This window comes from Siphonobacter sp. BAB-5405 (assembly GCF_002872335.1).
GTDB lineage: Bacteria > Bacteroidota > Bacteroidia > Cytophagales > Spirosomataceae > Siphonobacter.
In genome coordinates, this window is record NZ_NJAG01000001.1 from 1 (window position 1) to 57,671 (window position 57,671).

The 57,671-nt window shown below is 48.3% G+C and carries 42 protein-coding genes and 1 pseudogene (1 of these 43 running past the window's edge); 18 read left to right on the plus strand and 25 right to left on the minus strand.

Annotated elements, in window-relative coordinates:
- Window positions 1-344 precede the first annotated feature (344 nt).
- Window positions 345-1,736 carry a PQQ-dependent sugar dehydrogenase gene (locus BWI97_RS00005; protein WP_233207703.1) on the plus strand — a complete coding sequence of 464 codons (1,392 nt, stop codon included), beginning with the start codon at window positions 345-347 and terminating at the stop codon, window positions 1,734-1,736.
- Between the two features lie 149 nt (window positions 1,737-1,885).
- Window positions 1,886-3,007: a molybdopterin-synthase adenylyltransferase MoeB gene (gene moeB, locus BWI97_RS00010; RefSeq protein WP_102199574.1), complete on the plus strand. Its 1,122-nt coding sequence runs from the start codon at window positions 1,886-1,888 to the stop codon at window positions 3,005-3,007.
- A 262-nt stretch (window positions 3,008-3,269) separates the two neighbouring features.
- On the opposite strand, the gene BWI97_RS00015 is transcribed toward moeB, so the two are convergent.
- Complete coding sequence (locus BWI97_RS00015; RefSeq protein WP_102199575.1) at window positions 3,270-3,809, minus strand: DinB family protein; 540 nt, start codon at window positions 3,807-3,809, stop codon at window positions 3,270-3,272.
- Between the two features lie 12 nt (window positions 3,810-3,821).
- A complete protein-coding gene (locus BWI97_RS00020; protein ID WP_094809760.1) occupies window positions 3,822-4,793 on the minus strand; it encodes a polyprenyl synthetase family protein in 972 nt (323 codons plus the stop codon).
- Between the two features lie 158 nt (window positions 4,794-4,951).
- Between BWI97_RS00020 and BWI97_RS00025 the strand changes: the two genes are divergently transcribed.
- Entirely contained in the window at window positions 4,952-5,536 is a 585-nt protein-coding gene (locus BWI97_RS00025; protein WP_233207704.1) for a DUF255 domain-containing protein, read from the plus strand.
- Window positions 5,537-5,564: 28 nt separating this feature from the next.
- On the opposite strand, the gene BWI97_RS00030 is transcribed toward BWI97_RS00025, so the two are convergent.
- The 5 genes from BWI97_RS00030 to BWI97_RS00050 form a co-directional block, all read right to left on the minus strand.
- Window positions 5,565-5,966, minus strand: coding sequence for a vanadium-dependent haloperoxidase (locus BWI97_RS00030; RefSeq protein ID WP_102199577.1), 402 nt, complete (start codon window positions 5,964-5,966; stop codon window positions 5,565-5,567).
- Window positions 5,967-5,968: 2 nt separating this feature from the next.
- Window positions 5,969-6,865, minus strand: a complete 897-nt coding sequence (locus BWI97_RS00035) for a hypothetical protein (RefSeq protein WP_146010828.1) — start codon at window positions 6,863-6,865, stop codon at window positions 5,969-5,971.
- Between the two features lie 48 nt (window positions 6,866-6,913).
- Window positions 6,914-10,225, minus strand: coding sequence for a VCBS repeat-containing protein (locus tag BWI97_RS00040; RefSeq protein ID WP_102199579.1), 3,312 nt, complete (start codon window positions 10,223-10,225; stop codon window positions 6,914-6,916).
- 74 nt (window positions 10,226-10,299) lie between these two features.
- Complete coding sequence (locus BWI97_RS00045) at window positions 10,300-11,874, minus strand: SusD/RagB family nutrient-binding outer membrane lipoprotein (protein WP_102199580.1); 1,575 nt, start codon at window positions 11,872-11,874, stop codon at window positions 10,300-10,302.
- Window positions 11,875-11,896: 22 nt separating this feature from the next.
- Window positions 11,897-14,977: a SusC/RagA family TonB-linked outer membrane protein gene (locus BWI97_RS00050; protein WP_102199581.1), complete on the minus strand. Its 3,081-nt coding sequence runs from the start codon at window positions 14,975-14,977 to the stop codon at window positions 11,897-11,899.
- 592 nt (window positions 14,978-15,569) lie between these two features.
- Between BWI97_RS00050 and cysM the strand changes: the two genes are divergently transcribed.
- Window positions 15,570-16,442 carry a cysteine synthase CysM gene (gene cysM, locus BWI97_RS00055; RefSeq protein WP_102199582.1) on the plus strand — a complete coding sequence of 291 codons (873 nt, stop codon included), beginning with the start codon at window positions 15,570-15,572 and terminating at the stop codon, window positions 16,440-16,442.
- Between the two features lie 69 nt (window positions 16,443-16,511).
- Here the strand turns inward: cysM and BWI97_RS00060 are convergent, their stop codons facing one another.
- On the minus strand, window positions 16,512-16,949 hold the full coding sequence (locus tag BWI97_RS00060; RefSeq protein WP_102199583.1) for a DUF5606 domain-containing protein: 438 nt from the start codon (window positions 16,947-16,949) through the stop codon (window positions 16,512-16,514).
- Window positions 16,950-17,112: 163 nt separating this feature from the next.
- Window positions 17,113-17,724 (minus strand): ribosome biogenesis GTP-binding protein YihA/YsxC, encoded by a 612-nt coding sequence (gene yihA, locus BWI97_RS00065; RefSeq protein ID WP_102199719.1) that lies wholly within the window; start codon window positions 17,722-17,724, stop codon window positions 17,113-17,115.
- 367 nt (window positions 17,725-18,091) lie between these two features.
- Between yihA and hemE the strand changes: the two genes are divergently transcribed.
- The gene (gene hemE / locus BWI97_RS00070) at window positions 18,092-19,123 is read left to right on the plus strand and encodes a uroporphyrinogen decarboxylase (RefSeq protein ID WP_102199584.1); all 1,032 of its coding nucleotides are present in this window, start codon (window positions 18,092-18,094) and stop codon (window positions 19,121-19,123) included.
- 71 nt (window positions 19,124-19,194) lie between these two features.
- Here the strand turns inward: hemE and BWI97_RS00075 are convergent, their stop codons facing one another.
- The 6 genes and pseudogenes from BWI97_RS00075 to corA all read right to left on the minus strand — a co-directional run bounded on the left by BWI97_RS00075 (window position 19,195) and on the right by corA (window position 26,484).
- On the minus strand, window positions 19,195-19,680 hold the full coding sequence (locus BWI97_RS00075; RefSeq protein ID WP_102199585.1) for a hypothetical protein: 486 nt from the start codon (window positions 19,678-19,680) through the stop codon (window positions 19,195-19,197).
- A gap of 46 nt (window positions 19,681-19,726) precedes the next feature.
- A complete protein-coding gene (locus BWI97_RS00080) occupies window positions 19,727-20,707 on the minus strand; it encodes a bifunctional heptose 7-phosphate kinase/heptose 1-phosphate adenyltransferase (protein ID WP_176454157.1) in 981 nt (326 codons plus the stop codon).
- 71 nt (window positions 20,708-20,778) lie between these two features.
- A pseudogene (locus BWI97_RS29165) lies at window positions 20,779-21,401 on the minus strand (porin family protein).
- A gap of 96 nt (window positions 21,402-21,497) precedes the next feature.
- Complete coding sequence (locus BWI97_RS00095) at window positions 21,498-22,232, minus strand: outer membrane beta-barrel protein (RefSeq protein ID WP_094809778.1); 735 nt, start codon at window positions 22,230-22,232, stop codon at window positions 21,498-21,500.
- A 156-nt stretch (window positions 22,233-22,388) separates the two neighbouring features.
- Window positions 22,389-25,469, minus strand: coding sequence for a PVC-type heme-binding CxxCH protein (locus BWI97_RS00100; protein ID WP_102199588.1), 3,081 nt, complete (start codon window positions 25,467-25,469; stop codon window positions 22,389-22,391).
- 67 nt (window positions 25,470-25,536) lie between these two features.
- Window positions 25,537-26,484, minus strand: a complete 948-nt coding sequence (corA, locus tag BWI97_RS00105; protein WP_094809782.1) for a magnesium/cobalt transporter CorA — start codon at window positions 26,482-26,484, stop codon at window positions 25,537-25,539.
- A 683-nt stretch (window positions 26,485-27,167) separates the two neighbouring features.
- On the opposite strand from corA, the gene BWI97_RS00110 reads away from it, so the two are divergent.
- Entirely contained in the window at window positions 27,168-28,283 is a 1,116-nt protein-coding gene (locus tag BWI97_RS00110; RefSeq protein ID WP_102199589.1) for a LuxR C-terminal-related transcriptional regulator, read from the plus strand.
- Window positions 28,284-28,324: 41 nt separating this feature from the next.
- Here the strand turns inward: BWI97_RS00110 and BWI97_RS00115 are convergent, their stop codons facing one another.
- From BWI97_RS00115 to tpiA, 3 genes are all read right to left on the minus strand, one after another.
- The gene (locus BWI97_RS00115) at window positions 28,325-28,831 is read right to left on the minus strand and encodes a GNAT family N-acetyltransferase (RefSeq protein WP_102199590.1); all 507 of its coding nucleotides are present in this window, start codon (window positions 28,829-28,831) and stop codon (window positions 28,325-28,327) included.
- A 93-nt stretch (window positions 28,832-28,924) separates the two neighbouring features.
- Entirely contained in the window at window positions 28,925-30,493 is a 1,569-nt protein-coding gene (locus BWI97_RS00120) for a hypothetical protein (RefSeq protein WP_233207705.1), read from the minus strand.
- A gap of 360 nt (window positions 30,494-30,853) precedes the next feature.
- Window positions 30,854-31,609 (minus strand): triose-phosphate isomerase, encoded by a 756-nt coding sequence (gene tpiA / locus BWI97_RS00125; protein WP_094809790.1) that lies wholly within the window; start codon window positions 31,607-31,609, stop codon window positions 30,854-30,856.
- 215 nt (window positions 31,610-31,824) lie between these two features.
- Here tpiA and BWI97_RS00130 point away from each other — a divergent pair, with 215 nt between their 5' ends.
- The 3 genes from BWI97_RS00130 to ispF all read left to right on the plus strand — a co-directional run bounded on the left by BWI97_RS00130 (window position 31,825) and on the right by ispF (window position 34,429).
- Complete coding sequence (locus BWI97_RS00130) at window positions 31,825-33,075, plus strand: aspartyl protease family protein (RefSeq protein WP_094809792.1); 1,251 nt, start codon at window positions 31,825-31,827, stop codon at window positions 33,073-33,075.
- 117 nt (window positions 33,076-33,192) lie between these two features.
- Window positions 33,193-33,882, plus strand: a complete 690-nt coding sequence (locus BWI97_RS00135; protein ID WP_102199591.1) for a hypothetical protein — start codon at window positions 33,193-33,195, stop codon at window positions 33,880-33,882.
- 61 nt (window positions 33,883-33,943) lie between these two features.
- Window positions 33,944-34,429, plus strand: coding sequence for a 2-C-methyl-D-erythritol 2,4-cyclodiphosphate synthase (gene ispF / locus BWI97_RS00140; RefSeq protein ID WP_369826516.1), 486 nt, complete (start codon window positions 33,944-33,946; stop codon window positions 34,427-34,429).
- Between the two features lie 94 nt (window positions 34,430-34,523).
- On the opposite strand, the gene BWI97_RS00145 is transcribed toward ispF, so the two are convergent.
- Window positions 34,524-37,367: a PKD domain-containing protein gene (locus tag BWI97_RS00145; protein ID WP_158242647.1), complete on the minus strand. Its 2,844-nt coding sequence runs from the start codon at window positions 37,365-37,367 to the stop codon at window positions 34,524-34,526.
- Between the two features lie 242 nt (window positions 37,368-37,609).
- On the opposite strand from BWI97_RS00145, the gene BWI97_RS00150 reads away from it, so the two are divergent.
- Window positions 37,610-38,728, plus strand: coding sequence for a PorP/SprF family type IX secretion system membrane protein (locus BWI97_RS00150; protein WP_102199593.1), 1,119 nt, complete (start codon window positions 37,610-37,612; stop codon window positions 38,726-38,728).
- Between the two features lie 56 nt (window positions 38,729-38,784).
- Here the strand turns inward: BWI97_RS00150 and recR are convergent, their stop codons facing one another.
- Both recR and BWI97_RS00160 read right to left on the minus strand, forming a co-directional pair.
- On the minus strand, window positions 38,785-39,393 hold the full coding sequence (gene recR / locus BWI97_RS00155; protein WP_102199594.1) for a recombination mediator RecR: 609 nt from the start codon (window positions 39,391-39,393) through the stop codon (window positions 38,785-38,787).
- An 80-nt stretch (window positions 39,394-39,473) separates the two neighbouring features.
- Window positions 39,474-39,761: an ATP-dependent Clp protease adaptor ClpS gene (locus tag BWI97_RS00160; protein ID WP_094809804.1), complete on the minus strand. Its 288-nt coding sequence runs from the start codon at window positions 39,759-39,761 to the stop codon at window positions 39,474-39,476.
- Window positions 39,762-39,979: 218 nt separating this feature from the next.
- Between BWI97_RS00160 and BWI97_RS00165 the strand changes: the two genes are divergently transcribed.
- The 7 genes from BWI97_RS00165 to BWI97_RS00195 all read left to right on the plus strand — a co-directional run bounded on the left by BWI97_RS00165 (window position 39,980) and on the right by BWI97_RS00195 (window position 53,459).
- On the plus strand, window positions 39,980-41,428 hold the full coding sequence (locus BWI97_RS00165; RefSeq protein WP_102199595.1) for a sodium:solute symporter: 1,449 nt from the start codon (window positions 39,980-39,982) through the stop codon (window positions 41,426-41,428).
- Between the two features lie 267 nt (window positions 41,429-41,695).
- On the plus strand, window positions 41,696-42,646 hold the full coding sequence (locus BWI97_RS00170; RefSeq protein ID WP_146010830.1) for a hypothetical protein: 951 nt from the start codon (window positions 41,696-41,698) through the stop codon (window positions 42,644-42,646).
- A 13-nt stretch (window positions 42,647-42,659) separates the two neighbouring features.
- Window positions 42,660-44,195 (plus strand): phosphatase PAP2 family protein, encoded by a 1,536-nt coding sequence (locus BWI97_RS00175; protein WP_102199597.1) that lies wholly within the window; start codon window positions 42,660-42,662, stop codon window positions 44,193-44,195.
- Window positions 44,196-44,250: 55 nt separating this feature from the next.
- A complete protein-coding gene (locus BWI97_RS00180) occupies window positions 44,251-45,390 on the plus strand; it encodes a DUF3179 domain-containing (seleno)protein (RefSeq protein WP_102199598.1) in 1,140 nt (379 codons plus the stop codon).
- A gap of 36 nt (window positions 45,391-45,426) precedes the next feature.
- The gene (locus BWI97_RS00185) at window positions 45,427-47,817 is read left to right on the plus strand and encodes a TonB-dependent receptor (RefSeq protein WP_199181965.1); all 2,391 of its coding nucleotides are present in this window, start codon (window positions 45,427-45,429) and stop codon (window positions 47,815-47,817) included.
- Window positions 47,818-47,932: 115 nt separating this feature from the next.
- Window positions 47,933-49,888 (plus strand): maltotransferase domain-containing protein, encoded by a 1,956-nt coding sequence (locus BWI97_RS00190; RefSeq protein ID WP_102199599.1) that lies wholly within the window; start codon window positions 47,933-47,935, stop codon window positions 49,886-49,888.
- 865 nt (window positions 49,889-50,753) lie between these two features.
- On the plus strand, window positions 50,754-53,459 hold the full coding sequence (locus BWI97_RS00195; RefSeq protein ID WP_158242648.1) for a CHAT domain-containing protein: 2,706 nt from the start codon (window positions 50,754-50,756) through the stop codon (window positions 53,457-53,459).
- A gap of 123 nt (window positions 53,460-53,582) precedes the next feature.
- Here the strand turns inward: BWI97_RS00195 and BWI97_RS00200 are convergent, their stop codons facing one another.
- The 4 genes from BWI97_RS00200 to BWI97_RS00215 form a co-directional block, all read right to left on the minus strand.
- On the minus strand, window positions 53,583-54,314 hold the full coding sequence (locus BWI97_RS00200) for a hypothetical protein (protein ID WP_133163370.1): 732 nt from the start codon (window positions 54,312-54,314) through the stop codon (window positions 53,583-53,585).
- Window positions 54,304-54,906 (minus strand): RNA polymerase sigma factor, encoded by a 603-nt coding sequence (locus tag BWI97_RS00205; protein WP_094809820.1) that lies wholly within the window; start codon window positions 54,904-54,906, stop codon window positions 54,304-54,306. Before BWI97_RS00205 ends, BWI97_RS00200 begins: the two co-directional genes overlap by 11 nt.
- A 221-nt stretch (window positions 54,907-55,127) precedes the next feature.
- Window positions 55,128-55,940: a 23S rRNA (guanosine(2251)-2'-O)-methyltransferase RlmB gene (rlmB, locus tag BWI97_RS00210; RefSeq protein ID WP_102199601.1), complete on the minus strand. Its 813-nt coding sequence runs from the start codon at window positions 55,938-55,940 to the stop codon at window positions 55,128-55,130.
- Complete coding sequence (locus BWI97_RS00215) at window positions 55,916-57,190, minus strand: GWxTD domain-containing protein (protein WP_102199602.1); 1,275 nt, start codon at window positions 57,188-57,190, stop codon at window positions 55,916-55,918. Before BWI97_RS00215 ends, rlmB begins: the two co-directional genes overlap by 25 nt.
- 231 nt (window positions 57,191-57,421) lie before the next feature.
- Between BWI97_RS00215 and BWI97_RS00220 the strand changes: the two genes are divergently transcribed.
- Window positions 57,422-57,671, plus strand: partial view of a bifunctional 2-polyprenyl-6-hydroxyphenol methylase/3-demethylubiquinol 3-O-methyltransferase UbiG gene (locus BWI97_RS00220; RefSeq protein ID WP_094809834.1) — the beginning only. Its footprint extends 521 nt past the window's final position; the window shows 250 of its 771 coding nt (coding positions 1-250); its start codon is at window positions 57,422-57,424; its stop codon lies beyond the right edge, outside the window.

The window sequence follows — 57,671 nt, forward strand, 5'->3', positions numbered from 1 at the left end:
AGAAAATTGACTTAAAACCCTGTCTATTTTTTCAATCAAGCCTCCAAAGCTTAATCTGAATAGCCCCGTATGCAATGCGGGGCAGGTACAGCACGGTAGGCACAGCCTACCAAATTAAAAAGTCCGTAGTGAATACTACGGACAACCCGTGGGTCAATGTCATTAGCTCCGTATGCCATGAGGACTACGGACAACCTGTCCCGCTACCTTTATCGGGTTTTCCCCTACCAAAACTGAAAACCGCAGCGGCAGCCGCTAAAAACTGAAAACCCAAAACTGAAAACTCAAAACTCTTCTTAATTTCCTATTTTTGATCAGAGCAAAGCTAACGACCTCTTTATCCTATGATTTTCAAATACCTGGCCCTTGGATCGGTCCTCTTTCTGATGGGACTTAACTTTTCGAATGTTCCCGGCAATACACCTCCCGAATCACCGGAAACTACGTTTAAGACCCTGTGTTCGAGTTGTCACGGTGATGTACAGGCGTTCGTTGACCGCAAGTGGAAACACGGCACGACCAAACCCGACCTCATCGCCAGCATCACGCATGGGTATCCGGATTTTGGCATGCCCGCCTGGGAAAATTCGCTGAAACCCGAGCAAATTGAAGGCATTGCCCAGCTCATTCAAACCAGTATCGAAAAAGGCAATCGGTATAGTTTCGCCAGTAAGCCCAAATCCAATGTGTTCAAAACCGAAGCCTTTACCGCTAAACTCGATACCGTAGCTGCCGGGCTGTCAAATCCCTGGGGACTGGCTTTTCTGCCCGAAGGGAGACTGCTGGTCGCGGATCGGAACGGCAAGATTTACCTCGTTGAAAAAAATCAGCAGAAAACGGAAGTGACGGGTGGCCCGAGCGTACTGGCTGAAGGTCAGGGCGGCTTACTCGACGTCCTACTGCACCCGGATTTTGCCCAAAACCATTGGGTATACTTTTCCTATTCGGCTTTTAAGGACGCTCCGGAAGGAAAACTATCGACCACTGCCGTCATGCGGGCCAAACTGGATGGTACGCAATTGAGCGATCAGAAAATCATTTTTGAAGCCCTGCCCTACTCCAAAACCCGTCATCACTACGGCTCGCGGATGGTATTCGATAAAAACGGACATCTGTTCGTAACGGTCGGCGAACGCGGCAGTGAAAAAACGAATCCGCAGAACCTGGATAGCGACCTGGGTAAAATTCACCGAATGAATGACGATGGTACGCCCGTCGCCGACAATCCGTTCAGGGATAAAACGAAAGGTACCATTTATTCCTGGGGTCACCGGAATCCGCAGGGACTGCTCATCGATCCGGCCACGGGTACCCTCTGGGAAACCGAGCACGGGCCACGGGGCGGCGACGAACTGAACATTATTCGCAAAGGAGCCAATTATGGCTGGCCCGTCATTTCCTACGGAATCAATTACGACGGCAAAGTCATTACCGATCTGAAAGCTAAAGAAGGTATGGAACAGGCTCAAACGTACTGGGTTCCATCGATTGCTCCGAGTGGACTGGCTCTGGTGGAAAGTTCGCGGTATCCGGCCTGGAAAGGCAATCTGCTGGTAGGATCCTTACGCTTCAAATACCTGAATCGCTGCGTGCTCAAGAATAATAAAGTGGTGAAAGAAGAAATTCTCTTCCCCAATATTGGTCGCGTCCGGAACGTAAAAATGGGTCCGGATGGATACGCCTATGTAGCCGTGGAAGATCCGGGATACATTTATCGGGTGCTGGTCGCGAATTAATCGGCGGCATCCAGAGTTACAAGACCTGAAACGGTTTAGTGAAGCCTAATTGGTTTCGTTAAAACCGTTTCAGGTCTTTTAGTAGGAATGTATTTTTTTGTACCTTCTGCTTTTTTACGTCAATTGTGGTTTAGACCCCGGTAGTGTGTATGCTTTCTTCCGCAGAAAAACAGAGATATCAAAAACATCTTCTCTTGCCCGAGGTCGGTGCAGAAGGACAGGAACGACTGAAAAATGCCCGCGTGCTGGTGGTGGGTGCAGGAGGATTGGGATGCCCGGTTCTGTTGTATCTGGCGGCAGCGGGCGTAGGTACCTTAGGTATTGTGGACGGCGATACGGTGGATGAAACCAACCTGCAACGACAGGTACTCTACGATGCAGCCGACGTAGATCGGCCCAAGGCCACCACGGCCGCAGCTCAGTTACGTCGATTAAATGATCTGATTGATTACGAAGTTTTTACGACGCATCTGGTGGCTGAAAATGCCGCCAGTATCATCGAACGATTCGATTTGGTCGTGGACTGTACCGATAATTTTTCCGTTCGCTATCTGATTAATGACGTTTGTGTACTTTCAGAAAAGCCCTTTGTATACGGAGCTATTCATCGTTTTGAAGGTCAGGTATCCGTATTCAACTATCCGTCTAACGGCGTTTTAGGACCTACGTATCGTTGTTTGTTCCCCAATCCGCCGAGTGGACTTGAAATACCTAACTGTTCGGAAGTAGGTGTACTGGGCATTTTACCCGGCATGATCGGGATGTACCAGGCTAATGAAGTAATCAAGATTATTACCGGCGTGGGTAAAGTACTGTCGGGCGAACTGATGCTGATGGATTTGCTCGAAAATACCCAGCGAAAAATGAAGTTCAAACGCCGGTCTGATGCCGAAATGCTGGCCCAACAAGGCATGGAAACGCACCGAAAGCTGGCGGCCAATGTTTTGTTACCCAACGAAATCTCGGCCATTGAACTCATGCGGCAACTCAAACGGGAGCCGGATACCTTTTTACTCGACGTTCGTAATAGCGATGAGTACGAAGTGTGTCACCTGCCCGGAGCCGTGCTGATTCCCATGCCCACGATTCCGACCAGCGTTAAACATATCCCACGCGATCGTCCCGTGATTGTCTATTGTCACCACGGGATGCGTTCGGCAAGTGTCATTCAGTACCTCGAACAGGAACACGGCTACGATAACCTTACCAATTTAAACGGGGGCATTCATGCCTGGGCAGATGAAGTCGATCTTCGGATGGCGAAGTATTGATTGGGTTGGATGGGGTTTGATGCAGTTTGAGGTTTGAAAGTCGTTTGAAAATGGTTTGAGGTTGAAGTAAGCCCTAGCAAAAGGTTGAGCTTAGTTCGGTGGTTGCTTAGGTTTAAAAGTTTAATAGGGGCAAGCTATCTACCGTCCCTTGACTCACCCCTGAACTATTGTCACCTTTAAACGCTATTCAAACCTTAAACTTCAAACTATTTTCAAACTTCAAACCCAATCAAACCTGAAACGCCATCAAACTTCAAATACCTTACCAGCCGAAATAGCCTTCCGGCGTGATTCCTTTCAGTCGCAAGTACACAATTCCCTGCCCCCGGTGATGGATGATGTGATTTTCAAGGGCGTAGAATAATTGCGGTCCCGTGAGTTCTTCACCGACAAACTCCTGCATTTTGCTGAGCTGAGCGGACGTTTGCGTGGCTACCGTTTGCTGTACCCAGTCGTAAAACCGTCCCAGTTCGGCGGCCACATCCGCTTTGGAACGCTGATTCCAGCCCTGAGCCGTTTCGTAGGGATCTTTCACGTTGAGTCGGCTGGCCAGTTGAGCCGTTGTATAAATCATACAATGCACAAATTGCATTCGAAACGAAAACATCTCGGGCGTTGGCTTGAAGTTCAGGTGTTCTTCCGGCATCTGATTGAAAATCGTCAGCGTATAGTCCCGCGAGCGTTTCCAGGCCTTCTGAAATTCCTGCTGAAAATCAGTAGCCGGAGCGGCTGCCCGTACCGGACTGACGACCAAACCCGCCAGCAATGTTTTTAGCACCTGTTTCCGTTTCATGGTATGCATGTGTTATGAAGATTACTTTTCCCGCTCAATCAGATTCTGGAAAAAGTCCTGAAGCACTTCTTTTTTCTCATCCGCAATTCGCAGGGCTTTCAGGTACTCGAAGCCCTCTTCAAAGTAGCGATTCATTTCTGCTTCCGTCGTCTGCCGAACGCCCAAGCGATCATACAAAGCCGTCACCGCCTGTACTTTTTCGATGTTGTGGTGATCCTGCGGGGATAGCCAGAATTGCAGTTCTTCCTGATCGCTACCCGTAGCTTTTTCCAGGGCGTCGATGAGTAGGAATGTTTTCTTGTTAGCCAGAATATCACCACCTACGAGTTTGCCAAACTTACCGGGATCGCCGTACACATCCAGCAAATCGTCCTTGAGCTGAAAACCCGTACCCACGGCATCGCCCAGTTTTTTCAGAATCCGGGCGTTTTCCTCATCCGTACCTCCAATAATTCCACCCAATTCGAGAGCAAAGCCCAGCAACACAGCGGTCTTCAAACGAATCATTTCCAGGTACTGAGCTTTGGTGACATCCATTCGCTTTTCAAAATTCATATCCCACTGCTGCCCTTCGCACACTTCGGCAGCGGCCCGGTTGAATTTCTTAATGACAGCTTTCAGGTACGCCGGCTCTACCTCCGTCAGAAACTCGTAAGCTGAAACCAGCATCACATCCCCTGAAAGAATGGCCACGTTGTCGTTCCATTTTTCGTGCACCGTGGGCTGACCCCGACGAATGGGAGCTTTGTCCATAATATCGTCGTGCATGAGCGTGAAGTTGTGGAAAATCTCCACGCCTACCGCGGGTCGAACCGCTTGTTGCCAGTTTTCAGTGAAGAGAGCGGTAGCCATGACCGTCAGTAAAGGCCGGATTCGCTTACCCCCCAGACCCATAATGTACGAAATAGGTTCGTACAGTTCAATGGGAGATTGGCCGTACTGAGTCGTTGCGATGGTTTGTTCAATCGCGGTGGTATAGTCGTTGAGTAGCATATAAGTTTGTCACGTTCCGGATCTGCTTTCGGGGCCCGTTCCCGGAAAATTCAAAATTAATCTGCCTGAATAACTTTCCAGTACAGGAAAACGTTTTGAAGTTAACTTTCGATGAAAATCAATTTCTTTTCTCAACTTCGTAGGAAATCCTTAGTTCTATGAAACGAATCGTTACCCTTTGCTGCACGATGGCACTGGTTCTGGCATCGCTGGCTTTCATTCCCCGTCCTGTACCGGCACCCAAAGCCGCGAAGGTAGAGTGGCTGACGATCGAAGAAGCCTACGCCCGAAACCAGAAAGAACCCCGTAAATTTTTGATCGATGTGTATACCGACTGGTGTGGCTGGTGTAAGGTAATGGACCGTGAAACCTTTAATGATCCGAAAGTAGCTGACTATATCAATCAAAAATATTACGCGGTGAAACTGGATGCCGAAGGAAAAAATCCAATCAAGCTAGGCACGCATACCTTCAAATTCGTTGCCCAGGGTAATCGGGGCTATCAGGAACTGGCCGCGATCCTCATGAACGGTCAGATGAGTTTCCCGACCGTGGTGTTCATGGACGAGAAGTTTCTTGATAAACAGCAGTTTCAGGTCATTCAGGCCGTACCCGGTTTTCATAAAGCTGCCGAATTTCATCAGATTATTACCTTTTTCGGCGATAATTATCACAAAAAACAAACGCCCTGGGAGAAGTATCAGAAGGAAATTTATCCTTCGTTACAAATTAAAGGCAAATAAGAAAGAGGCTCTTCCGGGAGCCTCTTTCTTATTTTTTCAATGCCAGTTTTCGCAAAATATGATGGGCTACCTCCTCTCCCTGCTTCATTCCGTTTTCAATGGAATCTCGGAAATGAATGCCTCCGTATAAACGGGAAATAGCGGCTTCTTCGGCGGCATGCTTAAACGAGCGATACGAGCGAGCAGGTACGCCAAATTCAACCTCTACGGTATCCGTATAAGACCATAGTTTGCCATCAAGGGTGAGTAATAGAGTAGCCACTGCATTCGATACCACACTGTGCCCACTGGTATATTCCGGAAATGGCGGGGTTTGCAACAAGGGTCGCCAGGAACGGTCTATGAATTGATTAATGTAGGTTTCCGGTCGAACGCGGTTACTGTTAAATTTTTCATCCCAGCACGAGATAAACGCATCCGCCATGGTCATCCCTACCAGGCATGCCAGCGGACGGTTTCTTCAAGCGATAGATTTTTCTGTACACAGGCCAGACTTGTAATGCCTATCCAGTGGCCACTTGGGGATATTTTTTTCGTTCCGAAGCTGATATGTCCTTTCTGAGTCAAAGCGAAAGGATTACAATCCCAGAAGTTAGAAAAGTGATTCTGTTCCCGGCTCATAGCCCGCGTACTATCGTATACTTCCTTAGAAAGCCGATAGAAGGCTGATCCCTTTTCTTCACTGTAGGGAACGGGTCGAGCCGGACGAAACTGAGTGGCACTATCCAGGAAAAAGGGACGAACTGTGGCCCAATAAGGTTCGTAGGCTTCGCCATAGGCCGGTGGCGTAGGCTGCCAGGAGCCCGCTTTCGTATCGGGCGTATACCGCAAATATCCACTCGTTTTCACATAACCATCCTGAGCTGCATATCGAACGAGTTTCTTGACCAATGTATCAGCATAGGCACGCGAAAGCTGAACAACTTCCGGACTTAGACGCGTACTAGCTTCTTGTATGAACTGGTTACGGGGCTCTTCCAGCATGTATCCTGAAGGAAGCATTTCTTCCCCCATTCGTAAAAGTGCGTAGACCGTGGCTAAAGGCGTATCTACTTGATCGTTCGTCGTATAAGTTTTAATGGGATAGTTGGGTAACAGGCCCGTCAGGGGTACGTAGCCGGCGGGATGCTTCTGGTGCAACATCACTTCGTAGGCAGCCAGATTCGCATACGCATAGTACCGGGCGGCAGCACAGGGACCAATTACATCGTTAATCATTACATCTGTCAGGTGCTTTTCGGCCTGACTATATAGTTGAGCGGGTGACTGAAGCGACTGAGACTGAGCAGTACTCATTGTAACCCATAAACCCATTAATAGCTGTTTCATGAAATCAAATCCATTGAGCTGTCCATAGCTCTGTTGAATGATTGCTACTTATTTTTTGATTGGATGGTAGATCTGAATGGTATCGTCATTCCGTCCGAAAAGCAATACCGTTTCGGATCCTTTGCGTAGCTGAATGATGTCGCGAACATCTCCTTTGATCACAAAACCCGATTTTGACTGGGGAACATATTCAAAATGGCATTGACCTTTATTGCGAAACAACATGCCGTAATTAGCATCCATTTTCCCAATTTTAAGGCGGGTATGCGACTGATTTCCGGCTAAAATCAAATCCTTCAGTCCATCCCCATCGGCATCCACTAGTGTGATGGCGTATATAGGAGCAAACTGGGCTTCTACCGGCAAATCCCGCCAGACAAATCCCGTGGGAGTATGTTCCAGGATTCCTGATTTGAATTGAGTGGCCTGTAAGGTATCCGCTCCTTTCATTTGTTCGGGCGTGAAAAGCTGAGAAAAATCCGATTCGGCATAGGCTTGATACGTAGTAAACTTTCGTCGCAAAGCAAACACCTGATTTAAGGCTTCATCCCGGCTTACCATCGGATACGGCTTACCCTGAATGTAATACAGTAGAAAAGGGTCCAGGGCTTCATTCTGATCAAAATCAGAATAAATGATGGATACAGGTTCCTGCTCAGAGGGTTTCATTTGGGAATTCGTACCGAAATTGCCCAGTACCAGATCCTGATCCCCATCCTGGTCCAGGTCTGCCACTTCCACCCGGTTCCACCAGCCTTTTGTATGTTCCTGTACAGAAGCTGTAAATTCCTTCCCCTGCTTATTTTTTAAAAAGGTTACGGGCATCCATTCACCCACCAGTACTAAGTCCAGCCAGCCATCGTGGTCGATATCAAGAACGGCGGCATCGCATACTAAACCGCAGTCTTTCAAAAAGGGAGCCCATGTTTCGGTTGCATCCGTAAAGTTTCCCTTTCCGTCATTGCGTAAAATTCGACTACTGGTGGCTTCCGGGTACCGTCCAGGACGTACGCGTCCGCCTACAAATAAATCCAGATCGCCATCTTTATCCACGTCCAGAGCGACTACACAGGCATCACTGAACCGGTCGGCCGGAAGAGCTTCGGCAGAACGGGTAAAATTTCCCTTGCCATCGTTGAGGTATAATCGATCTTGTAGTAACAAGTCATTGGTCAGATACGCAAACCCACCACTAGCCACGTACAGATCCTGATCACCGTCACCGTCCGCATCGAAGAATAGAGCATCCGTATCCTCGGCCATTTTATCCGCTTCAAAAGCCGGCTGTGTAGTGGCTCGCCAACTCCCCTGAAGCGTTTGTAGCAAAAGTTGCCCCCCCTGCCCTTTGGCTCCGGGTACATACAAATCGGTCAAACCGTCTCCATTCACATCGGCTTGGGCTACATGTGGCCCCTGATACGACAGCATGGTAGGAATAAGCGTCTGCCTTTTAAAATCGTTGTAAACGTCTTCCGTATGACGGTAGGGAATAGTATCCTGCTGTTCGGCCACGAAGAAGGGCTGTTCGACGGGGATGAGTGGGCCAGTTTGCTTGTTTCCCTGCGGCTCAACGATGATTTTCTGGTTGGCACGGATACCTCGCAGGATCTGCGTCTGATCGTTGGGCCAGACAATACGCAGGCTATCCACCTGGGTAGACTTACCTAAGCCAAAATGTAACGGCGTATACATGCCGGATTGAAATCCCCGCGTTGGATTGAATTCCTGATACTGCAATTTCCCTTGGGTATATACCCACACTTTCGCTCCAGTCGCCAGCATTAGGGATGTTTTGCCTAATTGTACCTGTAGATAATTGGTTTTCGAGTGATCGTTGCGGTAAATCGATGCGGGGGTATTGATATTGTTCGTGACAATATCGAGATCCCCATCATTGTCTAGATCGGCGTAGATGGCTCCGTTGGAAAGGTGCGTCTGATCGAAACCCCACTCCATCCCTTTGTTTTCGAAGTGTAACTGACCGTCATTACGGAAGATGTAATTTCGGGTTTGCGTAGATGGCATTTGCTTGAGAATATCCATCATTGCCATCGGGTTTCCGCGTGCCGCCTTGAGCTGTTGGTCGGCGTAGAACTTCATAAAGTCCATATTGGTATAATCGCGGAGATAGCCATTGGTAATGTAGAGATCTTTCCAGCCATCATTGTCGAAATCGGCCACCAGCGGACACCAGCTCCAGTCGGTATTAGAGACCCCCGCAAGCTGGCCAATTTCCGAAAATACGGGTGTCGTGGCTGGTCCTTTCATACCCGCTCCGGTATTCAGTTGCAGCATATTACGCATCAACTGATGATAGAATCCATTACGCAGCATGTTTTGATACACCTCGTAGTTCTCCGGACCGTACAACAATTTTTGTCGCCGGTTGTCTTCGGGTAGCATATCCAGGGTCAGAATATCCGGCCAGCCGTCATTATTGATGTCAGCAATGGCATTCCCCATGGAGAAATAGCTCAAATGTCCAACGGCTTGGTCGAGCTGGTCGGTAAAATGTCCTTTGCCATCATTGATATACAGGTAATCCTGTTCGATGTAATCGTTAGACACGTAGAGATCGGGCCAGCCATCCTGGTTTAGATCGGCAACCGCAACGCCTAGGCCAAAACCAATGGGATTCCCTTTGATACCCGCTTCCACACTTACGTCCGTAAAGTGCGGTTTCCCATCGGCTCCGGTATCGTTACGATAGAGGCGATCGCCCGCAAACTCGTCCCGCATGGCTTTTACCAACGCCGCATCGAATCGTTTAAAATCTTTGATATTGTGGTTAAGCAGAAAGCAGTCGAGGTCGCCGTCCTTGTCATAATCGAAAAACAAGGCCTGGGTCGTGTGCGTATTGGCATCCAGGCCATATAGTCCTGCTTCTTCCCTAAATTTTACCGAACCATCTTTCTGAACGTGCTGATTGATGTAGAGCCGATTTCGCCGATTACTGGCATCACCACTTCCCGAGTAACAAACGTAAATATCTAGCCAGCCATCCCGGTTGATATCTACCAGGGTAACGCCCGTTTTCCAGCCATTTCCTTTGCCAATGCCTGCAACCGAAGAAATATCGTTGAACTTGAGCTGTCCCTGATTGAGGTAAAGCCGGTCGGGCGTCATGTTCCCCGTGAAATACAAATCCGGCAAGCCATCATTATTCAAATCGCCCACCGCTACACCCCCACCGTTGTAGAAGTATTCGTAAGCCAGTACGTTTTGTTCTTCCGTTTCGGTAAGTTTATTGGTGAACGTTACGCCCGTCTGCGTGGGATTTAGCAAGGTAAACTGGCCCGATACAGAGGCACACGGCAAGAGTCCGAGCAGACTCAGGCCTAGGGTAAGCCATTCTTTCATTGGGGTGTCTAAAAAATTACGGGTTAATGAACTTCAGCTCATTAACCCGTAAAAATTACGAAAACTTCTTGAGATTATTGCTTATCCCACCACACGCGGGTCGTCAATAAATCAGCCCCCTGACGAGCTACGGCCTCATTGTAATTTGTGGCGTTTTTACTGGCTTCCGTAGTTGGGTAACGGAGGCGACGGGGAATGACTCCACCCGTAGCATTACCCGTGTAATTCGTTGGCGTTAATACCGGGAAATCCGTCCGACGCCAGTTGGCGTAAGCTTCGTAAGAGTTTAGGAAATTAACGGCCCAGTACTGCGTAGCGATTTGCTCCATTTGCTGGGCAGTTGTTCCCGTCTGGTAGGGATGTGCAGCCAGGTAGGCCGTGATTTGAGCAGGAGTAACAGTTCCTCCGTAGAGTGACATCATCTCCATTGCAGCCGTCACGCCTTTGTTATAATGATCCGCAGCCGTACCGCTACCCCAACCCCGTACGGAGGCTTCGGCTAACAAGTACTCCACTTCCGCGTAGGTCTGGAATACAGTAGGAGCTGAATTACTGGCAATCCGATTCAGGTTTGCTTCTGAATACAGCGGCAGCGAATCCGTGGTACCCCAGCCTGAAACGGAAGAACGAATGGTCGTTGCGTCAAAGCCGTTAGGTAATCCTTTCTGACGAGCCGGATTAGTGGCCGTAGCCTCCTGCGTAGGGTCCTGATTACCCTGCCAGAGCGTAGCAATGAAAGGCATCCGCGGGTCATTGTTGTTTTTCAGGAAATCAACAAACGTTTTGCTCAACTTGCTGTTTGATTTTCCTCTCAGGTTGTTGACGTACTCCTGCGTACGTAAGGTATTACTATCCAAGTTACGCGTGTTGTCATTACCTTCGGCGTGAGCAACTTTAGCAATGTCTTCGTTGCTCGTCATGACGCCACCAGCAATGGCTTTCTTCACGTAGGTTTCTGCTTTGGCCGGATCTGCTTTCGTTAACCGCATACCCAGACGTAACATCATGGAATAGGCGAACTTCTTCCACTTCGTTACGTTTCCACCAAATACGATGTCGTTTGCTCCGAACGTCGATTTATTAGCATCTAAACCTAGGGCAGCCTGCTCAAGTTCGTTCAGCATATCGTTGTAGATATCCTGCTGACGGTCGTACTTAGGAGCGTAGATGTATTCCAGATAACCTTTCGCAGCTTCCGTATACGGAATGTCCCCGTACAAATCCGTAATCCGGTGGTACACTACCACTTTCCAGATCCGGGCAATATTATAGAGGTTAGATTGTTCCGGATTATTTCTGGTGTTAGCAATAATCTCTTCAAGTTCTTTCGCGTGATTTTTGTAAGCCGTCTCGAAATACGCATCAGAGTACGCAGAATTATACAGGTACTTATCACCCGACCAGTACGTTTCCAGCGAAGCGAAATGTTGTACCATCGCTCCCGCATAAATCAGGTTAGCCCGGTGGTTTTCGTAGCCCGTTCCCGAGGTTCTTACCACGCTGTAAGCGAACATGTAGGGAAGTTCGGCATTAGGCAGAGCGTTCGGATCGGTGTTTAATTCCTCAAATCCGTTATCGCAGGAAGTTAACAGAACGGTGGCAGCTAGGGCTGACATCAGAACCGTTTTGTTCTTAATATATTTCAACATTTAGAATTTCGTTTAGCTGTAATTAGAATTTTAACATCAGGTTCAAACCATAGCTACGGGCCGGCGGTACGCCAAACATTTCAAGCCCCTGAGCATTACCACTGCTAAAGTTAGATTCTGGATCAACGTTAGGTACTTTACTATACAGCACCAGCAGGTTCCGAGCCACTAAAGACAAACTTGCCGACTGAACTACATTACCTAGCAGCGATTTAGGAAGGGAATACCCAAACGTGAACTGACGCAGTTTGATGAAATCACTACTGTAGACAAAACGATCCGTAATTCTTAAATAATCTGAAGAAGAGTAGTAATCCTGAGCCTTGATCGTTTTGGTAAGTTCGGCTCCGTTTTCGTCTACGCCGCGAACAGTAACGCCACCTTCTCGGCCTACCAGCGTTTCTTTGGTCAGACCGTTGGCAGTAGCGTAGTAGTTGGTAGCCGAGTACATTTTACCACCGAACTTACCATCCACCAGGAAGCTAAAGGAGAAGTTTTTGTAGCTGAACGAGTTCGTGATACCCGTCGTCAGCGGAGGTACACCACGACCCAGGGCCATCAGGGCACTTTGGATGGGCAAACCTGTAGCCGAGTTGTACACTAAATTTCCGTTAGCATCTGTCTTCTGTTTAAAGCCTGTAATCATACCGTAGGGCTGACCTTCAAAGTGATAGATGTAAGCTGACTGCGTACGCGACTGGTCCAATTCATATTGCGACAAACCTTGAGCAATTCGTTCTACGCGGTTATCATTGTATGCTACGTTAAAGCTAACATCCCAGTTGAAGCCACCGCTGGTTCTTACCGGCGTACCCGTCAGTAACAATTCAATCCCTTTGTTCCGAACCTCACCTACGTTTAACAGTACGTTATCGTAACCAGAGGCCGCCGAAGTTGATGCCGTTACAGGGTCATTTTTCGTCACGCGATCGTACAACGTCAGATCAACGCCTAACTTATTATTGAACAGTTTAGCTTCGATACCCAATTCGGTAGTCGTAGACGTATTAGGCTGTAAAGCCGCGTTGGGGATCGTACCACCTTTAATATTTACTAAAGGAATGTTGTTAATATACAGGTTGGTCTGAGGCTCATAGCGTTGCGTTAAGGCGTATGGGCTAGGATAACCCCCACCTACCTGGGCAATTGACGCACGGACTTTACCGTACGATAACCAGCTAGGCTTACTGTTAAGGGCGTCTGACAGTACAAAACTCACACCAGCTGAAGGATAGAACAGACTGTTTTTATCTTTTGCCAGCGTTGAAAACCAGTCCTGACGACCCGTTAAGGTTAAGAAAAGCAAGTTCTTGTAACCAAAGTCAGCCGAAGCAAATAACGAATTGATTCCAAATGCGGAATATTCGTAACCGGGCGTTTTAGTGATCGTATTGCTCAGGAAGTACGTATAAGGAACGATGAAGTACTGACCGTTGTAGTTCAGCCCTTCAATTTTCCGACGCATTTGGTTACCACCAACCAAAGCATTCACCGAGAAATTGCTGAAGTCTTTCGTGAATCCTACGATCAGTTCACCGTTCGTTTCATTGATCTGCGATTCCCGGCGGCTCATTGTACCCCGCGTTTCGTAAGCAATTCCTGAAGGCTCCCCATTCAGGTAACGGATGGAGTTGTTATCCGTACCGATGCGTCCCCGAATATACAGGTGATCCGTTACATTATACCGCAAGCTGAAGTTTCCTAGGAAACGGTTACGTAAGTCATTGTTACGTACCTTGTTGGTTACGAAATAAGGGTTCGTTGAATAGCTGTTACTGTTCCAGCGTACCTCATCACCCGCTGCATTGTAACCGGGATCCAGTGAACGAATGTCAACAGTATTAGCAATTAGCTGAGCACCGTAATTGGGGTTTTTCGGCGTATCGGAAAGGAACGTACGATTTTTACCTTCTTCTACATTGTACTGAGCCACTCCTTCAAAAATTACTTTTTTCGAAAGGTTAGCATTCGCACTCAAGTTGAATGATTTCCGGTTATAACCCGAGTTCTCAATAATACTCTTGGAATCAAGACTGGAAGCGGAGAAGCGGAAGTTGGCTACATCATTGCCACCGGCAACGGCTACCGTATTCGAGAACGTGGAACCGTTGTTATAGAAGTTCTTCACGTTATCACGCTGAGCAGTATAAGGTCGGGAGACGCCATCAAACTGAATAGAAGGCGAACCATCAATCCGTGCTCCCCAAGATAAAGCACCCGTTTGGATGGCTTCATCTTGTGACGTTGGCTTCGCTCCGTTACGGCCCTGACCATACTCATACTGCCAGTCGTTGAAGTGGAAGGGACGATCCATGGTGAATGTACCATTATACTCCACACCAATGCCCTTTTGACCCTTACCTGTTTTCGTCGTAATTAAGATGACCCCATTCGAAGCCCGCGAACCGTACAAAGCTGCGGCAGTACCTCCTTTCAATACAGAAATCGACTCAATGTCATCGGGGTTGATACTGTTTAAACCATCGCCCGTATCGAAACCACCCCACATACCGGCTGAATTCTGGTTCGTGTTGTCAATAGGTACGCCATTTACTACGTATAAGGGCTGGTTATTGCCACTCAATGACCCGTTTCCACGAATCAATACGCGGCTCGAGCCACCCGGACCTGTTGCCGTAGCCGTGGCATTTACCCCCGCTACTTTACCGGAAAGAGCATTCCCCAGGTTAATTTCCCGGGCTTGGGTAAAGTCAGAGCCTTTTACTTCTGTTACCGCATAACCCAATGATTTTTTATCCCGAGCAATTCCTAAAGCTGTTACAACAACTTCATTTAACTGCGTATTGTCGGCTACCAAGGTAACATTGATCGTAGGGTTATCACCTACCGTAACGTTCTGCGTTACGTAACCTAATGCTTGAAATACCAGTACACTCCCTTTATCTGCGTTCAGGGTATAATCACCGTTTACATCCGTTACAGTTCCACGGGTAGTACCTTTCACAAGCACGTTCACGCCGACAACGGCTTCTTTCTCATCGCTTACCTTGCCTTTTACTGTTATCTGCTGAGCTTGGACGAATCCACAGCCAAGCAAAAACAGGGAAAATAAAAAGGTAAACGTTTTTTTACATTGAACCATATTGTTTGAATTTGTAAGTAGGTAAAAGTTTAGAATTAGGGTAGAGCAAAAGAGCGAGCTTCGTAAAACGAACGTTTTACTAGCAGGTAAGTAGAAAGTAGGCCTGTAATGAGTTTAGTTAAGGGTGATGCAATCGAGTTCAGGCTCCCTTTCGTATAATTTTCAGTAGGTTTAATTAAGAAGCAAGAGTTTGCTTCTTAACGAAGAGGTATAAATTACTGGCAAAAAACTATCACTATTGTAATAATCACTGGGCAAATATAAAATCCTTTCTAAAATAATTGTTAATGAAATCTGAATTTATAATTTATTTTAAATTAAAGTTTTTGAATATCAATATAATTAAAAATCAAATGAGATTTATCCAACCAACGTCTATATCCTAGTATTTGTTTTAAGGGAATAGCGTAAAAAATTTTATAATAAGTACTTTTTTGGTTATTGATTAGTTTGAAAAATGGGCAAAATTAGTTCTTTTTTTAATACAAAATTGTATACGTCGATGAAATAAAAGACTTTTCTACAGATTTTCGATTAGTAATGTTTTAGTTGCCTATACATTTGGTGAACACATTCTTTTCGCTCTGCAATTATGGCTTCTCTTCTTGATTTTATAGGTAATACCCCGCTGGTGGAAATTACGCGGTTGCATAGCAATCCCAAGGTTAAGATTTTTGGCAAGCTGGAGGGGCACAATCCCGGTGGCAGCGTGAAGGATCGTCCGGCCCTGAATATGATTCGCAGTGCGTTGGAACGGGGTGATATTCAATCCAATACGTCGTTGATCGAAGCAACCAGCGGCAACACGGGCATTGCCCTGGCCATGATTGCCCGCCTGTATGATTTGACTATCGAGCTGGTGATGCCGCAGAATTCAACCCGCGAACGCGTATTAACGATGGAGGCCTTCGGAGCAAAAGTAACGCTGCTGGAAAGTATTGAAGCCTGCCGAGACTACGCTCAAAGCAAGGCTGACGCGGGTACGCATTACCAACTCAATCAGTTTGCCAATCCAGATAATTACCTGGCTCATTACAAAAGCACCGGTCCGGAAATCTGGCGGGATACGAATGGGACCATTACGCATTTCGTCAGTTCGATGGGTACGACGGGTACGATCATGGGCAATTCCCTGTACCTGAAAGAGCAAAATCCAGCTATTCAAATCGTTGGCTGTCAGCCTACCGAAGGTTCGTCCATTCCCGGTATTCGCCGCTGGCCTACGGAGTATCTACCAAAGATTTTTGATCCCAGTCGAGTCGACCGTACCATGGATGTAGCCGAGGCCGACGCTGTAGCCATGACGCGTCAGCTGGCCCGGGTCGAGGGAATTTTTGGAGGTATGAGTTCCGGTGGCTGCGTATCGGCAGCTCTGAAGCTGGCTTCCGAACTGGAAAGTGGCGTCATCGTCTGCATCATCTGCGACCGGGGCGATCGGTACCTTTCGAGTGAATTATTTGGCTAATCAGTATTAACGAAAAAGGCCGCGAAGAACGATTTCTTCGCGGCCTTTTTGCTTGTGCTAGGAAATAGCTTAAGCAGCTTTTTCTTCTTCCGTATTTTCTTCCTTCACCTCGAATACTTCGGGCAGATAGGAAGATAGCAGGTTATACCAGGAAATCATTTTACGAATGTCCGAAGGATACACTTTCTCCCGGTCGAATTCCGGAAATACCTCACCCAGGAACTCACGCAGTTCAGTTTCGCTGGCGTTTTTAGCGTCGATTTCTACTTTTTCGCCGTGTTTCTCACGAATGGCCGCAAAAATATCGGGCAGGGGTTTTGAGCCTTCTTCGCTATCAGAATATACGGAAATTTCTTTCAGTACCGAAACCCGGGCGTTTGCTCCTACAACGGTACGGCCTTTTTTCTCGTCGATGGTTTCAACAATAACTCCCGTACGAGTAGGCTTCAAAATGCGGTATAAACCGGGCTTTCCGGAGATATGGGCGATTTCTTTCAACAATTCCATGGAATCGAATTTATTTGACAACAAACTGTTTTTCCGTATTCACATAATATCCTCATAACCGTTTGATTATAAGCAATATCATGGCTCCTTACCAAGGCTCAACGTATAAGGCATTGACCTTTTTTGGTAAATGGAATCGCAAAAGTAGCCAATCCTTGCCCGATTACCGCCGAACACCCCGAAAATCCGCGTTCAATTCTCCAATCGCTTCCGCAATTTCGTCGCGGCCTACTCCGTCAACGGAAGAGGTGACGAAGTATTTCGGCATCTCCGAAAAAAATTGTAAAAAGCCATCGCGATACTTTTTCACCTTCGGTTCTACCTGGGATTTGCTCAGTTTATCGGCTTTGGTAAACACCAGATAAAAAGGTACCCCCGCTTCTGTCAATTGCGTCATAAACTCCAGATCAATGGACATCGGATCGTGCCGAATATCCACCAGCACAAACGTACAGATCAGATTAGGCCGATTTTCGAGGTACCCGAAAATCATGGGTTCGAACTTTTCCCGCTCACTTTTGCTGAGCTTGGCGTAGCCATAGCCGGGTAAATCGACTAGGTACCAGGAATTGTCAACCGAAAAATGATTGATCAATTGGGTCTTACCAGGAGTTTGGGAAGTCTTTGCCAGATCCTTCCGCCGTACCAGCGAATTGATCAGCGAGGATTTACCAACGTTCGACCGTCCGATAAAGGCATATTCGGGGCGGTCGGGGGCGGGGCATTTTTGCCAATCGGTATTACTAACCAGAAAAACGGCTTCTTTAATCTTCATCGATTCCAAATTTCCTACAAAGGTACGAGTGAGTTTGGAGTTTTCCGTTTAGAGTTTTCAGTTTGGAGGCCCTGTCGCTTAGCGTTTGAAGTACTTACCGCAGCCGTTTAGCGTTGTTGAATGACCGCCAGTCAACTCAGCTATCGTAAATCCGAAAGAGCGTTAAATGGTCTCGCTGTTCCAGATTTGTAACCCGGAACCCGCCTGCTGTGCATTGGTAAGGCATGGGATTAGAAATCCCTTACAGATCGCTTTCGGATTGCAAATCCGAAAGAGCATTGGCCAATCGATTCAAACCCTAGCGGTTCTCAATTGAAAACTCTAAACTCTAAACTGCAAACTCTCATCTCCCTCGTACCTTTGTGGCATGGAAATCCTTCAGAATGATTTGTTTTTACGGGCCGCTCGGGGCGAACAGGTCGAACGAGTACCCGTATGGATGATGCGACAGGCCGGCCGGATTTTGCCCGAATACCGGGCCGTACGGGCTCAGGCGGGTAGCTTCATCCATTTATGTACGACGCCCGAACTGGCGGCCGAGGTCACCATTCAGCCCGTTGATTTGCTTGGCGTGGATGCGGCCATTATTTTCTCCGATATTCTGGTGGTGCCGGAAGCCATGGGCCTGCCTTACGAAATGATTGAAGCTCGCGGACCGGTATTCCCCACCACCGTCAAGACACTGGCAGACGTAGATAAACTGAAAGTAGCCGATCCGGAGGTGGAATTGAAATACGTGCTGGATGCCATTCGAATCACCAAAAAAGAACTCAATGGACGCGTACCGCTCATCGGTTTTGCTGGGGCACCGTTTACGATTCTTTGTTATATGCTGGAAGGCAAAGGCTCCAAGACATTCTCGGTAGCGAAGAAATACCTCTACGCGGAACCGGAACTCTCCCACCGCCTCCTCCAGAAAATTACCGATACGACCATTGCCTACCTAAAAGCTCAGGTAGCTGCCGGAGCGAACCTGGTGCAGATTTTCGATTCCTGGGCGGGCATTTTGTCGCCGCAGCAGTACCGGGAATTTTCGCTACCCTACATTGCTCAGATCAGCGAGGCCCTTCAGGAGTTAGTACCTGTGACTGTGTTTGCCAAAGGTGCGTTTTTTGCCCGGCGGGAAATGAATGCCCTCAACTGTTCGGTCGTAGGACTCGACTGGAATATGGACATTGCCGAAAGCCGGGAAATGATTCCGGATAAGGTGTTACAGGGAAATCTGGATCCTTGCGTACTCTACAGCGATTTCGACGAGATCAAACAGCAAACGCAGGACATGCTACGTCAGTTTGGTGGACAGAAACACATCGCCAACCTCGGCCACGGTGTTTACCCCGATACGGATCCGGATAAGGTTCGCTGCTTCATCCAAACCGTGAAGGAATTTCGTTTTTAACGAATTTTGATACCAGCAAAAAGCCCGTTCGTTCAAGTACTTGAACGAACGGGCTTTTTGGTATACCCTATTTACTTGAGGGCTTTATTCTTTTCAATGCGTAGCACGCGGGAAGAAGCCGAAGGACTAAGCAAGGTGAAAGTAGCGTCGCCGATGGTCGTTTCAATCTGTTTTTTCGTATCGAAATTCGTCTCCAGCCAGCGAATCGCACCCGAGGGGTCCGCACCGTCGTAGGGTAAGGTTCCGATCAATACAAAAAAGGGAAGCGTATTTCGAATGTTTTTGCCGGGCGTGATGGTTGCCGTCGCCTTCACCGATTCAACGGTATTCACGTCCGAACTCATCGTCACGATCATGTACTCCGTGGAATCCGTACTTTTCCGGTTCGTCCAGCTATTGCCTGATTTTCCGCCAATGTTCTTAAGCGTCGTATACCCTTCTTTTTCCAGCCGGGTGTAGATATCTACGGGCTTTATCCCACCAATGGCTTCAACTGGCTTGGTCTTGGCACAGGCGAAACCCAGCAATACGAGCAAGAGCAACAGGTAATTTTTCATACGTAAAAGTCTTCAATGCATACGTCCCTTCTGCGTTCGTAGCGACCTATACTTCAGCCAATAAGGCTTCGGATAACAGAAGAGATTTGTTGATGGGTACTACGCCGACTTCTTCGCAAACGAGACCACCGCCTAAATTAGAAAGGCCCGCGATCTGTTTAGGTGAAAGCCCCAGGGCAACGCAACAGGCCGCGATACTAATCACCGTATCGCCTGCCCCTGATACGTCCGCAATCTGACGAATGTGAGCGGGCAAATGGCATTTTTGTTCCTGAAAATCAATATAGACGCCGCGTTCGGAAAGCGTAATCAGTGTACCATCCAGCGATAAGGCCTCTTTGAGTTGTTGGGCGGCAGATTCAAGTTCAACGGGTTTGCGTACATCGAAGCTGATGTTAAGTCCTTCGCGTAATTCTTTCAGATTGGGTTTGAAAAGCGTAGTTCCTTTGTAATGCAGGAAGTTTCGCTTTTTCGGATCTACTACCGTTGGAATATTCAGCTCGCGGGCCATTGCCACGACTGCTTCAATGAGTTCTTTTGAGATGACTCCTTTGTCGTAATCTTCAAAGATGATTACCTGGCAACTGCTGGCAAGCTCTCTGATTTTAACCAGCAACGCTTCGCGTTCTTCACTGGAAATCAGGGCGTCGGTTTCTGTATCGACCCGTACGACCTGCTGACTGCCCGCAATGATCCGTTCTTTCACCGTCGTAATGCGTTCCTTACTCCGTACAATTCCCAATGTGGCGAGTCCTTTACTTTCCAGCAAATGACACAGCTCATCGCCGTAGGAGTCCTTCCCAATCACCGAGCAGGCAATGGCCTTTGCTCCGAGTGCCTGTACATTCAGAAGTACGTTTCCGGCTCCTCCCAGACGAAACTCCCGGTTTTGGGCGACCACGACGGGAACGGGAGCTTCGGGCGAAATACGATCGACGCGACCGAATACGTAGCTGTCGATCATCACGTCGCCGATCACTAATACACTTAATTCATTAAACGCCTCAAAGACTGCTGGTAATAACATATTCTCAATGATCTGTGATCCATCATCCGGGATCGGGACCCTACGTTCGGTAAGCAAGCCGAATGGGGTTACTAAAAAATGTTGTCAAATAAATAACTGAAGCTGATACCGAACGTCTGGTTTTTGGCATTGGTCGCCATGTCCGAGACATTCGTCAGTCCCTGCTGATAAAAGGCCGTTAGCTGAAAGTAATCAAACTGTACACCTACGCCACCCTGCACGCCGTAATCGAACCGCTGCAGATCATAATTATACCGAATGCTGTACTCGCTCTGTACGCTTCCGTTTTCGCGTTCACGGGTTTTGCCGCCAATGCCGCAGGCTACGTATCCCCCGCCAAAGAGTAGGAATTTCGTATTCTTTTCCTCATTACCGATTTTCCACATCAAATTGACGGGCAAGTCAGATAATTCAGGGTCGTTGTCGCTCTCCGCGTTCCTACCTTAAAATCAGCAATGTATCCGCGTTGAACAAACAGTAAAGTGGGTTGAATACTGAGTGTATTTTTCGCATCCAGTGGAATATCGGAACCAAGGCCCGCGTGAAAACCCGCCTTTGAAATCGGGGCATCCAGTTCCGAACTCAATGCCTGACTCATACTGGACACATTACCACCCGCTTTGAATATCAATTTACTTTGTCCCCAGACAGCCGCTGGAAACAGCAGAACAAAAACCCAAACCAAATATCTCATACAAAATCGTGGATTAGATGACAAAAGAGAGGTCCTTCTTCAGCAGATGACCTCCATAAGGATTCGAACATACAAGTCTGACAAAAGTCTTTTTGTTTAGAATGCGTCGTCAAAATAGTATTTGATGAACAGTCCAAACGAACGATTGGAAACGGACCCGTTGCGGGCCAGATTCGATACGTTCGCTAATCCCTGGCTATAGGTGAGACCCAATACCGTATAATTCCGGCGAATCCCTACCGAGACGTTAATGCCATAATCCAGACGTTTCAGGCTTTCTTTAAAAGGATCTACGTTTACCCGGTGATAGGTCTGTACGGGCTCAAAGCCGGCCTGACTGGAGTCAGCAGCAAAACCAACTTTGTTAAAACGCACCTTATTTTTTCCGTAAAAGCCGTAGCCTACGTACCCTCCGGCTGACGCATAAAACTTCGTGCGTTCGCCTCCCACCTGAAGGACTACATCCAGCGGAATGTCCAGGTAATGCAGGGCATTCCAGCTGCGGGTACGGTCAGCAAACCGGAAAGTATTATTATCACCATACGTGTATTCTCTTTCCGGAGACCGTTGTTCAGACCAGTAGCCCCGCGGACTGTATCGCAGCCCTACGTTGATGCCTATCATTTTAGGAACCAGTTCAATATTACGGGCAAAACCGAACGTAAAGGCGGGTTTAATCATGGGATCGCCAGTGTTAGGCACTAAGCTACGGCTCATGTCCGTACCGCTTAATCCCATCATAAACACCCATCGCGGGTCAGCTTCACGCTGGGCAAAGACAGAAAGGGAAGACAAAAACAAAGAAATACTCAGTAGACAGACTTTTTTCATGTGAAGGAAGTACTACGTGTTCGAACCGCAAAGAAACAAAAGGAATCGGGAATGGCGAGAAAATGCGGGCTACTTCTTCCACCCTTTTATGCTTGACATACCCAGCTCACAAAAAAACCGGGAATTGGCATTCCCGGTTTTTCTACTTACAAACGTTTATTTTTTCTTCAGTGACATCAAGTATTCTACCAAATCCGCCAAGTCCTGATTGCTAAGGTTTTCGTGCAGTCCGGAAGGCATCATGGAGTCGGCCTGTTGCTTCATGCTCTTCACCTGCGTCATTTTCAGGCGTTGGCTCGTCCCACCGGGATATTTTAAATCCAGGTCTGATTCGGTTTTACTGGCTACGATACCCGCCAGCGAAGAACCATCTTTCAGTTGAACTTCCCAGCCTTCAAAGCCGAAACTAATTCCCGCTGAAGGATACAGAATGGCCATGTACTGCCCTTCTTTCGGTAGTTTAGAGCCAATTTCCGAGAGTTTCGGTCCAAAATCTGCTCCCTGACCGTTGATCTGGTGACAAATGGCACAGTTCTGAGCAAATACCTTAACCCCCCGCTGAACGTCTCCCTGCAGAGCCAGTAATTCATCGATTTTGGGCAGTGGTTTTCCGGTGGTCGTTTCGCCGCTTAAGTAGCTGGCGGCTTCCTTACTTACGGCTTTTCGCCAGGCGTTAGCCACCCCCTGTACGGCATAGGTAATGTATTCTTTTTCGATTTTACCACCCTTGAGTAAAACCAGAATTTCGTCTTCGCCCATCATTGAGCCGCCCAGATTACGGGTAGCCAGCTGCCGTACCCACTTCGGCTGACGCTTATCCAGAGCCAGAGCAGACAGGTAACTGATGGATTCTTTCGTACCCACCTTCCGTAGAGCCGTCAAAGCTTTTCGGATTTTAGCTTCGTCTTTACCGTACAAAATCGCCTTTACCTGCGAGCCACCACCCTGCACGAGTAGTTGATTCATCGCGATGCGGCCCAGGTTTTCGTCCAGCGGATCGAGAGCCGTTCGCAACAATTTAGGATTCTCTTCGGGCAAACTGTAGCGGGTGGCGTATACCAGGTATTCACCGTTGTTGAGGGTAGCCATTAGCTTCCGTAACGTGGCTTTGGCAGTTGGATTATTTCGAACGAAATCCGCATCCAGGTGCATCAAGGCCAGCTTGGTCAACTCCGCCTGACGCGTCGAATTGCCCTGCAACAATTTCACCAGTGTTTCTGATTTCACTTTTCCCTGGTGAAAATCAAAGGCCCGGAAGTACCGCAGCCGTTCGTTCGATAACGACAACTGATCATCCGTAATGAGTTGGTACAGATAAGGAATGGCCTGATCCGTACGAGCCCGCCAAACGATGTCTTTTTCAGCGGCCGTTGCCGTCGGCTTCGGATGCAATTTCGTATATGCCGCAAAGTAACTATCCCACTGCCGGTCAGCTCCAACGCCTAAGGCCTCCAGATACCAGCGGTCTTTTCCATCGTACTGATCCGCCAACGAAGCCCAGAGTTCAGCGGCTTCGGGGGCCTTCTGATGCCGCAGGGCAATAGCACACTCGCGGCGTACGGCTGGGTTCGAGTCTTTCGCTAGTTGACGGACGTACCCCAGCACGTTCAGGTTCAGTTGACGAGCCGCCCGCAAACCCGCCATTCGCAAGTCGGCGTTGGCATCTTTCAAGGCTTCTTCGACGTACGGCTGTCCCTTCATTTTGGCCAGTACCCAGAACGCCCGAGCCCGCATGCGGGGATTCGCGTCCGAGTGCCAGAGATTTTCAAGTACTGGGACGGCCTGATCTCCTAGCTTCATCAATGCATTCCAGGCCTTGTACCGCACTGACATATTCGGACTTTGCAGGGCCATCAAAGCACCGTTGGGATCATTGTACTGATAGCTGGGAGCCGTATACGATTGGTTGGTCGGAGCCACGCGGTACACCCGGCCCCGCGTCTGGTCGCCCGCCTGGTGACCACCCACACCCGGATCGTACCAGTCGGCAATGAGTAAAGAACCGTCGGGAGCCACCGAAACATCCGAAGGCCGGAACCAGCGGTCGCCGTCATTTTTGAGTAAATTTTCAATGGTTGCAGTATACCCCGCTCCGCTCGGTGTTACGGGATAACTCCGGACTACATTGTGCCCCGGTTCGCAGTGAATCATTTGGTTTCGGTACACGGCGGGCAGTAAATCGCCTTCATAAATGACCATCCCCGTAGGCGAACCACTGCCGGTTTGCAATAGGTTAGGTACTACGCCGGGGTCATTCAGGTGCCAGTGTTTGAGGGGCGTTTCCTTTTCTTCGTTGGTACGACTGGCGGGCCAGTTGGCTCCGGTCATTTCATCGGTGTAGCCGTAGTTGCCCCCTTCCAGAACGTAATTGATGCGTACGCCTTTGTTCCCATCGTCGTCGTTGTCGGACTGCCAGACGGTTCCGTAACTATCTACGGCCAGTTCAAACGGATTTCGGAAGTTATGAGCCAGTACTTCTATGTTCGTAAAATCGGGGTCACAGCGGAACGCCATGCCTTGTTTGTACTTGTTTTTATTTCCCGTCTGAATGGGGTCGCCATCCTGATCTTTAATGAGATTTCCCTTCGCATCCCGCAACTGCTTTCCTTCGTTTCCGAAGTTAAAATACAGTTTTCCATCCGGTCCGAAGACGAAGGTGTGCATACCGTGGTCGTGCTGCTCGCCCTCAATTCCCTGGAAAATAACCGTTTTTTTATCGGCCTTGTCATCGCCATCCGTATCCTCAAACAACCAGACATAGGGGCTTTGCGACACAATCGCTTTGTTGCCCAGTACCAAAATGCCCAAGGGAGCATTCAGTTCCGGCCCCTGATACCAGACTTTCTGGACGTCGGCTTTGCCGTCCCCATTGGTATCCTCCAGAATGACGATACGATCTCCTTTATCCGTCGTGGGGTTACCATTAATCGCCGGACGATAGTTATACGCTTCGGTAATCCAGACGCGACCTCGCTCATCCACGTCCATATTGGTGGGATTCTGTAGCATGGGTTCGGTTGCGTAGGTTCGCACCTCCAGCCCATCTACGGTTTTTAGCGTTCGCAGGGCATTCTCGGGCAGTCGTTTCTGAGCATCCGTCAGCACTGAATCCATTAGAGCATTGATGGTTCGGGATACGGGATTTTGCTGCACGGCAAGCAGCGAAAAGAGCCCTCCGGCCAGCGAAAAAGCCAGCCCCCAGCGAGCCGGTCTACTCCAGAAAGGATGCGTATTCATTCGTTTAGAGGTATTGTTTAACGTTTTGTTCGTACTACAAGGCAGAAAAGATATAACCAAAAATTGATTAAATCCAGTGTTTACGTCGGAACCATCCCAGTACCGACAGCGAGGAGAGCATCATCAAGGCCAGTGACAGCCAGAAGCCAATTGGCGAACCCGTGGAAGGCAGGTGATCGAAGTTCATTCCGTAGATGCCCGCAATGAGCGTAGGCGGCATAAAAACAATCGTTACCACCGTAAAGATTTTGATGATCTGGTTTTGCTCCAGATTGACCAGACCCATAAACGTGTTCTGAAGATACTCCAGGCGTTCAAAGTTAAACGTGGAATATTCGAGCAGTGAACTAATATCTTTCAATACCAGCCGAAGGCGTTCCCGGTGCGAATCAGGAAATAGGGAACTTCGGAGTACGTTGGAAAGTACCCGCTGTTTATCAATGATGGTTTCCCGCAGTAACATGGTATTTTCCTGGAGCGTATTGATACGAATCAGTACTTCCTGACGCGGTTTCTGGTCGGCCGTCAACGATTTTGATAGCAAGGAAACGTCCCGCGATATCGATTCAAGCAAATCGGCATCGGTTTCAATGCGGGTTTCCAGTAATAAAATGAAAATGTCGGCTCCAATCTGAAAGGTTTCGTCACCGGTGACTTTCATTCGCTTTACCGTATCAGCAAAGGTCTTCGAGTCGCCCCGTCGGTAGGTAAACAAGATACCATTCCGCAGGATCATTGAAACCGGATAGGTACGGAAGCCTTCGGTATCAATACTCAGGAAGTTAGAGTTGGCATTCAACGCATCATTCTGCTCGAAAAATCGGGCGGAACTTTCAATTTCTACGATTTCCTGGGGGGTCTGAAAACTAACCGTGTATTTATTTTCTACCCATTCCTCTTCTTCCTGACTAGCCGACTGTAAATCAATCCAGATCACATTTTTTAGATGGCCCAGTTCCTTCACATCGTTTTCCCGCCGGATTTGCTTTCCTTCCTTGTAGTAAATTCTAACCACGTCTGCTTGCTATTATACTGATTCGTTTCTCAAAACAAACAACAAGTGTTCAGAGAAACAACTATACAGACCTCGCCTGGGCAATAGACGAAGAAAATTCCTGGGCGAAGGCTTCTTCCTTGCCGGATTGTTTCGCTTCAACCATAAAAAAACCCGGCTTTTGCAAGCCAGGCTTTCGTTTTCAGGGGTAGGTTAACTCATCGAATCTTGAAAAATGACCGACGACAGCATTCGCATAAATACCACCGTACGGGGACAAAAAAGAACAAATATTTTACAGTAGCTGGTCTTCGACGTCTGTTTGTTGAGGTTGATTTACAACGAGGACAAGAGATGCTGCTAGACTCCATAACGGCGGTAAATGGATGAAAAAGTACAAAGTGTATGGGGGAAATGAATAATCAGATGAAAGTCTTTTCTATAACTTACCTTTTGGTAATAATACAATTTCAACTGCTTGAGTTTAATCCGACTTTTCAACAATAAATAATTGTTAAATTTCCCATTCAAGCCCGCCCACGGCTCTTTTACCTGTATAGACATCCGCTTTGTCCCTGCTGACTCAACGATACAAAAGTGGTTACTATCAGTACATAATGCAATTTTTATAGATAGACTTTCAATAGACAGATTGTAAAATAGTGTTTTTACATACATTTTTGTTATGAATTAATTCCGCCTGAATGTCCTTATCTATTATCCGCCTTTTTAAACGAGTTCCGAATGAATACGCCAAAGCATTTAGTCAGCATCGTATTCAATTAATCCGTAGCCGTATTTATTTACTTGCCTGGGCCACGGCCGCCTATTTTCTGGAGTTAATTATTCTGGATTGGGTCGCCTATCGAAGAGAGCAGTCCTTTGATGATGGGATTGGTGGATACTTAATCTACACGCAACTTCTCTTACTGCTCTGTTTACTGACCGCCGTATATACTTTGACCCACTGGCCTCGGGGAACGCTGCAGCTCTCTGCGAAAGCCCGGTTTGCCTACTACGCTAACATTACGTTAACCTGTACATACCTCTTCATTCGTTCCTTATTGGTATACAAGGCCCGGCAGTCCATCGTATTTTATTTCGTATCTCTGATTGCAGCACAGATTATCTTCCTGACCGACTGGCGGCCCCGGTTAACCATTTCGCTGGTGGGTCTGCTTTCGATGCTGCTTTTGATTTACATTACCCCGCTGGCGAATACCGACGAAAAAACCATTCGGCTCTTTGAGTGTACGGGCGTGACCGTCATGCTCTTCATTGCTTCGACGTACTTCTATAACACTGAAGTACAGATGTTTCTGAACCTGAATGTGATTCAGCAACAGAACAAGCAACTGGGTACGTATGCTCAGCTATTGGAACAGGAAAAGCATCAACGGGAAGAAGAACTGGAACAACGCAGTCGCGAGCTAACCAGCTATACGCTTCAGGAAGTCAAGTACAGCCGTTTTCTGGAAGAAATCAGGCAGCAGATTCAAAAGGAAAATTTAAGCGATATACGCCGAATTCCTGGTCAGATTACCACCTACCTGCACGGCGAGGATAAATGGACCTATTTCAAGGATGTGTTTGAGAATGTCCATCCTCATTTTTTTGAGCGAATCATCGCGGAATTTTCTACGCTCAGTTCCAATGATCTGCGGCTGATGGCTTTGCTGAAGATGAATCTGAGCACGAAGGAGATTGCCGATATTCTGGGTATCTCACCCCAAAGTGCGAATACGGCCCGCTATCGCTTGCGTAAACGCCTGAATCTGAAGCCGGAGGATGATTTGGAAGCCATGATCCGGAATTTATAAATCGCTTTCCAAAAGCCTGGTACTTTCAGAAAGTGGTACGCTCAGCGAGTCAGTTCCCATCGCCAGAGTGAGCCTTCTTCCGAGTCGAGTACTTCTGTTTTCTTCTGGAAGCCTACTTTGCCTAACACTTTGGCCGAAGAATTTTCTTCAGCATGCGTATGAGCGACAATGGTATGAACTTCCGGAAAAGTAAAGGCGTAATCCACCAGGGCATTCGCTGCTTCAGTGGCCAGTCCACGATCCCGGTGGCTGATTTTAATTTCGTAACCAATTTCCACGACTCCCTGATCGTTGGGCTGTCCTTTGTAGCCGCAACTGCCAATCAGCAGGTTCTCCGGACGATAAATGATCAAATGTGCACCCCATTTTTCAAGCGAAGGATCTTTCTTGACCTGCTGATAGAACGCTGGAAAAGCGTCCGTATTCTCACTCCAGCGACGAGGCACGTTTGCTCCAATCACTTGGCTGAGCACATTATTACCGGCCAGTACGGCCTCCCAGAGCGTTAGATCACAAGCTAGTAAACGAAGACGAGACGTTTCGATCATGAATCGGAGATAATTCTGATTAAGGATTGAATATAGACTAAAAAAGCGGAAAAGGTATCTTTTCCGCTTTTCAGGGGCTGTTGATTCGTAGGATTATTCCTCAAAAGGTACAAAATCCCGGAACGTCCGTTGCAGACTCTTGTCCTGCTGTTCCTGACTTTTCGGCTTTTTACGATCCTGCCAGCCCGCATCCAGTTCCAGAGCTAACAGGTCGTTTACTTTCATGGAAGCTTCAAAATCATCAAGGTCTTTAGCAAAAGTCTGTCCATTCTGATTCCGACGAGCGGATTTCAGGTTGTACTTCCGGGCAAAAATGTCTCCCTTGGTCTGTAACTCATTTCTTTTGACGATGATCTTGTTCAGCTGATCCACCAGCGGGCTGATAGAGCGACCAATGACTTCAGTAGCTTCCAGGGTACCTACCGTTGCGGTTGCGGTTCCACCTATCGTTGGAATGATTCGCCGGGCATTAATGGATCCTTTTTCGTCCCCCGTAATCGTCAAGGGGACCACCGCTGTACCGGCCCCAATTCCGGCATTCATTACTGAACGATTTTTCTTACCGGTCTTCGCCCGCTTGTACAGCTTACTGAGTTCGTCCTGCTTTTCGGTCAATTGAGCAATCAGTTCCCAGGCCCGAATCAGGGAAGTGCGGTACTGAATATAGAGTTGAAGATCCTTTTCACGCTCGTTAACGGCATTTTCTACCGTCACGTGAATCCGTTTTTCATCCCGCTTCTGGCTCTTGTCCATCACAAAGAAGGTCAGGTTAAAGCCCAGCGTATCCAGTGGATCTTTCACGAAATCGTAATCTGGTCTCCAGATAAATTCGTACTGCGTGTTGGTATTTTTCTTGAGTGCTTCCTTGGGTATCGACCGGTTATCGGATAGGAACGAGAATTCCTGAATGTCCTGATCGCCGTTGGGGTCAGTCAGGTACAAGGCCAGGTTCAACGTCGTATTTTCCCGTAATTTGATGGTACTTACGTTGGGAACTACGGAAACAACCGGAGGCAAATCCAATTGCGTAACGTCGATCTTTAAACGTCCTTTCGTACGGGCTTTTGTAGGCTGATCTTCTACGAAAAATTCAACGTATAACGGTGATGTTTTAAGCTTATTGAATTGCGTCTGCGAAGGCTTCCAGGTAAATTCTCCCTGAGCCGATAGCTTCGCTCCTTCGGGTAACTGATCCGTAATGGGAATGAATACGATTGGATCCTGATCCGGGTCGCGTACTTCGTTTGGATCGATCTGGTACGTATTCTGTACGTTAAACTGTACGTAGAAAGGCTTCAAATCGCCAATAATGGGTGGCCGATTGACGTGTAGCACCCGAAACTCGGCACTCCGACGTACCTGTTCACCCTTATCAATGCTGGCGGCAAAAAGTACGGTAAACGTCTTGCTACCCTGGATCCGGTCTACGAGATCGTAACTCGGCGTCCACTGAAAATTTCCCAGCGAATCCAGCTGCATACCTTCCTGCCGACCTTCGACAATACTAAATCGAACGGCCGTACTATCCGCATGGCTTGGACGCGTCTGAAGTTTAAAGGAAAAAAGTTTTCCTTCCTCCAGTACATTCCAGTTGGACTGGTCGGGAAAGATGATTCGCAGATTGGACTGAGCGGGCAACGCCGATTGAGCTATCGCCGTCAAATTGAATCCGATTAGAGCAAGAAATTGTACGAAAAAGAGTCGCTTTATGAAATATCTCATCATAGTAGCTGTATCATGGCTAAGGCTGTGTGCTTCTTTTCACGAAAAAATAGGGTAAAATATTGCATCCAGAGCCCATTTAGCGGTAGAAAGAAAGTACGATCGCGGCAAAAATAGAAAATAAAACTTTAGGAAGCCTGATTGAGAAAATTGGATTTTTAAAAAGTACGAACCTCCCGTTCAAATGGTTTACCTACGACAAAAAAGAATGAGTGATCATCTCACTTTAGGAGAATCACTCATTCCTTGAGATATTTCAAATCGTCTTACAAAAGCTTGTTTCTGCTTTCGAAAGACCGATTAGATTGCTTTCACGATGTTCACGAAGTCCCGTGACTTCAGTGAAGCTCCGCCTACCAAACCACCATCTACGTCCGGGCTGGAAAAAAGTTCAGCTGCATTTGCGGCGTTAACACTTCCACCGTACTGAATGGTGGTGTTATCGGCAACTTCAGCTCCGTATTGGCTGGCAATGTGGCTCCGCAGAGCGGCGTGCATATCCTGAGCCTGTTGAGCAGAAGCCGTCAGACCGGTACCGATAGCCCAGATGGGTTCGTAAGCGATCACAACCTGGCCGAATTGTTCAGCAGAAAGATGGAACAGGGCATTCGTCAACTGAGCCTGTACAAGGGCTACGTAATCTTCGTTCTGACGTTGTTCGAGTGATTCACCGCAGCAGAAAATAGGCTTCAGTCCATTTTCCAGGGCAATGTTTACTTTCTCAGCCAGAATTTCGTCGGTTTCACCGAAGAACTGACGCCGCTCACTATGTCCCAGAATTACGTAGGGAATGTTCAGTGATTTCAGCATCGGAGCCGAGATTTCGCCCGTATACGCTCCGGAAGCTTTCTGGTGGATATTCTGAGCTCCGATCGAAACCCGGCCGGTTGCGTACTGCTGCAGTGTAGACAGATACAGCGAAGGAACGCAGAGGACAACTTCTACGTCGCTGGTTACTTCGTCAGCAATCATGTGTACGATTTCCGAAGTCAACGCTACTGCTTCTTCGGCGGTTTTATTCATTTTCCAGTTACCTGCAACAATTTTTTTTCTCATGTGCGAAAAAAATATAAAAATCAGAAGATTACTTTTAATTAATCAAATAATGCCTTTCCTGCGTAAGAAGCGGCATTTTAGTTTTTCATTCCGGCGACGAAAGTAGCGAAAATCCCCGAAAGTGCCGAAGTGAAGCTAATAATCATCGCGTAGCCTATTGATTATGAGCGATAAAGCGTGTACATTAAAGTCAGTTTTTCCAAAACACGACAGTCATGAAACATGCTTTACCACTCGTACTCCTGTTCGGGCTGGTTTTAGGCCTGACTCCCGCTACGCTGGCTCAGGAACGTTTTGGCCTGTATCTGAAAGCTCGTCATAAAACCACCCGCATTCCGTTCGAATTACAATCGAATCTGATCATCGTACCCGTTAAGGTAAATGGTTCGGATACGCTTCGTTTTATTCTCGATTCGGGGGTATCCACCATACTCATTACCGATCCTAAAGTTCCCATTGTTCAACGCATGAAGCCGGTTCGGAAAGTACAGATTGCCGGAGCGGGCGAAGGCGGGCACCTATCGGCAACGGTTATGGTTGGCAACTCCATTCAGATGGGGCATGTGCGGGGTGGCAATCAGAATATTGTGGTCCTTGATCAGGATATTCTGCAAATTTCGGAATACGTGGGAATGCCCATTCATGGGATTTTTGGCTACGAACTGTTCAGTCATTTTGTGGTGACTATTGATTTTGCCCGCAAGGAACTCCTCCTGGAAGAGCCGAGTCACTACCGCTATAAAAGTCGGAAAGGCGATCAGTTTCCGATCACCATTGAGGATGCCAAACCTTACCTGAACGCGGTAGCTCTGGTTGATAAAGCTCGCACAGTGCCCCTCAAAGTGGTGATTGATACCGGGGCGGGGCACGCTCTTTCGCTTGATGTCAATTCCCGTAACCAAATTCCCCTGCCCAATAAGGTCATCCGTACCCAGCTTGGCCGTGGCTTAAGCGGGGTAATCAATGGTAGCTTGGGCCGCGTGGAAAAAATCCGGATTGGTAATAAACTGGAACTCACCAATTTGATTGCTTCCTTTCCCGATAGTCTGGCCTATGGCATGAAACTGGGCCGACATCTCGAACGCCAGGGAAACATTGGTTGCGAACTGTTGCGGCGATTCCGGGTAACGTTCAATTACCAGCAGCGATATGTGGTACTGAAGCCCATCCGCCGCCGCCTGCGGGAAGCATTTGAACACAACATGAGTGGCATGGACATTGTGGCCAAGGGCGTTGATTACGACGAATATATCATTGAACGTATCGAGCGGAATTCGCCCGCTGAACTGGCTGGACTCGAAGAAGGCGATCAGCTGATCAGCGTGAACGGAGAAATTTGCCGCGATCTTTCCATGTCTGATTTATACAAAATTATGCAACGCGGCGAAGGCAAGGAACTGCTCATGGCTATTCGCCGAAACGGACAACTAATGGTGACCAGTCTGGTACTAAAACGCATCATCTAAACGCTGGAACGTGTTTTTGTAGGGTTAAAATCAGTATTGGCCGTAACTCTTTCGGCTAGTATTGACCAACGTTATTACTTTCGTAGACTCGTTGAACCCTTAAACGCCGCCACGTTTATGAGCACCCGTTTGTTAGTACTCCTGCTGTGTACCGTTGGTATGTCAGCTTTTGCCACACCCACTATTGATCCGCCTTCCCGAAAATTTTCCCTGGGTTTACTGGGCGGTACGCTCGGTTATGGAGCGGAGGTGGGTTACAGTCCCCGCGAACGATCGAACTGGCAGTTCCGGCTGGGATTTACGCACGTAGGCTACAAAAAGCCCTTCGATGTGGATGTGAACGATGACTCTAAACTGCACCTGTCGCCACTCGTTCGCATGAATCTCCTGCAAGTGCACGCCGACTGGTTTCCGTTTTCGAGAAGTTCTTTCCACCTGACGGGCGGCCTGGGTTATCAGGTTAACCCAAGCTATGCGGTTTTGGGCACCTCCGATACGGGCCTGATTCTTGATGACATTGAAATTAAACCGGAAGATTTTGGGAATGTAGAGCTCCAACTTCGCTGGTGGCAGGTAACTCCGCACCTGGGACTAGGGGTGGGCAGAGCCGTTCCCAAAAATCGGATCGGCGTTGGTTTCGAACTAGGTTGTTACTACTTGGGAAGCCCTAAAATTGATTTTAGTACAACAGGCCTGCTCGACGCCACTACATTGCCCGACCAGATTCCTCAGATTGAACATAACATGCGGAATTACAGCTTTCTGCCGTACTTATTGTTTTCGCTCAAGTACCGTCTGACGCCGTAAATCCGTCTGATTCCGTAAAATCCATAGTTTTGTCCGGCTAAAGCTCATCTACTGCATGAAGATTCCTTTTCGCGTCGGACATGGCTACGACGTTCACCAATTAGAAGAAAACCGCCCTTTCTGGCTCGGCGGCATTCAGATTCCGCATTCACACGGGGCCAAAGGCCACTCTGACGCGGACATTATTTGCCACGTCATTTGTGATGCTCTGCTGGGTGCAGCCAATCTGCGAAACATTGGCTACCATTTCTCGGATAAAGATCCGCAATGGAAAGGCATTGACTCCAAGCTTCTACTGGTTCGCGTTTTGGAAATGATTCGGGAAAAAGGGTATGAAGTAGGAAATGTAGATGTAACCGTAGTTTTACAGGAACCTAAGCTCAATCCGCACATTCCGGTGATGAAGGCCGTACTGGCCGGGGTAATGCAGATCGATGAAGAGGATCTTTCTATCAAAGCTACTACCTCCGAACATTTAGGCTTTGTTGGAAAAAAAGAAGGGATTGCGGCTCACGCCGTAGCCCTGATTGTGCGGGCAGATTTGTAAGGCCTGCGTTACACATGCACCACTAGTAACGCCCCGATCATTCCATGACGGTTATGAATCGGGGCGAGCTATTTATTACTTCCCTGTGTAGGCCTTACTTGTTTCGCAACAGATAAAACGTACCTGCCTTACGGTTCGGTTCGTTTTCCCGATTACCGTACGTATAGATTAATTCGTACAGATAGAGGTCAGCAGGCATAGCGTTGCCCTGCGAATCTTTTCCGTTCCAGCCCAGCTCTCGATCGTTGGGCGTAAAATCTTTATTTTCGAAAACCGTATTTCCCCAGCGATTCAGTACACGGAACAGCTTTACCTTTTCTAGCTTATTCCCAAATACGGTCATCCGTTCACCCGTACTCGGACCGACGCCATCGGGTGTAAACGCTTCGGGTACCCCTACCCAGCACGAATCCATCTGTACGGCGGTAGCCTCGGTAGTTGAATCCGAACAAACACTGAGGTAGGCTGCTTTTAAAGACAACTGATGAACGCCCGAAGGAATAGCCACTTCTGGATGTTCGCCCGTTGAAACCAGGGCTCCATCCAGATACCACTGATAATCGGTGGCTCCCACCGATGCATTAGTCAGCTTAACGGGTATGGACGAACAGAATGTTTCCCCCACGCTAAAAGCGGCTTTGGGAGCCTCGCGTACCTGAATCGTTCGCTGCAGGGTCAGTGCAGCACAACTCCGGGGCGTCCCAAACACCGTAAGCTTAACGGTTTTGGTACCGCCACTCGCGTAGCTAAGCTGCGGAGAAACCTGGGCTGAATCGAGCGTACCATTCCCCAAATCCCAGAGAAACCCCGTGAGTTGGGTTTGCGTCAGATCGCTTGTATTTACTAGCCGTACGGGTTGCCCGATGCAAGCCAGTGAATCAACGCTAAAACTCGCCTGTGGCCGAATGGAAGTTTGGATACGCTTCTGTGTTGAATCCGTTCCACAAGGGGTGACGGCCACCAATGTAATGATATAAGCAGTTGCTGGTTTTTGAAACGCAAACGTAGGATTCTGTTCCGTAGAAGTTCCTTCATTGCCAAATCGCCAGAGCCAGCGGGTAGCGACGGGCACTGTAGCATCTGTAAACTGTACGGGTGCTCCCGGGCAAACCACTGATTCACTCATGGAAAATAGCGGTTTAGCCGTACTGGGTGATACTTTTACCTGAGCCGTAGCCTCATTTGCTCCGCATTCGTTTTTAGCCGTCAGCGTAATCGTATAGGTCTGCAGCTGATCACGGGAAGCATACACGTGAGCTACCGTATCGTCGCTCGAATGAACCTCAGGCGTACCGTCTCCAAACTTCCAGACAGATGCCCCGGCTTTGCCAACGGAAAGATTAGAAAACAGAAACCGGGCTGGGGCACAGCGAATACTGGTAGAGTCGACCCCGATGCCCGCCTTTGGCAGTGGTTTCACGACAATTGTGAGCGTATCCCGCTTGGTGCCACAGGTGTTTTTCAGGGTGTGAGTAATTAGAAACCTTCGCCGGTCAGTCGTTGTATTTTCCAGCCTGGTCGAAGGGGCGTGTTCATTACTAGTACTCACGCTGCCAAACGACCACTCGGAAGTAAAACCCGGCCGTTGAGCAGCCTGAGGCTGAAACGTCACATTTAGGGGCGTACATCCCTCCCGAACGCTGGGCGTAAACGTTGCCGATTCAGGAGCTGTAAGGACGGTAAGAGTTACCGAAACTTCCGTTCGGCATTCGCCTTCGCCCAAAACGTAACGATACGGATAGGTTCCGGCTGTTTTTGGATTAAAATAGGTTTTCCCCGATTGCTGCGACAGTAGACTCGCTTCTCCCTGCCAGTTTCCCCAGGTTTCACTCGTCGTTAGGGGTAATAGCTTGGTCCCGAGGCAAAGACTCGTATCACGCGAAGGAGACAGAATTTTTAACGACCGCACTTCCCGTACGTAAAACGTGTCGGGTTTTGGTGCGTACGTACCACAGGCGTAAGGTAATTCAGCGGTTATAATGTAAGGCTGCGGGGAAAATCCCAATTCCCGCTCCTGTCCAGCGGATAAAGGCTGTCCGTTCACAAAGTACCGGGCATTTGGATTAGGGTTCGGAATCCGGTACCGAATGGGCGTACATACGCTGGGCTGGTGCTGAATGGTGAGTTCGGGCTTGGCTACCGTACGCACACGAATGGTTCGTGGGCTGGACGTTGCACAGTCATTCAGGGCAACAAGCGTGAATTGATACGACGTTAGCTCTTTTAACTGTACCCGTAACACCGACGAGGTAAGCGATGTATTCTGAACGAGTGAATACGCTCCCCCGCTGATTTGCCACTGGTACCGTGAGCTTCCCAGCGAGACCGTACCATCCAGTGTCAGTATGCCTCCATTTTCCAAACATACCAGCGTATCCCCATCCATGATTTTTACACCGTTCGGTCGAATTTGGGCGAGTGGGGTTTTTCGGGTGGATATGGTGTGAGTAGTGGTCGTAGTACCGCAACTGTTAGTGGCACTTAGCGTAACTTTATACGCATCCTGCGAGCTGGAGAAAATATGGGTTGGGTAAATATCCGTGGAAGTGCCTCCATCCCCAAAATCCCACTTATAAGTCATTTCATTCCGAGATGGGCAGGATGTATTACCGATGCGTACGGCATTTTCCTGGCAAATATCCGGCACACTGAATTGTGCTCGTGGACTGCTTTTGAATGTGATGGGAAAGATATCCGTATCTACCGGAGGCTGACAGGCATTGTCGGTCCGCAACTCCAGGTTGTAATCAACACCGGTACCACAGCTTCGGGTAAATTCCCCCAGGCTATACGTATGGGTGCGGGTGATTTCATTATCCTTTGAATAATCGAGCGTTTGCGTAAACTCATCTTTTCTCCCATCCCCCCAGCTGATCGTATAATTTGTAATGGGACAATGCCCCGCCGGAATAATCACTTTTACGCATAACGAATACACCGAATCTTTCTCCGTAACGCAAATTAAAGGTTGGTCACAGGTACGAATCGTGGCTTTTTGTGCCCATGCGGTGCAAGTAAATACTAGGCACAAAAACGAAAGACAACCTAATTTCATGAATAGTGGGCATAGTTCGGATCGTGTAAAAATAGCTATTCATTGCTTATCATCTATTTATTTATACTCAATAATAAATACTCTTTTTTATCTTTCCGAACCTTTTATCCAACGCACCTTCTCCTATGCCCCGTTTTTACTTTACTTTTTGGATTATACTCTTTGCCTTTCTGGCAGAAGTATACGGTCAAGATCCGCAATTTTCCCAATTTTATGCCAATCCATTAGCTCAAAATCCTGCTTTTACGGGTAATGCCCGCATGGGTCGCGTCATTGTCAATTATCGGAAGCAGGCGTATGGCCTTAACCGTGATTTTGAAACCATGGCCGCCTCTTACGATACCTATCTGGAAAACACGGACTCGCGTACGGGTCAGCCTTCGTTAGGATTGGGGTTGCAACTCATGCGGGATAAACAGGGGGCGGGTACTTTCATGGGCAGTGCCGAAGGGCTCTATACAACCAGCGGCTATATATCGGCGTCGAAACGGCTGGCTCGTTTTGGGAGGGATGGTAAGTATAAATTTTGGAGTGGTATGCAGGTAGGCGGGGTGAGTCGGCTTATTCGAGGACAGAGTCTTTTATTCGCCGACCAGTTTTCGGGATCGGGCGTTTCGCCGACCTCCATGGATCCGGTTGCTCTGGCTAATGGTATCAGTCGAAATTTCTTTGACGTCAATGCCGGATTACTTTTCGAAGTAGATCCGCAGGAAAACATGGCTCTTTACGATCGCACCGAAACGATGTATTGGGTCGGCGGAGCCATCCATCACCTGAACAAGTCCCTACAAAATGATCCCTGGTTACCCGTCAGCCAGCGAGTAAGTCTACAGGCGGGCCTCACCATTCCGTTTGCCCGGATCCTGAGCCTGGAACGGGGACATACCCCTAGCCCCTACCGCGTACGAACCCATACGCTAGCGGCTAATGTTCGACAACAGGCGGGGCTGGCTCAACTGGATTTCGGGTACAACTGGCGGTACAGCCCCCTCATGCTGGGGGCGTGGGTTCGGGGAATTCCTCTGAACAAAGCCAGTAAAAACTTTCAGCAAAATGCTCTGGTGTTTTTAGTCGGTATCCAACCTACCGATTTTCCGTTTCAGGTCGAACTTAGCTATGATTTTCCGCTGTCTACGTTTCGAGGATACACGGGCGGAGCTTATGAACTTTCGCTCTGGATGGGGCTGGAAAAGCTGGGGCTTTCAACCAAACGTTTTCGGCAATTCAAGTTTCCTGCCCTGTGAAAAGAAGAGCGGCCTGTCATGAACAGGCCGCTTTTCTCTACGTACGACAAGTAGATTTATTCGTAGGTCACGCGACCAATGATACTGCGGCCGAGTGTGATTTCATCAGCGTACTCCAGATCGCCACCAATAGGAATCCCCCGGGCAATCGTGGTAATCTTGATGGGATACTGCCGGAGTCGTTTCGTCAGATAAAACGAGGTAGTATCGCCCTGCATGGTGGGACTTAGAGCCAGAATCACCTCCCGAATTTCGTTTTTCGGATCGGCCACCCGGTCAATCAGCGATTCGACCTGTAAGTCAGCTGGGCCTACGCCCTCCAGTGGGTTGATCAATCCACCCAGTACGTGGTATACCCCGCGAAACTGAGCCGTATTTTCAACAGCGAGCACATCGCGGGTATCTTCGACCACGCAAATCAACTGACTATCGCGGCGGGGATTGGCACAAATCTGGCACAGATCCTCGTCGGCAATGGTATGGCATTGCCGGCAATAGCGGGTTTGGGTACGCAGATTCACCAGAGCCTCAGCCAACTGGGAGGTCTGTTGTTCTTCGCGTTTGAGCAAATGCAGAGCAAGTCGAAGAGCCGTTTTTTTCCCAATTCCGGGAAGTTTACTAATCTCTTCAACAGCGTCTTCTATGAGTTTCGAAGGATAATTCAAGCGAGTGGTATGGCTGGCGGCCTGCCGATACCGGACTGTTTCGTTCCGATCATTGACAAGGCCAAGAACAAAAAACGATTCTAAAGTACTTCAGCACTAATGCCCCGTTCACAAATGGCATTTCGCATGGGAGCCAATTCTTCAAACGCTCCTTTTTTCACGGCACATTTCCCTTTGTAATGAATCAGAATGGTACACTGTTCCGCTTGTTCAGGCGTATGACCGCACACTTCCATGAGTGTATCGATTACCCAATCGAATGTATTAACATCATCATTAAAAACGACCAGGTCATGTTCTTCCTGTTCCTCAGTTGCTTCCAGAACATCTACGTCTTCTTCTTCCCAGGGTTTCGGTAAGGTGTTCATTAACATGGTTATATCCAGTAAATCAGTGGTTTATTCAAGAACAAATGTACCCTTTATAACCCGCATAGCCAACCGAAGGTTCAAGGAAGTTTATATTCTTCCATGAATAAAAAACAGTATTTTGTTCATCCCATTGTAGGTTTGCAGAATGTTTGGCCGGATGGCTTTACGACCCATTGAAAGCTCCGCTCTCTCTCATTAGCACCCTTGTTTTATTCATGAACGCTTACCTGGCTCTATTCATCCTGCTTGGCTACTTTCTGATGCTTGTGGCCGTTTCGTTTTACACCTCCCGTGGAGCAGACACCAACGCTTTTTTTACCGCAAATAAGCAGTCTCCCTGGTACCTGGTGGCCTTTGGCATGATCGGGACTTCGCTTTCGGGAGTAACCTTCATCTCTGTTCCGGGAAATGTCAGTACCTCTCAGTTTACCTATTTTCAGGTTATCCTGGGTTATCTGGTCGGCTATTTTGTGATTGCCACGGTACTCATGCCGCTGTACTACCGGCTGAATCTGATTTCGATCTATTCGTATCTGGATAAACGTTTTGGTTTCTGGTCGTATAAAACCGGGGCGGGCTTTTTCCTGCTTTCGCGAACCGTAGGATCCGCGGGCCGGATGTTCATCGCCGTACAGGTGTTGCAACTGGCAATTTTTGATCGTTTCAGCATTCCTTTTGAGGCGACGGTCCTTTTTGCGATTGTACTCATCTGGGTTTATACTTTCAAGGGCGGCGTTAAAACGATTATCATTACCGATACGCTTCAGACCTTTTTTCTGGTAACGGCGGTATTTCTAACCGTATTTCTGATTGCCCGGCAGCTTAACCTGGATTTTGGTCAGCTCTGGAATACTGTACAGTCTACACCCTATTCAAAGATTTTTGTCTGGGACTGGGCTCCCAAAAACAACTTCTTTAAGGATTTCATTTCCGGTGCCTTCATTGCCATTGTGATGACGGGACTGGATCAGGATTTAATGCAGAAAAACCTGACGTGCAAGAACATCGGCGAAGCCCAGAAAAACATGCTCTGGTTCTGCGTAGTACTGGTGATCGTCAACTTTGCCTTCCTCAACCTGGGAGCTTTGCTGCTGATTTATTCAGAACAGATGGGCATCACGATTCCTGCCAAGTCCGACGATTTGTACCCGATGCTGGCTTTAGGGAATCACTTTGGCTTAATTGCCGCCATCACCTTCCTGTTAGGCATTACAGCAGCGACGTACGCCAGTTCTGATTCGGCTCTTACGGCTCTGACGACTTCATTCTGTATCGACTTTCTGAACATTGAAAAATACCCGGAAAAAGAACGGCAACGCATCAAAACCTGGGTACACCTGATGTTCTCGGCCTTGTTTCTGGTGGTGATTATTCTCTTCAAGCAATTGAATAACCAGTCGATGATCCGTACCATATTCGATCTGGCCGGTTATACCTACGGACCTTTGCTGGGACTCTATACGTTTGGACTCTATACGAAATGGTCAGTAAAAGACCGCTTTGTACCCGTGGTTTGTATCATTTCTCCGGCATTAACCTACGTACTGGTTAGTCATTCGCAGGAATGGTTCAGTTATACCTTTGGCTTCGAAAAACTGTTGCTGAACGGTTTTCTTACGTATGCTGGTTTGGTAGCTCTTAAAAAACCCGCCCTTGCCTATTAAAACGCAGGTACAGATAATTAAAAAATTTGAGATCATTTTTTAATTATAAAAGCAAAAAATATAACTTTGTACAGAAGAACGGCATACCTCTAAACATCTGTACTGTCAAACGCTACTACTTCTTTCCATTGAAAAAGGTGGTAGCGTTTAACAATATAGATCCCGCAAGAATTTTATTTTCAGGAATTTACCGATTCCGTATATTAGCAGAATCTTACAGTTACTCTAATCTAAAAGCGTATCTGCATTCCCCCAAACTTAATACGTATGAGTCTTTTTACTTTGCGACGGTCGTCTCGACTTGCGTTTGTGTGTATCTTTTTACTGGCCTTCCGTAGCATGGCTCAAACCCCTACGGACGGCATCATGATGGGTAAACACCTGATTTGCAACGTGGCCAGCTATTCCAACAGCCAGTGGAGTCAGTACTGGGAAGGAACACTTAAACGCAGCAATGCTAACGTAGGTACCTTTACCAGTCAGAATGTGATGCTGATGAGTGCCTACGGTCTCACCAAAAATCTGAACGTTATTGCAGGTCTGCCCTACATTTGGAATCGTTCAAATGGTGGGCACTTTTCCCGTCAGGAAGGAATTCAGGACCTTTCCGTGTGGCTGAAATACCGGGCATTCCGGGCGGAAACTTCCCTGGGCACCTTCGCCCTGTTTGCAACGGGAGGTATCTCGGCTCCAGCGAACCAATACATTCCGGATATGTTACCGTACTCGATTGGTCTTCGCTCAAAAACGGCCTCGATCAAGGGGATAGCCCATTACAAATTTAAGGGCTTCTACCTGACTGGTCATGCGGGCTACATTCGTCGTAGTAACATTCATATCGACCGGGATTCGTATCAGTACGACGGCGTGATGTACGACACCCATGAAGTGATGGTTCCTGACGTAGTCGATGCTTCGGCTCGCCTGGGGTACATCAATAAATACGTACAGGTGGAAGGCTTCATTGACAACATGACCAGCCAAAGCGGCGACGATATCCGCCGTCAGGACATGCCGTTCCCCACCAATAAAATGGATCAGACCCAGTTGGGAGGCATGGCTAAAGTGCACATGTATCTGAAAAATGGCAGTTTCTTTACCCTGGTTGGACAGTACAGTCAGGTAACCGCCGGCCGCAATGTAGGTCAGGCCCGCATGTATACGGTAGGCATCCAGCATACTTTCAACGTTACCGGACGTTCGTCTGATCTCCCCTAATCCCCAAACACGTATGAATACGCTTCGTCGATTAAGCTTATTATCGCTGATCGTCTTACTCAACAGCTGTGATAAGAGTATTGATCAGCCGTCACTTACGGTATACGAACCAGCTGGGCTGGATGCCCAGGGCGGTCAATGGAAACCTTTTGTATTAAATTCAACCGATGAAGTTAGCGTTCCGGCTCCGCTCACGACGGAATCCAGTACCTACAAAGCTGAATTACAGGAATTGAAAAGCCTCAGTGTTACGGCTGAACAACAAAAAACAATCGATTACTGGTCAGCAGGTGGCGTTTACCGCTGGAATGAACTGGCCCGTACCCTGGCGGCCAATTACAATCTACCTCCGGTTTACGACGAGATCCAAAAGAAGTATCCCGTACCCGATGCGGCCAATCCCACGGCTGAACCGAAGTTTCCCTTCTGTAATCCCCCCTATGCCTCCCGGATGTTTGCCTATCTCGGTGTTGCTCAGTATGACGCTCTGGTGGCTGCCTGGAAATACAAATATCAGTACAATCGACTGGCTCCGGCGAAGGTAGATGCGGGTATTACTTCTACATTACCCGTAACCGACCTGCCTTCGTACCCCTCAGAAGATGCCGTGGTAGCCGCGGCTTCGTTTGAAGTTTTGAAAGTGATGTTCCCCGGCGAAGTGGCCAAACTGACGGCGACTTACGAAGCCCACCGCAACAGTCGGATCTGGGCGAAGGCTAACGTACGCAGTGACCTCGAAGCAGGGGAAGCACTGGGCAAAGCCGTAGCGGCAAAAGTCATTGCCCGGGCCAAAGCCGACGGCATGGGAGCGGCTAATAACCAAGCTGCCGTAGCCGCCATGATTGCCGACGCCAAAGCCCGGGGTTTACGGAAGGAATGGACCAGCCTGGATGCCCCCGCTCGTCCGCCGATGTTACCGACCTTCGGCAACGTAAAAACCTGGAATTTTACAGATGCTCAAAAGGTGACTATGCGTCCGAGCCCACCTCCAGCATTGGGTTCGGCTGGTTTTGAGAAAGATATGCAGGAACTACGCGATATGGGCAAGAAGCTCACCCGCGATCAGCACCGCATTGCTTCCTACTGGTCGGATGGTGTAGGCAGTTACACGCCGCCCGGACACTGGAATCGGGAAGCGGCTAACCTGACCCGCAAGTACAAGGAGAATGAACTCCGGGCCGCCCGGACCATGGCTCTGGTAGGTACTTCGCTGATGGACGCCGGAATTGCCTGCTGGGATACTAAATTTTTCTATTACACGCCCCGGCCGTTCCAGGTGGATCACGCGGTACGCTCGACTATTGGAACGCCCAACTTCCCCAGTTTCACGTCCGGACATTCGACCTTCTCCGGGGCAGCGGCAACGGTACTGGCGTATTTGTTTCCTAACGACGCCGACGCCATGCAAGCCCTGGCTGCTGAAGCTTCGGTATCCCGTATTTACGGTTGCATTCATTACCGTTCTGATTCAGACGTAGGGCTGGTTCACGGTAAATCAGTAGGCGAATACGCCGTCAAACGAGCACAACTCGATGGAGCTGGTCGCTAAATGATACCCAACGCCTGACTTCCCCTAAGTCAGGCGTTTTTACGCTCATCTTTCCATGAAAATCTTCTTTTATGCCGGACTAATCAGTCTGATTATCTTTGAGTTAGCGAGTATTTACTTCATCATGCCTCTGCCAGGTAGCCAGCGGATCCCTAGCCTGGAAGCCGCCTATTTTATTCATCGCTGGCGGGTTTCTTTTTGGGTAGGCTGTGGATTGCTGCTTGCCTTGGGCATCATTCCTGCTTTTTCAGAATACGGAAAAAAGTGGGTACCCATTCTGGCCTCCCTGGTAACGATTGCCTTGGTTACCTGGATTCACTTTAAGATGAATGCCCAAGCACTTTTTAAGGAGCCGCAACAGGTTCAGTTGGCCCCTGGCTCCCAAAATAAAGTAAATCCCAAACGTCTCGTCGTGGGTGTTGTCATGGGCAAAGAAGCTCGGGCCTACCCCATTCAGTTTTTAACCTATCACCATCAGGTACGCGATACCGTAGCGGGCACACCCATTCTGGTTACGTATTGTTCGGTTTGCCGCACGGGCCGCGTGTACGGATCACTCGTCGATGGAGAACCCGAAACGTTCCGTCTGGTCGGTATGGATCATTTTAATGCCCTGTTTGAAGATTCGCGTACGCATAGCTGGTGGCGGCAGGTTAACGGGGAAGCCGTGGTTGGTTCCCTGAAAGGTTCGTATTTACCCGATGTTCCCAGCCGTCAAACGACGCTCGAAGAATGGTTGAAACTGTATCCTAACAGCCTGATATTTCAGGGTGATCCGGCATTTGCCGACGAGTACAGCAAAGATATGGCTTATGAAAACGGTACGCTGGAAAGCGAACTGACGGGTACCGACAAGCATTCCTGGCACGATAAATCGTGGATTGTGGGCATTGATGCGGGCCGAAGTTCCAAAGCCTATGACTGGAACCGCCTGAAACAGCAACGCATCATTAATGACGTCGTTGGCGACATACCCGTCCTGGTGGTACTGGCGAAAGACAATGCCAGTTTCTTTGCCTACCAGCGACCCGATGTTTCTACGATTTATGCCTTACAAAATGATTCCCTGATTACCGTAGGCCATAAGTACGACCTGGCGGGCCGCTCTTCGGATGGGCGGCTACGACCCCTCAATGCCTCCCAGGAATTCTGGCATAGCTGGTCCACGTTCCATCCCAAAACGGAACGGTATTAGACGATTGTTCGCTTACGCTTAAACATACGATCATTCTTGACTACTAGATATATCTTCGCCGCCCTGTTGATTGGACTAGGGCTTCGTGTGCATGCCCAAACGCTGATTCGGGGTACTGTGCTGCAATCAAATGGTCAGCCTCTGACCGGTGCAACCCTTCGCGTAACGGGCAAAACCCTGCAAAGTGATCTCCAGGGACAGTTTCAATTGACACTGGAAGCGGGTCGTTATACGTTTCGACTTTCTCACGTAGGTTTTCAGCCCCTGCAACAAGCGGTTGTAATTCAGAGGGTTAATTCGCAAACACTGGTATTTACCTTGGCGGAATCGGTTGAAAACCTGGATGAAATTTCCATTCGTGAAGGAGCCGACCGCTCGCTCAAACCACTGCCCAGCGTTCAGGGCACGTATCTGCTTTCCGGACGAAAATCCGAAACGATTCAGATGAATCAGATGGATGGCAACGTAGCGGAAAAAACGGTTCGTCAGATTTTTGCCAAAATCCCCGGAGCTTTTGCCTATGACATGGATGGTAGCGGGAATCAGGTCAACGTAGCCACCCGAGGGCTTGATCCACACCGGGGCTGGGAGTACAACATTCGCACCAACGGCGTCCTTACCAATTCGGATCTGTACGGCTACCCGGCAAGCCATTTTTCTGTACCGATGGAGGCCGTCGAACGCATTGAACTCGTACGCGGCAATGCTTCCCTACAATACGGGGCCCAGTTTGGCGGTATGCTTAATTACGTACTGAAAGGACCGGATTCCAGTCGCGGATTCAGTTACGAAACCATTAATACGGCGGGAGCTTTCGGCCTGCAAAGTACCTTTCACCGCGTGAGTGGGAAACTGGGTAAATTCACGTACAATGCGTATTTCCACCGCCGTACCTCCGATGGCTATCGTAAAAATGGCCGCTCGGTAGCAGAAGGCGAATTTGTCAGTCTGGGGTACGCTTTTCGCCCGAATGTAACCCTGAAGGCGGAGCTGGGTCGTTCGTACTACCGCTACCAGATTCCCGGTCCGCTAACGGATGCCCAATTTGCTCAGGACCCGCGGCAGTCTACGCGTTCACGGAATTATTTTAGTCCAGATATTTACCTGCCCTCTCTGCGATTCGACTGGCAGATTTCGCCGCGTACCACCTTCCAGGCCACAGCTTCTGCCGTATTAGGCTGGCGAAATAGTGTCACGTTCGAAGGCTTCGCCAACCAGCTCGATACCATCAACCGAGCTACCGGCCAGTACAAAAACCGGCAGGTAGATCGAGATAAATTTAAGAGCTACACGCTGGAAGCCCGCCTCTTGCATCGGTACCAGATCGGATCCGTCGGTTCTGTACTTACCGGAGGAATTCAGCTCATTAACAATGATTTGCACCGCCGACAACTAGGGAAGGGAACCACGGGTACGGACTACGACCTTACGCTGGTGGGCGATTATGGCCGGGATATTCATTACAAAACTAAAAACGTAGCCTTCTTTGCCGAAAATCTCTTTCAGTTGACGCCCCGGTTGAGCCTTACGCCGGGTGTACGTGTAGAATTGGGAGAAACGCGACTGTCGGGCCGACTGGCCTATGCTGAAGCTTCGGCTTTACCTCCCCGCCTCGATCACCGTTTCCCGCTGTTTAGTCTAAATGGACAGTATAATCTGGGTAAAGATCTGGATGTATATGCGGGCTGGTCACAGGCGTATCGTCCGGCTATTTTTAAGGACATTATTCCGAATTCAATTCTGGAACGAGCCAATCCCAATACCAAAGACGCCCATGGCTTCAATTCCGAACTCGGCATTCGGGGTACCCGGCTCCGGGGTCGACTGACCTTTGACGTTACGCTGTTTGAATTATTGTACCGCAACCGCCTCGGTAGTCAGGTCATTACCGAAGGTTCACAGAGTTTTGTTTACAAGACCAACATTGGTGACAGCCGTACGCGGGGCGTGGAAGCTTACGCCGAATTCGCCTTCGTAGAACGTGCCCGCAGTCGCTTTTCCGTCTTTACATCAACTTCGTACATGGATGGTCAGTACATCGCAGGACAGGTTTCTGATGGTATCAATCGCTCCATTCAGGGTAATGCGATTGAATCCGTCCCTAAATGGATCAGTCGGAATGGGCTACAGGCCAGTTACTATGGACTCTCAACGACCCTGCAATTCAGCTACGTAGATAAAAGCTTTTCCGATCCGCTCAACACCGTTACCCCAACGGCCAACGGAGCCCGGGGTGTAGTGCCAGCGTATGGATTATGGGACTGGCACGCCAGCTATCGCCTCGGTCGCGGCTTTACTCTGCGTGGGGGCGTCAGCAACCTTACCAATCGTAGCTATTTTACCAAACGTCCAACCATGTATCCAGGTCCTGGCGTCTGGCCGTCAGATGGCCGGAGCTGGCAGCTTAGCATAGGATTAAAAATTTAGGGAAGGTTCTTTTGCCAGCGTATTTTTAGCAGCAATCCTTTTTCTTTTGTGCCACAGATTCGCCAGAAAAGCAGATCTGTGGCTTTTTTCATGCCATTTTAAAAGCAGTACAGCCATGATTGAAAAAGAAATCGGTCAGCAACGCGTTCATTTTTTACACGTTACTCCGGAATTAGATGGAGGTCGTTATGCCGTCAAATCCATCGCAGGGGATACGCTGTGGGTAGAGGTAGACTTACTGGTTGACGGCTTTGATCTCCCAACGGGTGAATTACTGTATCGCCACGAAAGTGAAGCGGACTGGACCCGCGTCCCTCTTTCTTCGTTGGGAAATGACCGGTACGGAGCCGAATTATTGGCATTTAAGCAAGGTGCCTATACCTATACTTTCGAAGCCTGGGTAAACCATCCGCTAACCTGGCAACGAACAATCACGCAAAAAGCCCGCGATTTTCAGCCCGTCGCTACAGACTTGCAGGTGGGTGCCGGGTATTTGCAGGCCATGGCTGCTACCGCTCCGGAAGCCGAACGAGCATCGCTTGAACAAACGGCTCACTGGCTCCAGCAACCCGAAGCCTATCACGAAGCCATTACGTTCGCTTTAAGTGAACAAATGATCGGCTGGATTCACCAATATCCCCTACGAAAAAATATCAGTCGTTACGAAAAGGAACTGCCTTTGTACGTAGATCGAGAGAAAGCGGCTTTTTCGGCCTGGTATTCTTTGTTTCCGCGTTCGACGTCCACGGATCCGCAAAAGGCGGGCACCTTTCGTACTACGATGAATCGCTTGCCTCGACTGGCTGATTTAGGGTTCGACGTCCTACATCTCCCACCCGTGCATCCCATCGGACATCACCATCGCAAGGGCAAGAACAACGCACCCGTAGCACAGTCCAGCGATCCCGGCGTTCCATACGCCATTGGAAACGACTCAGGCGGTCACCTGAGCGTGGCTCCGGAACTAGGTAATCTACAGGACTTTAAAGCATTGATTGCGGAAGCTCAGCGACTGGGTCTGGAAGTGGCGATGGACTTAGTAGTACAGTGTTCGCCCGATCATCCCTGGGTACAGGAGCATCCCCAATGGTTTGTCCAGCTTCCCGATGGGCGTTTTCAATACGCCGAAAATCCTCCGCATAAGTACCAGGATAGCTATGCCCTGAATTTTGAAACCGACGACTGGCCTGCCCTTTGGGAAGCATTCCGGACGATCGTCTGTACCTGGGCTGAATGGGGTATTCGGATCATACGCGTGGATCAGCCCCACGGAAAGCCCTTTGCCTTCTGGCAGTGGCTCATACGGGAAACCAAGCAGCTCTACCCGGATTTACTTTTTCTGGCTGAGGCCTTTACTGCTCCTAAACCGCTTCAGTACCTTTCTCAATTGGGCTTTAGTCAGAGCTACACGTACTTCATCTGGCGAAATAGCAAGGCTGAACTGACGGATTACCTGCACGAGCTCACGCAAAGTGATCAGCAATACTATCTGCGGCCCAATTTCTGGCCCAATACGCATGATGTGAATCCGTTCATCCTGCAAACGGGTCTGGAGCCATTGTACCTGACACGGTATTTCCTGGCGGCTACGCTGTCATCAAATTATGGACTTTTTGGCCCCAGTTTTGAGTATATGAACCACGAAGCGTATCCGGGCAGAGAGGAGTACCTTAATTCTGAAAAATATGAAATTAAGCACTGGGACTGGTCGCGTGAGAATAAACTGACCCTTTTCATACGGATGCTCAATCGCATCCGCCGGGAAAACTCAGCGTTACAACGCACCAACAACCTAACGTTTGTTCACCTGCCGAACGAGGCCCTACTCGGGTATCTGAAAACGCACGCTAACGGGAATCGAATTTTATGCATTGTAAATCTTGATCCACATCAACGGCAGAGTTCGGGTATTCAGATTGCCCCACACCTTTTTGGAAAACAGGATCACCAGCCCTTCATTGTCCATGATCTGCTAACTGATAATCGCTGGCAATGGCAGGGGGAATGGAATTACGTAGAACTTGACCCCGGCATTCTACCCATGCATTTGTTTCGAATCGAAGATTATTAAGCAAGCAGTTCGAAAGAACGCCAAGTATCCTGGTTTGTCAAACCTTCAACCCAAAGCTTTGTCAGGGTAATTAACTTTAGAAAGCATATCCAAAATTAATGCTAAGAATCAGTAAACCGTGCGGGGCCTTTTCTTGAAAAAGTGCAACTTTGAAACTATAAAACCGGCAGCTTCAGAAAAAGTAGAAGAAAAATTATTCAAAAAAAATCAAAAAAAATTTAGTGCCATAAACTACTAATAGTCAGTGTTTTACATTTTTTATTTAAGACAAATAAAAATTTTTTTCGTTGGAGGAGGTTACATTTTGCCTTCCCGATTGATATAGGTGTGAATTCGGGACATAAATATAAAAAAAATGAAAAATTTCGCACGCCTTTCAGCTTACGCTTTACTGTTCTCAGCTAGCATCTTTTCTTTAACTTCTTGCAACAAAGAAGACGAAATTAAACCTCAGCAAACGAAAGTCGTGCAAGAATCAGAGAGAGATTCAAGCATTCCTCCTCTGCCATTGATTCGCCGCTAATTGATAGGAAATTCTATCATTGAACATATATGGGTCTCACCTAACCCTTAAGACATAGTACTGCATAAGTATCCAAATATCCGCTCTAGCAGTACTGCATTAGCCAAAGATAACTACCTTCGGAACGCACCGCCAGGCTTCCGAAGGTTTTGGCATTTTTAGGGCTTTATTGTTACTTTGTTAGTGTAACACGCGGGTTGTCTTATGTTTTGTTTTTGCAAAGGCAAAATAGTTAGTTGGATAGGAGTTTGGCTGCTGATATTCGCATCCCTGGATATTTCGGCTCAACATAAGTCTGTCTCTGCTGAACCCGCCATTCGAGACTTACAAACCCAGGGAGAAGTGGCTTATCAGAGCGGCAAACACGCTCAGGCCATGTTGTATTTTAAGAAAGCCATTACCCTTTGTCTCCGCTATAATAATCTTCCCCGTTACGCTGACCTTTTGATTGAATCCAGCACGATTCCTTACGGTCAGGGAAATTTACCACAAGCGATCCGACAGTGTGAAAAAGCCCTTCAGGTTCTGAAAAAAGCTCCCGTCGACTCCATTCGCTTCAAGGCCTATTCTAACTTAAGTTTTTACCATAGTCAGGTGTTTCAAATGGAACAGATGCAACAGTATCTGGAAAGGGCGGAGCAAATGCTTGAAGACAATCCTCGCCTGACTACTCTGACCCCTGGATATGTAGCTGCTTATTACAATCAGAAAGGCGTATATTATAATGACACCGGCGACTTTGTTCAGGCTACAACCAACCTCGAAAAAGCCCTTGCCGTAGCTAAAGAATATCATTTATCAGGCCACCTTTCTGCGGTTACCAATAATTTAAGTACGCAATACGAAAACTTAGGGAACACGCATAAGGCCATTACGCTGGTTAAGCAGGCTCTGTCGTTCGAACGAACGCCTTACCAACAAATCGTTTACACGCTCAATTTAGGTCGCTATTATCTTAGCCTTAACAAGCCTAAGGAAGCTTTTCAATACCTGAAGCAGGCCCAGCAAATTGATGATACTTATGGACGGGAAAATCCGGATTATTTTAAGGAATCAAAAATTACGCTATATCAAAACTGGGGGTCATACTACGCGGCTACTCAGCAGGTGACCAGGGCCGTTCAGTCGTATGACAAGGCGATCATGCTGGCTCATGCTCACTGGGGCGATAAACATCCTTCGCTTTCCATAGCCTATCGTGACAAGGCTCAATTGCTGGAAAACCAGGGCGATCTGAATGGGGCTCTGGCCAACTATCGCCACGCCATTAATGCTGTGTCTTTAGGTTCTCCCGTAACGGAATTACATGATTTACCTGCGATTCAGGAAGGCGTTTTATCCGAACGCGAGCTGATGTATGCCTTGCTAGGCCAGGCCTCTGTGATGGGAAAATTCTCGAATCGCGATTCCTTTCTGCAACCTGCTTTCGAAACCTACAAATTAGCGTTGCACCTGGCCGAGCGGATTCGTCTTAATTACGATGTATCGGATGCGAAGCTACTGTTCGGACAGCAAATTTCCGTAGTTAATGAGCAGGCTCTTCGCATTGCCTATGCACTCTACCAAAAAACACAACAGTACCACTACCTGAAAACGGCATTTACACTTACCGAAAGTACGCGGGCTTCCACCCTTTCGGATGCCCGCCGGGAACAAACGCTGAAGAAAGCCTGGGTACCTCAGGAATTATTAACGAAGGAGGATGGACTCAAAAAAGAACTAACCAGTACCAAGTTACACCTGCAGCAACCCCGTTCGCGTAAACAACATGATAGCCTTAAGCTGATTCTGGTAGAGCAGGAACTAGCGTTGGATAAATTCCGACAACAACTGTTGCAGCGTATTCCTTCGCGTCATCGCCAGTCGGTAGAAAGTATGTCGGTGGATACCGTTCGTGAAAAATTACTGGATAATCATACGGCCCTGCTTTCGTACGTTTTAACAGAACAGGATTTGTTTGTTTTCGTTATCACCCAGTTCCGCGTCAAATGGATCCGTATGCCTTTCGGTAAGTCGCAGAAAGCCACACTGGCAGCGTTACAGCAGTCGCTTTACGATAACCCAGGACTTTCGCCGTACAAAGGCCACTCCGCAGCCCAGGCGGGGTACCGGCAGCTATTTCTACCCTTGAAACCGTACCTTCAGGATATTAAACGGCTGATTATCATTCGGGATAAAGAACTGAATTACCTGCCTTTCGAAACTCTGGAAACGACCGCTTCAGGTCGGGATTTTCTTTTGCGTTCGTATTCGATTCGCTATGCCTATGGAGCTTCACTGACTCAGGTACACGCTTCAACTCCCTGGACGGGTGGTCCTAATGGCATACTCGCCATGGCTCCATTTTCAGAAACTTCGTCGCAGAAAAATTCCTTTCGGGATACTTCCCTATTGCCCCTACCTGCTTCTCGCGAAGAGATACGATCGGTAGGAGGCTTACAATACGCCAATCGCCAGGCTACTAAACAGGAATTTCTGGATCATTACGCTTCTTCACAAATCATTCACCTGGCCACCCACGCCCGAACGGATGACAGAGAGGCCGAGCGTTCATTCATCGCCTTTTATCCGGATTCAGCGGATTACAAATTGTACACGGACGAGCTTTACAATCTTTCCTTCAATCATACGCAAATGGTTGTATTAAGTGCCTGCGAGACGGGTCGAGGCCGTTTGCACCGAGGCGAAGGACTAATGAGTCTGGCCCGTGGCTTTCTGTATGGGGGTTGTCCGAGCGTTGTGACTACGCTTTGGAATGCTCATGATCAGACGGCGGCTTACCTTTCCGAACGCATGTATTTCCATTTACGAAAAGGTGTACCCATCGATCAGGCATTACAATTGGCCAAACTGGATTTTTTTTCTTCGGATATGGCCGCTCTTTACGATCACCCGTACTACTGGGCAAACCTGGTCCTGATCGGCGATGCCTCGGTACTTTACGAGTCCAAATGGGCGACGATCAATCGTATTTCAGCGGGCTTTTTCTTACTCAGCAGTATTTTTCTGGGACTTTTCCTAGCCCGTTACTGGCAACGGCACCGTTAACTCACCCTCCTGTATATACTACACAAATAAAAGCCCTTCCTCGGGACAGGGGAAGGGCTCTCTGGGTTGGATGTAGAGTACTTTAAATGCTAGAAATCGTATGGCTGACTTTTACGGTTAAGACTACGCTTCATCTTTGCCGAACCACTTGGCGATACGAATCTGCCAGCTGATTTTCTGTTTATCGAGCCAGGTGATGTCGTAGCTAAAATCCGGATTTTCCGTAATTTCCTGATAAATGGTTTCAGCTTCTTTAGGTTGATTCGCCTGCAGGTACGCCACCGTCAGATACCACTTAGAGGCATCTTTGAAATACGGACGGACCTCACAGTCAATTACTTGCTGCAGCCTTGGAATGGCTTGTGAGGGCTGTTGCGTCATGACAAACGAACGCCCTGCATAGAAATTCTCAAAACAAATCCGGCTGGGCTGTTCCGAGATGCTCGCGTCACCACCCCGTAAGGTCTGGCTAAGCGTATCCTGTACTTGAATGGGACTCAACGTGATGTACGAAGTGAACGCAATCGTCACCGCAGCCGCGGTTCCTGCCGACCACTTCCACCAGGGAACCTGCTGAGGCTCACGGTGTAAGGGAATAACAGGCGTCTCCTTGGCGGGCTCTGCTTCTGCATCCTTCCACTCTTGTACTTTTTCCGCATGAATTTCTCCGACCATCTCGGCCAGCAGAAAATCATCGATAACTGAATCGGCCTGTTGCATAAATTCAACTTCGCGGGCAAATTCAGGATTACTAATCATCTCCTTTTCGAACGCTGCTCGTTCGGTCGAAGATAGAGCATCATGGAGATATGCATCGATCCATTCCATTTGCTCCTGGCCTGATTTAGGTCTCATAGCGAAAGAGGGCTTTGAGTTTTTGTAAACACTTGTACTTTTCATTAATAGCGACTCGCTCGTTATCAAATCCCATCTTCTGAGCAATTTCTCTCATAGAAAGCCCGTCCCGGCGATAGGCCGTCAGGATAGTCTGACACCTTTCACCAAGTAGATTGAATAACTGTATGTAGCGTTCCTGTTCTTCCCGTTCTTCCATGATTCGTTGAGCAGAAGCTTCCCAGGAATCGTAACCTCCTCCTGTAGCTTCCATCTCTTGGACGTAATCACGCATGAATCCTCGCTGCTTGAGCGTGTTTCGCCACCGGTTTTTGGCCAGTACGAATAAAAACGCCTCGATCGTTGTTCCCTCCTGCAACTGAAAGCTGCCATTACGCACAGCTTGAACAAAGTTGAGAACGGTAGTCTGAACCAAATCGTCGGCGTCGTGGGCGTCTCCCCCATTCTGCAAAACGAAGTAGCGAACCGGACTAATGTGATGATCATATACGTCCCGAATAGCTTCATTCAATTCGCGACGATCTTTCGAACGGAGCCGAGCAATCAACTTTTCCTGGCTCTGAGTTCCTATCAATACCTTGAAATTTTGCATATATCAATCGAAAGGCCGAAATGTAACCTCATCTTTCAAAAAAAAAATTTGTGGCTTTTATAATACATTGATAATCAGAATATTATAAACTATGAATTTTTTGAGATTTTTCATCAGGTTTTCTTAATTTTTTGTCAATTTCTTCGCAGTTCTCTTCAGAACAACCACAAAAAAAGGCCATTCCCGAAGGAATAGCCCCAATAAAAAAAATATTATTTGCCCTATCCCAGGCGTTGCCGAATAGCTTCGTATAGCAAAATTCCGTTCGCTACGGAGACGTTTAATGAAGCAACCCGGCCACTCATGGGAATGCTCACCAGCTCGTCGGCCGTGCGTAATAAGTTCTCGGAAATACCATCTTCTTCAGACCCCATAATGACAGCCGTCGGGACCGTCAGATCGACTTCATACAGCGTCTTCGAAACTTTCTCCGTACAGGCTACCACCTGTATACCGGAATTCTGCAAAAAACGGACCGTCTCTAACAGATCATTTTCCCGACATACGGGCAAAAAGTTCAGAGCACCCGATGAGGTCTTCATGGCGTCTGAATTGATCTGGGCACCTCCTTTGGCGGGAATGACAATGGCCTGTACACCAGCACACTCAGCGGTTCGGGCAATCGCCCCGAAATTTCGAACGTCGGTTACCCGGTCCAGAATTAGAATCAAAGGCGTCTGGCCTTGTTCGAATACGTTCGCTACGACGTTCTCCAGTTTGGCGTAGTTAATCGCCGAAACGAAAGCAATCACGCCCTGGTGATTTTTCCGCGTAATTTGATCCAGCTTTTGTTTAGGAACTTTCTGCGTGGGTATATTACGCAACCGAGCAAATTCGAGTACCTCAATATTCCCCAGCTCACGCTGAATCAGTAATTTATCAATTTCTTTTCCGGCCCGTATGGCTTCCAGTACGGGTTGAATACCAAAGACAAACTCCGATTTCGACTCCGGGCGTGGCTGCCTGGGTCTACTATAAAATGGCTTTTTTTCGCCGGGCTCACTGCCCTCTACTCGATTTCCCCGTTTCTCCATGCTTCGACAGCGGGATACCAGATAGGTTGAAATTCTACGAATCGTGATAATTCGTAGTGATCTTCCACAAACTGGTTATTCCGTTTATTGAACGTAAAATTTATTTCTGAAAATTGTGAATTGCGTTTGGTGTAGACCCATACTTCGCGGTCTTTGCTGCGATTGACGCGGGTGGGCGGCCCCATGATAATGTATACCATGCCCCGGTCGGTTTTCCAGCCTTCCTTGTAACTGGTAAAGAGATCATTCGCCCGCTCGACACGTCGGTAGAACGAAGAAATGGTCCGCTTCGCCGTTTGCTGATTTCCGTTGGACATCGACAACCAGTAGCGATCCAGGGACCGTTTAGCTTCGCCGCCATTGCGTAAATCATTGATTTCCTGATTCGTACTCATATACACCAGCGGCCGGGCCAGTTGCTGAGGATACGTATAGCGGGGAAAACGGTCTGGGACGCCCATCAGGCCAATGCCAAAAGATTCCGTCGTATCGCGAACAAAATAGTGCAGTCCTTCGTGCTGAATCGTAAAGGGTCGGCGTGTGGTCACTTGAGCTGACGAATCTACGTACAGTTGTTTGGGTTGAGGCCGTAACGTCGCCATCGGCGGTAATGCCGCATCGAATTCGAAACCGTAGTGGAAAAAGCGGAACGTAGTATCGGGCCGTTGCAAAGCCATCAGTTGAACCGTATCGCCCTGACGAGCAAAGTTTTCAAACAACGGAACTTTTCCCGCCCCATCAAAAACGGCATAATAGTCGCCTACTTTTCCGGATTGAAAACGAACGAACGTATCGTGAGTCGTCATACCACCTTTAGCATCGGTAATTTCTGACATGACCACCCCCGTATAAATTTGTCTGTCGGGCTTGGGTACGTCGAACCAAACCGTAAAGACCGGACCGCCGGACGTTGTCTTACGAATGAAGTTTTCGCCTTCGCTGAGTTTTAACAGTTGGGTAGATACCAATTGCTGACGACTGCCGTAATCCGGCAACATCCAGTACCGGATGCGAAACTCCTGAGCGAAATCAGCCGAGGACAGGTTTCGATCGGGCTGTACCCGAACATAGGTCCGGATTTGCGAACCATTATCCAGAAAACGGCTTCGTACCGAAAACAAGAATGCATCGGTCGAACGATTAGTCGGGCTTGCAGCAGGAGTGGCTGTACGTTTGGCTGTATTGACTTTAGACGAGGTACAACCAGCCAACAGACCTAGGGAAACTCCTAAATAAATCAGGTATTTCATGGATTCATGGACGAATGATACAAAGATGCGTTTTTTTCTTCGGAACAACCGGCAAAACGCCAAGTGCGTCGGTTACGAATAACGAAAAAGATAGCGATTCTCACCTGTGTACATCCATAAATTTTCTGGTTTTGCCGGGAAGGTGGTATTTTTGCTCCTTCGATGCTCGTTACCATCGAAACAGGAGCCGTGGCTTGGTCCGCATTCCTCCACCCCGTTCTTCATACGATCATGTACAAAACCACCGAAATAGCCTCTTCCGAACTGGTTTCTGATAACCCGGTTCACCAACGTTTGTTGTTTCCTTACATGGAAGCAGCCCGAATCGTGCACGGGAATGTACTGGAAATTGGTTGCGGTACCGGACGGGGCGTGGGCGTACTGGCTCCTTCAGTCACACACTATACGGGCGTTGACAAAAACGAACCATTAATGACTAAACTGAGTCAGGAATACCCTGATTTCAAGTTCATTGACATGT

Coding starts and splice junctions, on each gene's coding strand:
- BWI97_RS00005 (WP_233207703.1), top strand. CDS start 345: ATGATTTTCAAATACCTGGCCCTTGGATCGGTCCTCTTTCTGATGGGA.
- moeB (WP_102199574.1), top strand. CDS start 1,886: ATGCTTTCTTCCGCAGAAAAACAGAGATATCAAAAACATCTTCTCTTG.
- BWI97_RS00015 (WP_102199575.1), bottom strand. CDS start 3,809: ATGCATACCATGAAACGGAAACAGGTGCTAAAAACATTGCTGGCGGGT.
- BWI97_RS00020 (WP_094809760.1), bottom strand. CDS start 4,793: ATGCTACTCAACGACTATACCACCGCGATTGAACAAACCATCGCAACG.
- BWI97_RS00025 (WP_233207704.1), top strand. CDS start 4,952: ATGAAACGAATCGTTACCCTTTGCTGCACGATGGCACTGGTTCTGGCA.
- BWI97_RS00030 (WP_102199577.1), bottom strand. CDS start 5,966: ATGACCATGGCGGATGCGTTTATCTCGTGCTGGGATGAAAAATTTAAC.
- BWI97_RS00035 (WP_146010828.1), bottom strand. CDS start 6,865: ATGAAACAGCTATTAATGGGTTTATGGGTTACAATGAGTACTGCTCAG.
- BWI97_RS00040 (WP_102199579.1), bottom strand. CDS start 10,225: ATGAAAGAATGGCTTACCCTAGGCCTGAGTCTGCTCGGACTCTTGCCG.
- BWI97_RS00045 (WP_102199580.1), bottom strand. CDS start 11,874: ATGTTGAAATATATTAAGAACAAAACGGTTCTGATGTCAGCCCTAGCT.
- BWI97_RS00050 (WP_102199581.1), bottom strand. CDS start 14,977: ATGGTTCAATGTAAAAAAACGTTTACCTTTTTATTTTCCCTGTTTTTG.
- cysM (WP_102199582.1), top strand. CDS start 15,570: ATGGCTTCTCTTCTTGATTTTATAGGTAATACCCCGCTGGTGGAAATT.
- BWI97_RS00060 (WP_102199583.1), bottom strand. CDS start 16,949: ATGGAATTGTTGAAAGAAATCGCCCATATCTCCGGAAAGCCCGGTTTA.
- yihA (WP_102199719.1), bottom strand. CDS start 17,724: ATGAAGATTAAAGAAGCCGTTTTTCTGGTTAGTAATACCGATTGGCAA.
- hemE (WP_102199584.1), top strand. CDS start 18,092: ATGGAAATCCTTCAGAATGATTTGTTTTTACGGGCCGCTCGGGGCGAA.
- BWI97_RS00075 (WP_102199585.1), bottom strand. CDS start 19,680: ATGAAAAATTACCTGTTGCTCTTGCTCGTATTGCTGGGTTTCGCCTGT.
- BWI97_RS00080 (WP_176454157.1), bottom strand. CDS start 20,707: ATGTTATTACCAGCAGTCTTTGAGGCGTTTAATGAATTAAGTGTATTA.
- BWI97_RS00095 (WP_094809778.1), bottom strand. CDS start 22,232: ATGAAAAAAGTCTGTCTACTGAGTATTTCTTTGTTTTTGTCTTCCCTT.
- BWI97_RS00100 (WP_102199588.1), bottom strand. CDS start 25,469: ATGAATACGCATCCTTTCTGGAGTAGACCGGCTCGCTGGGGGCTGGCT.
- BWI97_RS00110 (WP_102199589.1), top strand. CDS start 27,168: ATGTCCTTATCTATTATCCGCCTTTTTAAACGAGTTCCGAATGAATAC.
- BWI97_RS00115 (WP_102199590.1), bottom strand. CDS start 28,831: ATGATCGAAACGTCTCGTCTTCGTTTACTAGCTTGTGATCTAACGCTC.
- tpiA (WP_094809790.1), bottom strand. CDS start 31,609: ATGAGAAAAAAAATTGTTGCAGGTAACTGGAAAATGAATAAAACCGCC.
- BWI97_RS00130 (WP_094809792.1), top strand. CDS start 31,825: ATGAAACATGCTTTACCACTCGTACTCCTGTTCGGGCTGGTTTTAGGC.
- BWI97_RS00135 (WP_102199591.1), top strand. CDS start 33,193: ATGAGCACCCGTTTGTTAGTACTCCTGCTGTGTACCGTTGGTATGTCA.
- BWI97_RS00150 (WP_102199593.1), top strand. CDS start 37,610: ATGCCCCGTTTTTACTTTACTTTTTGGATTATACTCTTTGCCTTTCTG.
- BWI97_RS00160 (WP_094809804.1), bottom strand. CDS start 39,761: ATGAACACCTTACCGAAACCCTGGGAAGAAGAAGACGTAGATGTTCTG.
- BWI97_RS00165 (WP_102199595.1), top strand. CDS start 39,980: ATGAACGCTTACCTGGCTCTATTCATCCTGCTTGGCTACTTTCTGATG.
- BWI97_RS00170 (WP_146010830.1), top strand. CDS start 41,696: ATGAGTCTTTTTACTTTGCGACGGTCGTCTCGACTTGCGTTTGTGTGT.
- BWI97_RS00175 (WP_102199597.1), top strand. CDS start 42,660: ATGAATACGCTTCGTCGATTAAGCTTATTATCGCTGATCGTCTTACTC.
- BWI97_RS00180 (WP_102199598.1), top strand. CDS start 44,251: ATGAAAATCTTCTTTTATGCCGGACTAATCAGTCTGATTATCTTTGAG.
- BWI97_RS00190 (WP_102199599.1), top strand. CDS start 47,933: ATGATTGAAAAAGAAATCGGTCAGCAACGCGTTCATTTTTTACACGTT.
- BWI97_RS00200 (WP_133163370.1), bottom strand. CDS start 54,314: ATGAGACCTAAATCAGGCCAGGAGCAAATGGAATGGATCGATGCATAT.
- BWI97_RS00205 (WP_094809820.1), bottom strand. CDS start 54,906: ATGCAAAATTTCAAGGTATTGATAGGAACTCAGAGCCAGGAAAAGTTG.
- rlmB (WP_102199601.1), bottom strand. CDS start 55,940: ATGGAGAAACGGGGAAATCGAGTAGAGGGCAGTGAGCCCGGCGAAAAA.
- BWI97_RS00215 (WP_102199602.1), bottom strand. CDS start 57,190: ATGAAATACCTGATTTATTTAGGAGTTTCCCTAGGTCTGTTGGCTGGT.